Annotated in this window: 52 protein-coding genes and 1 pseudogene (2 of these 53 cut by a window edge); 41 read left to right on the top strand and 12 right to left on the bottom strand. The window is 69.3% G+C overall.

Annotated elements, in window-relative coordinates; genetic code table 11:
* Window positions 1-533, top strand: partial view of a peptidoglycan DD-metalloendopeptidase family protein gene (locus tag AC4FS2_RS17305; RefSeq protein ID WP_491154914.1) — the 3' end only. It extends 904 nt beyond the left edge of the window; the window shows 533 of its 1437 coding nt (coding positions 905-1437); its start codon lies beyond the left edge, outside the window; the stop codon is at window positions 531-533.
* Window positions 534-594: 61 nt separating this feature from the next.
* On the opposite strand, the gene AC4FS2_RS17300 is transcribed toward AC4FS2_RS17305, so the two are convergent.
* Window positions 595-1128: an inorganic diphosphatase gene (locus tag AC4FS2_RS17300; RefSeq protein ID WP_491154912.1), complete on the bottom strand. Its 534-nt coding sequence runs from the start codon at window positions 1126-1128 to the stop codon at window positions 595-597.
* Window positions 1129-1437: 309 nt separating this feature from the next.
* Here AC4FS2_RS17300 and tilS point away from each other — a divergent pair, with 309 nt between their 5' ends.
* The 13 genes and pseudogenes from tilS to lysS all read left to right on the top strand — a co-directional run bounded on the left by tilS (window position 1438) and on the right by lysS (window position 13423).
* Window positions 1438-2457 carry a tRNA lysidine(34) synthetase TilS gene (gene tilS, locus AC4FS2_RS17295; RefSeq protein ID WP_491154910.1) on the top strand — a complete coding sequence of 340 codons (1020 nt, stop codon included), beginning with the start codon at window positions 1438-1440 and terminating at the stop codon, window positions 2455-2457.
* A 9-nt stretch (window positions 2458-2466) separates the two neighbouring features.
* Entirely contained in the window at window positions 2467-3018 is a 552-nt protein-coding gene (gene hpt / locus AC4FS2_RS17290) for a hypoxanthine phosphoribosyltransferase (protein ID WP_491154907.1), read from the top strand.
* Window positions 3019-3201: 183 nt separating this feature from the next.
* Window positions 3202-5205, top strand: coding sequence for an ATP-dependent zinc metalloprotease FtsH (ftsH, locus tag AC4FS2_RS17285; RefSeq protein ID WP_491155705.1), 2004 nt, complete (start codon window positions 3202-3204; stop codon window positions 5203-5205).
* A 3-nt stretch (window positions 5206-5208) separates the two neighbouring features.
* Window positions 5209-5781, top strand: a pseudogene (gene folE / locus AC4FS2_RS17280) (GTP cyclohydrolase I); the annotation flags it as partial.
* Between the two features lie 125 nt (window positions 5782-5906).
* Window positions 5907-6704 carry a dihydropteroate synthase gene (folP, locus tag AC4FS2_RS17275; protein WP_491154905.1) on the top strand — a complete coding sequence of 266 codons (798 nt, stop codon included), beginning with the start codon at window positions 5907-5909 and terminating at the stop codon, window positions 6702-6704.
* Window positions 6701-7114, top strand: a complete 414-nt coding sequence (gene folB / locus AC4FS2_RS17270) for a dihydroneopterin aldolase (protein WP_491154904.1) — start codon at window positions 6701-6703, stop codon at window positions 7112-7114. The genes folP and folB overlap by 4 nt, the downstream gene beginning before the upstream one ends.
* Entirely contained in the window at window positions 7111-7617 is a 507-nt protein-coding gene (gene folK, locus AC4FS2_RS17265; protein WP_491154902.1) for a 2-amino-4-hydroxy-6-hydroxymethyldihydropteridine diphosphokinase, read from the top strand. Before folB ends, folK begins: the two co-directional genes overlap by 4 nt.
* Complete coding sequence (locus AC4FS2_RS17260; protein WP_491154900.1) at window positions 7614-8102, top strand: DUF3180 domain-containing protein; 489 nt, start codon at window positions 7614-7616, stop codon at window positions 8100-8102. Before folK ends, AC4FS2_RS17260 begins: the two co-directional genes overlap by 4 nt.
* Window positions 8053-8646 (top strand): PH domain-containing protein, encoded by a 594-nt coding sequence (locus tag AC4FS2_RS17255; protein WP_491154898.1) that lies wholly within the window; start codon window positions 8053-8055, stop codon window positions 8644-8646. The genes AC4FS2_RS17260 and AC4FS2_RS17255 overlap by 50 nt, the downstream gene beginning before the upstream one ends.
* A complete protein-coding gene (locus AC4FS2_RS17250; protein ID WP_491154896.1) occupies window positions 8643-10211 on the top strand; it encodes a PH domain-containing protein in 1569 nt (522 codons plus the stop codon). The genes AC4FS2_RS17255 and AC4FS2_RS17250 overlap by 4 nt, the downstream gene beginning before the upstream one ends.
* Window positions 10208-10933, top strand: a complete 726-nt coding sequence (locus AC4FS2_RS17245) for a Rossmann-like and DUF2520 domain-containing protein (protein WP_491154894.1) — start codon at window positions 10208-10210, stop codon at window positions 10931-10933. Before AC4FS2_RS17250 ends, AC4FS2_RS17245 begins: the two co-directional genes overlap by 4 nt.
* Window positions 10930-11787, top strand: coding sequence for a pantoate--beta-alanine ligase (gene panC, locus AC4FS2_RS17240; RefSeq protein WP_491154892.1), 858 nt, complete (start codon window positions 10930-10932; stop codon window positions 11785-11787). Before AC4FS2_RS17245 ends, panC begins: the two co-directional genes overlap by 4 nt.
* Before the next feature lie 91 nt (window positions 11788-11878).
* On the top strand, window positions 11879-13423 hold the full coding sequence (lysS, locus tag AC4FS2_RS17235) for a lysine--tRNA ligase (RefSeq protein ID WP_491154891.1): 1545 nt from the start codon (window positions 11879-11881) through the stop codon (window positions 13421-13423).
* An 18-nt stretch (window positions 13424-13441) separates the two neighbouring features.
* On the opposite strand, the gene AC4FS2_RS17230 is transcribed toward lysS, so the two are convergent.
* A complete protein-coding gene (locus AC4FS2_RS17230) occupies window positions 13442-14617 on the bottom strand; it encodes a DUF4192 family protein (protein ID WP_491154889.1) in 1176 nt (391 codons plus the stop codon).
* Window positions 14618-14773: 156 nt separating this feature from the next.
* On the opposite strand from AC4FS2_RS17230, the gene AC4FS2_RS17225 reads away from it, so the two are divergent.
* The 4 genes from AC4FS2_RS17225 to AC4FS2_RS17210 all read left to right on the top strand — a co-directional run bounded on the left by AC4FS2_RS17225 (window position 14774) and on the right by AC4FS2_RS17210 (window position 18205).
* Window positions 14774-14959, top strand: coding sequence for a hypothetical protein (locus AC4FS2_RS17225; RefSeq protein ID WP_491154887.1), 186 nt, complete (start codon window positions 14774-14776; stop codon window positions 14957-14959).
* A 62-nt stretch (window positions 14960-15021) separates the two neighbouring features.
* Entirely contained in the window at window positions 15022-16488 is a 1467-nt protein-coding gene (gene cls / locus AC4FS2_RS17220) for a cardiolipin synthase (RefSeq protein WP_491154886.1), read from the top strand.
* 120 nt (window positions 16489-16608) lie between these two features.
* Complete coding sequence (locus tag AC4FS2_RS17215) at window positions 16609-17328, top strand: hypothetical protein (RefSeq protein ID WP_491154884.1); 720 nt, start codon at window positions 16609-16611, stop codon at window positions 17326-17328.
* A 79-nt stretch (window positions 17329-17407) separates the two neighbouring features.
* Complete coding sequence (locus AC4FS2_RS17210; protein WP_491154882.1) at window positions 17408-18205, top strand: alpha/beta fold hydrolase; 798 nt, start codon at window positions 17408-17410, stop codon at window positions 18203-18205.
* A 1-nt stretch (window position 18206) separates the two neighbouring features.
* Here AC4FS2_RS17210 and AC4FS2_RS17205 read toward each other — a convergent pair whose 3' ends face one another.
* Together AC4FS2_RS17205 and AC4FS2_RS17200 are read right to left on the bottom strand one after the other, a co-directional pair.
* On the bottom strand, window positions 18207-18440 hold the full coding sequence (locus tag AC4FS2_RS17205) for a helix-turn-helix domain-containing protein (RefSeq protein ID WP_491154880.1): 234 nt from the start codon (window positions 18438-18440) through the stop codon (window positions 18207-18209).
* Entirely contained in the window at window positions 18437-19045 is a 609-nt protein-coding gene (locus tag AC4FS2_RS17200) for a hypothetical protein (RefSeq protein WP_491154878.1), read from the bottom strand. The genes AC4FS2_RS17205 and AC4FS2_RS17200 overlap by 4 nt, the downstream gene beginning before the upstream one ends.
* Before the next feature lie 311 nt (window positions 19046-19356).
* Here AC4FS2_RS17200 and AC4FS2_RS17195 point away from each other — a divergent pair, with 311 nt between their 5' ends.
* A complete protein-coding gene (locus tag AC4FS2_RS17195; protein ID WP_491154876.1) occupies window positions 19357-21882 on the top strand; it encodes an ATP-dependent Clp protease ATP-binding subunit in 2526 nt (841 codons plus the stop codon).
* Window positions 21883-21956: 74 nt separating this feature from the next.
* Here the strand turns inward: AC4FS2_RS17195 and AC4FS2_RS17190 are convergent, their stop codons facing one another.
* Window positions 21957-23633 (bottom strand): NAD(P)/FAD-dependent oxidoreductase, encoded by a 1677-nt coding sequence (locus tag AC4FS2_RS17190; RefSeq protein ID WP_491154874.1) that lies wholly within the window; start codon window positions 23631-23633, stop codon window positions 21957-21959.
* Window positions 23634-23719: 86 nt separating this feature from the next.
* On the opposite strand from AC4FS2_RS17190, the gene AC4FS2_RS17185 reads away from it, so the two are divergent.
* Complete coding sequence (locus AC4FS2_RS17185) at window positions 23720-24220, top strand: amino-acid N-acetyltransferase (RefSeq protein ID WP_491154873.1); 501 nt, start codon at window positions 23720-23722, stop codon at window positions 24218-24220.
* Window positions 24221-24279: 59 nt separating this feature from the next.
* On the top strand, window positions 24280-24987 hold the full coding sequence (locus tag AC4FS2_RS17180; protein WP_491154871.1) for a hypothetical protein: 708 nt from the start codon (window positions 24280-24282) through the stop codon (window positions 24985-24987).
* Between the two features lie 283 nt (window positions 24988-25270).
* Here the strand turns inward: AC4FS2_RS17180 and AC4FS2_RS17175 are convergent, their stop codons facing one another.
* Window positions 25271-26830 carry an amino acid permease gene (locus AC4FS2_RS17175; RefSeq protein WP_491154869.1) on the bottom strand — a complete coding sequence of 520 codons (1560 nt, stop codon included), beginning with the start codon at window positions 26828-26830 and terminating at the stop codon, window positions 25271-25273.
* A gap of 139 nt (window positions 26831-26969) precedes the next feature.
* On the opposite strand from AC4FS2_RS17175, the gene AC4FS2_RS17170 reads away from it, so the two are divergent.
* The 6 genes from AC4FS2_RS17170 to AC4FS2_RS17145 all read left to right on the top strand — a co-directional run bounded on the left by AC4FS2_RS17170 (window position 26970) and on the right by AC4FS2_RS17145 (window position 32471).
* Window positions 26970-28328, top strand: a complete 1359-nt coding sequence (locus AC4FS2_RS17170) for a glutamine synthetase family protein (protein ID WP_491154867.1) — start codon at window positions 26970-26972, stop codon at window positions 28326-28328.
* Entirely contained in the window at window positions 28309-29070 is a 762-nt protein-coding gene (locus AC4FS2_RS17165) for a gamma-glutamyl-gamma-aminobutyrate hydrolase family protein (protein ID WP_491154865.1), read from the top strand. The genes AC4FS2_RS17170 and AC4FS2_RS17165 overlap by 20 nt, the downstream gene beginning before the upstream one ends.
* Window positions 29067-30425 carry an aldehyde dehydrogenase family protein gene (locus AC4FS2_RS17160; protein WP_491154863.1) on the top strand — a complete coding sequence of 453 codons (1359 nt, stop codon included), beginning with the start codon at window positions 29067-29069 and terminating at the stop codon, window positions 30423-30425. Before AC4FS2_RS17165 ends, AC4FS2_RS17160 begins: the two co-directional genes overlap by 4 nt.
* A 35-nt stretch (window positions 30426-30460) precedes the next feature.
* On the top strand, window positions 30461-31240 hold the full coding sequence (locus AC4FS2_RS17155) for a 3-oxoacyl-ACP reductase (RefSeq protein WP_491177890.1): 780 nt from the start codon (window positions 30461-30463) through the stop codon (window positions 31238-31240).
* Window positions 31241-31260: 20 nt separating this feature from the next.
* Window positions 31261-31977: a FadR/GntR family transcriptional regulator gene (locus AC4FS2_RS17150; RefSeq protein WP_491154860.1), complete on the top strand. Its 717-nt coding sequence runs from the start codon at window positions 31261-31263 to the stop codon at window positions 31975-31977.
* 86 nt (window positions 31978-32063) lie between these two features.
* Entirely contained in the window at window positions 32064-32471 is a 408-nt protein-coding gene (locus AC4FS2_RS17145) for a dehydrogenase (protein ID WP_491154858.1), read from the top strand.
* Window positions 32472-32651: 180 nt separating this feature from the next.
* Here the strand turns inward: AC4FS2_RS17145 and radA are convergent, their stop codons facing one another.
* Window positions 32652-34016, bottom strand: coding sequence for a DNA repair protein RadA (radA, locus tag AC4FS2_RS17140; RefSeq protein WP_491177888.1), 1365 nt, complete (start codon window positions 34014-34016; stop codon window positions 32652-32654).
* A 57-nt stretch (window positions 34017-34073) separates the two neighbouring features.
* Here radA and AC4FS2_RS17135 point away from each other — a divergent pair, with 57 nt between their 5' ends.
* Window positions 34074-34538, top strand: a complete 465-nt coding sequence (locus tag AC4FS2_RS17135; RefSeq protein ID WP_491154855.1) for an SRPBCC domain-containing protein — start codon at window positions 34074-34076, stop codon at window positions 34536-34538.
* 9 nt (window positions 34539-34547) lie between these two features.
* Here AC4FS2_RS17135 and AC4FS2_RS17130 read toward each other — a convergent pair whose 3' ends face one another.
* Together AC4FS2_RS17130 and AC4FS2_RS17125 are read right to left on the bottom strand one after the other, a co-directional pair.
* The gene (locus AC4FS2_RS17130) at window positions 34548-35894 is read right to left on the bottom strand and encodes a M20/M25/M40 family metallo-hydrolase (protein ID WP_491154853.1); all 1347 of its coding nucleotides are present in this window, start codon (window positions 35892-35894) and stop codon (window positions 34548-34550) included.
* A gap of 101 nt (window positions 35895-35995) precedes the next feature.
* Complete coding sequence (locus AC4FS2_RS17125) at window positions 35996-36610, bottom strand: FMN-binding negative transcriptional regulator (protein WP_491154851.1); 615 nt, start codon at window positions 36608-36610, stop codon at window positions 35996-35998.
* Window positions 36611-36731: 121 nt separating this feature from the next.
* On the opposite strand from AC4FS2_RS17125, the gene AC4FS2_RS17120 reads away from it, so the two are divergent.
* The 3 genes from AC4FS2_RS17120 to AC4FS2_RS17110 are packed head-to-tail and all read left to right on the top strand — an operon-like array spanning window position 36732 to window position 40614.
* Entirely contained in the window at window positions 36732-37769 is a 1038-nt protein-coding gene (locus tag AC4FS2_RS17120; RefSeq protein ID WP_491154850.1) for a Gfo/Idh/MocA family protein, read from the top strand.
* Window positions 37766-38626 carry a hypothetical protein gene (locus tag AC4FS2_RS17115; RefSeq protein ID WP_491154848.1) on the top strand — a complete coding sequence of 287 codons (861 nt, stop codon included), beginning with the start codon at window positions 37766-37768 and terminating at the stop codon, window positions 38624-38626. Before AC4FS2_RS17120 ends, AC4FS2_RS17115 begins: the two co-directional genes overlap by 4 nt.
* 11 nt (window positions 38627-38637) lie before the next feature.
* On the top strand, window positions 38638-40614 hold the full coding sequence (locus AC4FS2_RS17110; protein ID WP_491154847.1) for an aldo/keto reductase: 1977 nt from the start codon (window positions 38638-38640) through the stop codon (window positions 40612-40614).
* Window positions 40615-40659: 45 nt separating this feature from the next.
* Here AC4FS2_RS17110 and AC4FS2_RS17105 read toward each other — a convergent pair whose 3' ends face one another.
* Together AC4FS2_RS17105 and AC4FS2_RS17100 are read right to left on the bottom strand one after the other, a co-directional pair.
* A complete protein-coding gene (locus tag AC4FS2_RS17105; protein ID WP_491154845.1) occupies window positions 40660-42156 on the bottom strand; it encodes an aldehyde dehydrogenase family protein in 1497 nt (498 codons plus the stop codon).
* Between the two features lie 31 nt (window positions 42157-42187).
* Complete coding sequence (locus AC4FS2_RS17100; RefSeq protein WP_491154843.1) at window positions 42188-43804, bottom strand: thiamine pyrophosphate-binding protein; 1617 nt, start codon at window positions 43802-43804, stop codon at window positions 42188-42190.
* A 256-nt stretch (window positions 43805-44060) separates the two neighbouring features.
* Here AC4FS2_RS17100 and AC4FS2_RS17095 point away from each other — a divergent pair, with 256 nt between their 5' ends.
* From AC4FS2_RS17095 to AC4FS2_RS17050, 10 genes are all read left to right on the top strand, one after another.
* Window positions 44061-45005 carry an ABC transporter permease gene (locus tag AC4FS2_RS17095; RefSeq protein ID WP_491154842.1) on the top strand — a complete coding sequence of 315 codons (945 nt, stop codon included), beginning with the start codon at window positions 44061-44063 and terminating at the stop codon, window positions 45003-45005.
* The gene (locus AC4FS2_RS17090) at window positions 45002-46831 is read left to right on the top strand and encodes a dipeptide/oligopeptide/nickel ABC transporter permease/ATP-binding protein (protein ID WP_491154841.1); all 1830 of its coding nucleotides are present in this window, start codon (window positions 45002-45004) and stop codon (window positions 46829-46831) included. Before AC4FS2_RS17095 ends, AC4FS2_RS17090 begins: the two co-directional genes overlap by 4 nt.
* Entirely contained in the window at window positions 46828-47661 is an 834-nt protein-coding gene (locus AC4FS2_RS17085; RefSeq protein ID WP_491154840.1) for an ATP-binding cassette domain-containing protein, read from the top strand. Before AC4FS2_RS17090 ends, AC4FS2_RS17085 begins: the two co-directional genes overlap by 4 nt.
* 94 nt (window positions 47662-47755) lie before the next feature.
* Window positions 47756-49360: an ABC transporter substrate-binding protein gene (locus tag AC4FS2_RS17080; protein ID WP_491154838.1), complete on the top strand. Its 1605-nt coding sequence runs from the start codon at window positions 47756-47758 to the stop codon at window positions 49358-49360.
* Window positions 49361-49427: 67 nt separating this feature from the next.
* Window positions 49428-50276 (top strand): sugar phosphate isomerase/epimerase family protein, encoded by an 849-nt coding sequence (locus AC4FS2_RS17075; RefSeq protein WP_491154836.1) that lies wholly within the window; start codon window positions 49428-49430, stop codon window positions 50274-50276.
* 215 nt (window positions 50277-50491) lie between these two features.
* The gene (locus AC4FS2_RS17070) at window positions 50492-51532 is read left to right on the top strand and encodes a LacI family DNA-binding transcriptional regulator (RefSeq protein WP_491154835.1); all 1041 of its coding nucleotides are present in this window, start codon (window positions 50492-50494) and stop codon (window positions 51530-51532) included.
* 165 nt (window positions 51533-51697) lie between these two features.
* On the top strand, window positions 51698-53083 hold the full coding sequence (locus AC4FS2_RS17065) for an aminopeptidase P family N-terminal domain-containing protein (protein ID WP_491154834.1): 1386 nt from the start codon (window positions 51698-51700) through the stop codon (window positions 53081-53083).
* A gap of 14 nt (window positions 53084-53097) precedes the next feature.
* On the top strand, window positions 53098-54594 hold the full coding sequence (locus AC4FS2_RS17060) for a M81 family metallopeptidase (RefSeq protein ID WP_491154832.1): 1497 nt from the start codon (window positions 53098-53100) through the stop codon (window positions 54592-54594).
* Between the two features lie 37 nt (window positions 54595-54631).
* Window positions 54632-55648, top strand: a complete 1017-nt coding sequence (locus tag AC4FS2_RS17055) for a Gfo/Idh/MocA family protein (protein WP_491154830.1) — start codon at window positions 54632-54634, stop codon at window positions 55646-55648.
* Window positions 55645-56328 carry an HAD family hydrolase gene (locus tag AC4FS2_RS17050; protein ID WP_491154828.1) on the top strand — a complete coding sequence of 228 codons (684 nt, stop codon included), beginning with the start codon at window positions 55645-55647 and terminating at the stop codon, window positions 56326-56328. The genes AC4FS2_RS17055 and AC4FS2_RS17050 overlap by 4 nt, the downstream gene beginning before the upstream one ends.
* A 51-nt stretch (window positions 56329-56379) precedes the next feature.
* On the opposite strand, the gene AC4FS2_RS17045 is transcribed toward AC4FS2_RS17050, so the two are convergent.
* Window positions 56380-56968: the 3' portion of a hypothetical protein gene (locus AC4FS2_RS17045; protein WP_491154826.1), read on the bottom strand. It continues 182 nt past the right edge of the window; only the last 589 of its 771 coding nucleotides appear in the window; its start codon lies beyond the right edge, outside the window; it ends in the stop codon at window positions 56380-56382.

The following is a 56968-nucleotide window of genomic DNA, read 5'->3' as shown; positions in this document are numbered from 1 at the left end:
GCGAGGAGCGGGAGCGCCGGGAACGCGAGCAAGCCGCGAACAACGGCGGCGGCGGCGGCGGCGGCGGTGGCGGTGGCGGTGGCGGCGGCGGTGGTGGCGGCGGTGGCGGTGGCGTGGTCTCCTCCGGTTGGACTCGTCCCTCCAGTGCCGGCGTGAGCTCGTGGTACGGGCCGCGATCGGTGCAGTGCACCCCGTCGTATTGCTCCACCGGGTACCACCTGGGGCTCGACTTCGGCGCGGGTTGCGGTGCCGGCAACTACGCCGCTGCGGCTGGGACCGTGACCTATGCGGGCTGGAACGGCGGCTACGGCAACTTCGTCCGGATCGACCATGGCGGCGGCATCTCCACCGGTTACGCCCACAACAGCAGCCTCCGCGTGTCCTACGGACAGCGGGTCGGCGCCGGTCAGCTGGTCGGCGTTGTGGGACTCACGGGTAACGTCTTCGGTTGCCACCTCCACTTCGAGGTGTACTCCGGAGGCGGCACGATCAACCCCGCCACGTTCCTGCGCGACCGCGGCGTGTGGGTCTGATCCTCACCTGACGCGAAGAAGCCCGGTCGCTTGCGACCGGGCTTCTTGCATGCCTGCTCCGTCAGAGCGAGTTCGGGGCCTCGCCGGCACCCTGCGTGCGGGTCTCGCCCTCGTGCTCCTCGAAGCGCGTGAACGCCTCGCCGACGAGCCGTTCGGCTTCCGCCGCATCCGCCCAGTCGTCGACCTTGACCCACTTGTTGGGCTCGAGGTCCTTGTAGTGCTCGAAGAAGTGCGCGATCTCCTTCTTCGTCCACTCGTCGATGTCGCCGACATCCTGGATGTGGTCCCACCGCGGGTCCTTGGACAGCACGGCGACCACCTTGTCGTCACCGCCTGCCTCGTCGCTCATCTTCAGCACGCCGACGGGGCGCACCTTCGCGAGGATGCCGGGGTACAGGTCGCGGTCCAGGAGCACCAGGACGTCGAGCGGGTCGCCGTCTTCGCCGAGCGTATTCTCGAAGAACCCGTAGTTCGCCGGGTAGCCGAAGACCGTGTAGAGGATGCGGTCGAGGAAGACCCGGCCGGTGCCGTGGTCGACCTCATACTTCACGCGGCTGCCGCGTGGGATCTCGATGACGGCGTCGTACGCGCCCATGCGTGTGCTCCTTCGATGGTGGGGAGACTTCGTTCGCCGACGCTCGGCCAGCAGAAGTGCCGCGCACCAGCCTAATGCGGGGCGGCTCCCAGCCATGCGCGGAGCACAACTCCTCAAGGACCCCGCCGGTTCCGGGAGGTGGGGCGGGTTGGCGTGCGGTGCTTGAGGAGTTGTGCTCCGGCTGCCGCCTCGTCGGCGTCGTCTCGTCGAGCACAACTCCTCGCAACTGCGCCGGGAGGCCGCGGTTGCGGCCCGGAACGGCGGCCTTTGAGGAGTAGTGCGCACGCGCGGCGCCGGTAGCGTGGGGCCGTGGACCGCCGACCCGCCCTCGCCCCCGCCGTCGCTGAGGTGCGTCGCGCCGTCCGCGCAGCGCTCGAGCCGCTTCCCGCAGACGGCGCCCCGGTCGTGGTGGTTGCGTTGTCGGGAGGTGCGGACTCGCTCGCCCTTGCCGCGGCCACCGCGTTCGAGGCCCCCAAGATCGGCCTCCGACCTGTCGCGATCGTCATCGATCATCGGCTGCAGCCCGGGTCGGCCGAGGTGGCGGCGCGAGCGGCGGAGGCGGCGCGCGGCATCGGCCTCGAGGCGCATGTCGTCGACGTGACGGTGGACGGGGCGGGGGGACCCGAGGCCGCGGCCCGCGCGGCCCGCTACCGCGCCCTAGCCGACGCGGCCCGCGCACACCGCGCCACCGCCGTGCTCGTCGGTCACACCCTCGACGACCAGGCCGAGACCGTGCTGCTGGGCCTGGCCCGCGGCTCCGGCGCGGCAAGCCTCCAGGGGATGGCCGCGGTCGCAGACCTCGACGGCGTCGCGCTCCTCCGTCCGCTGCTGAGCGTGCGGCGCGAGACCACGCGTGCGGCGTGCGCCGCCGAGCGACTCGAGCCATGGGATGACCCGCACAACGCCGACCGTCGCTTCGCGCGGGTCCGCGTGCGGGAGCGGGTGCTTCCCGTCCTCGAGGAGGAGCTCGGCCCCGGCGTGGCTGAAGCGCTCGCCCGCACGGCCGAGCAGCTCCGCGAGGACGCCGACGCCTTCGCCGAGATGATCGACGAGGTGATCGAAGACATCGTCGAGCACGCCGAAGCCGGCATCTCCGTCTCCGCCCCCGCGCTCGCCGCCAATCCGGCCGCGCTCCGACACCGCATCATCCGCCACGTCGTGACGAGCGAGTTCGGTCAGAGTCTCACCCGCGCTCAGACGCGGGAAGTGGCCCGGTTGGCGACCGAGTGGAAGGGCCAGGGGCCCATCGACCTGCCGGGATGCCGCGCCCGCCGGGTGGGCGGGCGCATCCAGTTCACCGCCGGTGGGCTCCCAGGAGCATCCACCTAGGATCGAACCATGCGCGCGGCCGACATTCCCGATGACATCACCGACATCCTGCTCACCGAGGAGCAGATCCAAGAGAAGCTGACGGAGCTCGCGACGCAGGTTGCAGCCGATTACGAGGGCAAGAACCTTCTCCTCGTCGGCGTTCTCAAGGGCGCGGTCATGGTGATGGCCGACTTCGCCCGGCAGCTTCCCGGGCACATCGAGATGGACTGGATGGCGGTCTCTTCCTACGGCACGGGGACGCGCTCGAGCGGTGTCGTCCAGATCCGCAAAGACCTCGACACCGACCTGCACGGCCGGCACGTGCTGATCGTCGAGGACATCATCGACTCCGGGCTGACGCTGAGCTGGCTGCTGGAGAACTTCGCCTCGCGCGGCGCGGAATCGGTCGAGGTTCTGGCGCTGCTGCGGAAGCCCGACGCGATGAAGGTGCACGTCGACTGCCGGTACGTCGGGTTCGACATCCCGAATGAGTTCGTCATCGGCTATGGCCTGGACTACGCCGAGCGCTACCGCAACCTGCGGGATGTCGCGGTCCTGGCCCCCCACGTCTACAGCTGACGCTTCTGCCCGGGCGCTTCGTCTCGCTGCGCTCGCTCAGCGACCGGGTGCGGGTCAGGTGCGCTCGGCCCGCGTACGCCGTGGGCGAATGCACAGGCCCGGCATAGAGAGGCCGCGATACCCTGAAGCCACCGCCTCATCGGCGGATCCCCAGATGGAAGGGTCATGGGCGCCGCCCCAACCATGAACTTCAAGAAGCTGACGCGCAACCCGATCCTCTATGTGGTGCTGATCGGGATTTTCCTGATCGTCGGGTTCTCGCTGATCACCAACCTCAACGGTGCCCGGCAGATCACCACGCAGCAGGGCCTCGAGCTCCTCCGTGGCGACACCGTCACCGAGGTGACGAACACCGACGGCGACCAGCGCGTCGACATGGTCCTGTCCGAGCCGTTCGAAGACGCTACGGACGTGCAGTTCTACTACGTCACCGCCCGCGCCGACGAGGTCGTGCGCGCTATCGACGCCGCCGAGCCGACCGACGGGTTCAACGACCTGGTGCCGCGCGCCACCTGGTTCGACGGGTTCATCTCGCTCCTCCTGCCGCTCCTGCTACTCGGCCTGCTGTTCTGGTTCATGCTCTCCAGCGCCCAGGGCGGCGGAAGCCGCGTCATGCAGTTCGGCAAGTCCCGCGCGAAGCTCGTCAGCAAGGAGAGCCCCACCGTCACGTTCCAGGATGTGGCCGGTGCGGAAGAGGCGATCGAGGAACTCCAGGAGATCAAGGACTTCCTGAAAGACCCGGTCAAGTTCCAGAACGTCGGCGCCCGCATCCCGAAGGGCGTGCTGCTGTACGGCCCTCCCGGAACCGGTAAGACCCTCCTCGCGCGCGCCGTCGCCGGCGAGGCCGGTGTGCCGTTCTACGCCATCTCCGGTTCGGACTTCGTCGAGATGTTCGTCGGCGTCGGCGCCAGCCGCGTGCGTGACCTGTTCAACCAGGCCAAGGAGAATGCCCCGGCGATCATCTTCATCGACGAGATCGACGCTGTCGGCCGTCACCGCGGTGCCGGCATGGGGGGCGGGCACGATGAGCGCGAGCAGACGCTGAACCAGATGCTCGTGGAGATGGACGGGTTCGACCCGAAGGTCAACGTCATCGTCATCGCCGCGACCAACCGGCCCGACATCCTCGACCCGGCGCTGCTGCGCCCCGGCCGCTTCGACCGGCAGATCGGGGTGGATGCTCCGGACCTGCAGGGTCGCAAGAAGATCCTCGAAGTGCACGGCCGCGGCAAGCCGCTGGCCGACAGTGTCGACCTCGAGGTCGTCGCCCGCAAGACGCCGGGGTTCACCGGTGCCGATCTCGCGAACGTGCTGAACGAGGCGGCTCTGTTGACGGCGCGCTCGAACGCGCAGCTGATCGACAACCGCGCCCTGGATGAGGCGATCGACCGCGTGCTCGCCGGCCCGCAGCGGCGCACCCGCGTGATGAAGGACAAGGAAAAGCTCATCACCGCGTACCACGAGGGCGGCCACGCCCTCACCGCGGCGGCGATGAACCACACCGACCCGGTCACGAAGGTCACGATTCTTCCCCGCGGCAAGGCGCTCGGCTACACGATGGTGCTGCCCCTGGACGACAAGTACTCCGTCACCCGGAACGAGCTGCAGGACCAGCTCGCCTACGCGATGGGCGGCCGGGTCGCGGAGGAGATCGTCTTCCACGACCCGACCACCGGCGCATCCAACGACATCGAGAAGGCGACCGGCATCGCCCGCAAGATGGTGACCGAATACGGGATGACCACCGACGTCGGACCGGTCAAGCTCGGGTCGTCCTCGGGCGAGGTCTTCATGGGCCGCGACATGGGCCACGGCCGCGACTTCAGCGAGCGCGTCGCCGAGCGTATCGACGGCCAGGTGCGCGCGCTGATCGAGCAGGCGCACAACGAGGCGTACGAGGTGCTCAACGCCAACCGCGACATCCTCGACCGCCTCGCGCTCGAGCTCCTGGAGAAGGAGACGCTCGACCACATCGAGCTGGCCGAGATCTTCAGCGACATCAAGCGTCTGCCTCCGCGCCCGCAGTGGCTGTCCAGCAGCGACCGGCCCGTTTCGGCGCTCCCGCCGGTGGACGTGCCCCGTCGCGAGCAGCCTGCCGGGGTCGCCGCCTCGGTCGAGGCGGAGCCGAAGGCCGAGAAGGCTCCGCGCCGCCGCCCGAGCGGACAGGCGCGGCCGGCTACCGCCTAGCCCGTGGCCGTCGACCGCGACCGCGTCGCCGCGCTGATCCACGAGCTGCTGGAGGCGATCGGGGAGGATCCCGATCGCCCCGGCCTGCGGCAGACGCCACACCGTGTCGCCGACGCGTACGTGGAGTTCTTCTCCGGAGTGGGTGAGGATGCGGCGGGCCCGCTCGCGCACACCATCTCGGTGACGCACGGGCCGGCGCCGGAAACCGTGCCGTCGGGGGCTGTGCTCCTTCGGGATGTCGCGTTCCGCTCGATCTGCGAGCATCACCTGCTGCCCTTCCGCGGGCGTGCGCACCTGGCATACCTGCCGGGGGAGCAGGTCGTGGGGCTGAGTGCGCTGCCGAAGGTCGTCGACATCCTCTCCTCGCGTCCACAGGTCCAGGAGCGGCTGGGGGAGCAGATCGCCGACGTCATCGCGTCGTCGCTCGACGCGCGGGGAGTGCTCGTCGTCCTCGACGCCGTGCACGAGTGCGTCACGATGCGCGGGCCGCGCCAGTCGGAATCGTCGACGGTGACGATCGCCGCCCGCGGCGAGCTGGCCGAGCCGGCGGCGCGGGCGGAGCTCATCGCCTTGCTGGCCCTTCGTCTCGCGCCTGCGGCGCTCGCTCAGGGACCGGGCGGGGATGCGCCTGCGGCGCTCGCTCAGGGACCGGGCGGGGAGGCGCCTGCGGCGCTCGCTCAGGGACCGGGCGGGGAGGTGTCATGACGCTCGTGATGGGCATCGTCAACGTCACGCCGGACTCCTTCAGCGACGGCGGCCGTTACCTCGACCCTGACACGGCGGTCGCGCGCGGCATCCAGCTGCGCGACCAGGGGGCGGCGATCATCGACGTCGGCGGAGAGTCCACCCGGCCCGGCGCCGAACGCGTGGATCCTCGGGTCGAGCGGGAGCGCGCCGTGCCGGTCGTCGCGGCATTGGCGGCGGCCGGAGTGGCCGTGAGCATCGACACGATGAATGCCTCGACCGCCCTCGCCGCTGCAGAAGCGGGCGCCCGCATCGTGAACGATGTCTCGGGTGGCCTCGCCGACCCGGAGCTTCTCGACGCCATCGCGCCGACCGGCGTCGACGTCGTGCTCGGCCACTGGCGAGGACCCTCGGACGATATGTACGCCGGCGCGAGCTACCGCGACATCGCCCGCGAGGTGCGGGAGGAGCTGCTCGCCCGGGTCGAAGCGGCCGCCGCCGCGGGCATCGCCCCCGCGCGGATGATCGTCGACCCCGGCATCGGGTTCGGCAAGCGCGGTGAGCAGAACTGGGACACGCTGCGCGCTCTGCCGCAGCTGGTGGGCATCGGGCCCCGTGTCCTCGTCGGTACGAGCCGCAAGAGGTTTCTCGCCGACGCGCTCGGGCCCGACGCATCCGTGGATCGACGCGACCTCGCCACCGCCGTGACGAGCGTGCTCGCCGCCCAGGCCGGGGCGTGGGCCGTGCGCGTGCACGACGTACCCACCACCCGGGATGCGTTGCGCGTGGCGGAGAAGTGGGAAGGTGCAGCATGAACACGGGAGAACCGCTCGACGAGATCACCCTGACGGGGGTGCGTGCGTTCGGCTACCACGGGGTATATCCCGAGGAACGGCGCGAAGGTCAGGAGTTCGTCGTCGACCTGACGTTGCATATCCCGACGGCCCCCGCTGCGGCATCCGATGACGTCGCCGACACCGTGCACTACGGCGAGCTCGCCGAGCGGGTGGTCACCGCTGTCCAGGGCGAGCCGGTGAACCTCCTCGAGCGGTTGGCGCAGCGCATCGCCGACGTCGTCCTCGCCGATGACCGGGTGCAGATCGCGACCGTCACCGTGCACAAACCGTCCGCGCCCATCGCCGTGCCCTTCGGCGATGTCTCCGTCACCATCCGCCGCTCGCGTTCCGCCACCCGCCCGGCGGGATTCGCCACGGAGTCGCGATGAGTGCGTCCTCGGCCTCTGCGGGCGGCGGGACCGTCGCCGTCGTCGCACTGGGCTCCAACCTGGGCGATCGCGCCGAGACCCTCGGTGCCGCCCTGACGGAGCTGGCGGCACTGCCGCTCACCACCGAGGTGCGCGCGTCGGGAGCGATGGAGAGCGTGGCGGTGACCGAAACCGGCGAGGACGAGGATGCTCCGCGGTATCTCAACGCCATCGCCCTGGTGCGGACGCGCCTGGCGCCTTCCCTGCTCCTTCGTGCTCTTCACGAGATCGAGACCGCACACGGCCGCGAGCGCCGCGAGCGGTGGGGCGACCGGACGCTCGACCTCGACCTTGTCGCCTACGGGAACATCACCTCGGACGACCCCCGCCTGACGCTGCCGCATCCGCGCGCCGCCGAGCGCGACTTCGTCCTGATCCCGTGGCTCGACGTCGACCCGGACGCTTACCTTCCCGGCGCCGGCTCGGTGCGCGAGCTGCACGACCAGCTTCGGAGCCGATCGTGAGGCGCACGAGCCCCGGCATCCTCGCGCTGGCGGCGGTCATCGGCGCGGGAGTGGGGTTCCTCCTCGACAACATCCTCAGCGCCGCCGGCCGGCCCACCTTCACGCCCGCGGTGAGCCTGCCCATCCTGCTGCTTCTGCTCGGAGCGATCGTGATCGTCCTGGCGATTCCGGTGTTCCGGGCCACCCGCGGGCGTGCGGTCGTTCCGCTCAACCCGTTCCGCGCGCTGCGCATCGCGATGCTCGCGAAGGCGTCGAGCATCGTCGGTGCGGCCGTCGGCGGCTTCGGCCTAGGCCTCGTGGTCTTCCTTCTGACACGACCGGTCGTGCCGTCGGTAGGCTCGATGGGCACGATCATCGGGACGGCGGTGTGCGGAGCGGTCCTCGTGGTCGCCGGACTCGTCGCCGAACAGCTCTGCACCATCCGGAAGGACGACGATGACGATCAGCCCGGGAACACCCCCGGACTCGAATCCTCCGGCCGCTGAGGATGCCGGCGAGGGCGACCTCGACCGGGGGACCTTCCCGCACATCCAGGAGCCGCGGGGAGCAGCCCGCCTGCCGCTCGGCGACGGCGTATGGCATCAGCTCGCCCGCGCGTACGTGTGGGTGCGGATGATCTCCACGGGCGGATTCCTTCTCCTGGTGGTCGCGGTCGCCCTCGTCTTCCAGCTGTGGCTGAACCAGACGTGGGTGTGGATTCCCGTCGGGGTGATCGCCGTCATGTCCGTCTGGACCCTCGGGATCACCCCGCGGCAGGCACGCTCGTACGGTTATCAGCTGCGCCGCGACGATCTCGTCTTCCGCCGCGGCATCCTGTGGCAGCGGATGGTCGCCGTCCCCTACGGGCGGATGCAGCTGGTCGACATCACCCACGGGCCGCTGGATCGCGGTTTCGGGATCGCGCAGCTGAAGCTTGTGACTGCCGCCGCCTCGACGGGTGTCACCATCCCCGGACTCCCCCAGGATGCCGCGGAGCGCCTGCGTGACACCCTCGTGGATGTCGCGGAAACCCGTCGGACGGGCCTGTGAGCGAGGCCACCGCGCCCGCCCCTCCGGTCCGGGAGGTGCGCTCGCCGCTCAGTGACGGCGAGTGGCACCGCATGCACCCGCTCACCCCGCTTCTACGGGGAGGCCTGTTCCTCCTCGTGGTCGCCGGCATCGTGATCGCCAACCTGCGGGAGCGCCTGATCGAGGTGTTCCTTCCGGGGTTCCCCGTCGGCGACGACGCGCCCGCCGACCCCGTCGACTACCTGCTCCGCAACAACCTCCTGCTCCTGGCGGGCGGGCTCCTGCTGGCGACGCTCGTCGTGCTACTGGTCGTGTTCTGGCTGTCGTGGCGCTTCCACACGTTCCGGATCACCGGCGACGACGTCGAAGTGCGCACCGGCGTGCTCTTCCGCACGCACCGCCGCGCTCCCCTGGACCGTGTGCAGGGGGTGAACCTCACCCGCCCGCTCGTCGCCCGCCTGTTCGGCATGGCCAAGCTCGAAGTCGTCGGCGCGGGGCTGGACTCGAACGTCAAGCTCGAGTACCTCTCGACCTCGAACGCCGAGACCATCCGGACCGACATCCTCCGCCTCGCCTCGGGGCGGCAGCTCGCCGCAGCCGGCGCGACGGCGCGGGCGGATGCTGCGGCCCCGGGTTCACGCATCCACCAGGCTGCGACCCTGGTCGGCGCGGGGATCTCGGGCCTCATCGAGGGCGAAGACACCGACGCGACCGAGGTCGAGTCGGTCGTGCACATCCCGCCGGGCCGGCTCGCCGCATCCCGCGCCCTCAGCGCGTCGACGCTCGGCCTCCTTGCCGCCATCGCGGCCGTGATCGTCGGCGTGGTGGCCGGCATCCCCTGGATCCTCTTCGGTTTCGTCCCCGCGATGATCGGCTACGTCGCCTATTGGGTCCGGTCGTTCGTCCGCGCGTTGCGCTATTCGATCGCGCCGACACCCAGCGGCGTGCGGGTCACCTTCGGGCTGTTCACCACGGTGAGTGAGATCCTGCCGCCCGGGCGGATCCACGCGCTCGAGGTGCGGCAGTCGCTGCTGTGGCGCCCGTTCGGATGGTGGTCGATCACCGTGACCCGCATCTCCGGCCGCGCGATGACCGACGCCTCGACCGACCAGCTGACCAGCGTGTTGCCGGTGGGAACGCGTACCGACGTCGAGCGGGTCGTCCGGCTGCTGCTGCCGGCTCTGCCCGAGGAGCAGATGGCGCATGTCTTCGAACAGGGGATCCTCGGTCCCGGAGCCGACGACCCGTACGTCACGACTCCGCGGCGGGCGCGTCTGCTGAGGCCCCTCTCGTGGCGCCGCAACGGATTCCTCCTCACCCCTGACGCGCTGTTCTTCCGCCGCGGCTACATCTGGCGGGCGCTGGGCGTCTTCCCTCTCGCGCGGATGCAGAGCGTCGGCATCGGCCAGGGACCGCTCGATCGGGCGCTGAGCCTCGCCGAACTGACGGCGCACGTCGTGCCCGGTCAGGTCACCACCACCGTCGGGGTCCTCGACCGTGATGACGCGCTCCGCGTGTTCGGGCAGACCGCCGAGGGGATCGTCGCCGCCTCCGCCGGTGACCGCAGCCACAGGTGGGCACAGTGAGTCCGTCACGCGACGGGAGACTCGGCGTCGGCGTGCTCGGCGCCGGGCGCGTCGGCCCGGTGATCGGCGCCGCGCTGCGCAACGCCGGGCACGCCGTGGTGGGGATCACCGTCGGCTCGGATCCCGACCGCGTGGACGCGCTCCTTCCGGGAGTTCCTGTCCTGGACGCCGAGGAGGTGGTCCGCCGTGCGGAGCTGATCGTCGTCGCGGTGCCGCACGATCAGCTGCCCGGACTCGTCACGGGCTTGGCGGAGCTCGGTGCCTGGCAGATCGGGCAGCTCGTGCTGCACGTCGATCCGGGGTACGGCGTCGGGGTCCTGGCCCCGGCGCTCCGTGCGGGGGCGATCCCGCTCGCGATCCACCCGGCGATCTCCTTCACCGGGACATCCATCGACCTGCGCCAGCTCACGGAGAGCTACGCCGCGGTGACCGCCCCCGCTCCGGTGCTGCCGATCGCGCAGGCGCTCGCCGTCGAACTCGGCTGCGAGCCGGTCGTGATCGCCGAAGCCGACAGGCCGGCGTACGCCGAAGCGATCGCGACCGCGACCCAGTTCTCCCGCTCCATCGTCCGCCAGGCCTCGGGCCTGCTCTCGGGCGTAGGAATCGACAACCCGGGCGGGTACCTTTCCGCGCTCGTCCGCTCCACGGTCGATCAAGCACTCGCCGAGGGGGCACCGGCCGGTCCGGAGGGGCTCCCGCCGGCGGCTACGCTCGACGGATGATCAGCACCACCGACGGGCTGCGCACCCGACTGGCCGAGGCCAGAGCAGCAGCCCGCCCCGACGGGTCTTCGCCGACCGTCGCCCTCCTGTCCACCCTGGGCGCGCTTCACGACGGGCACATCGACCTCGTTCGACTCGCGCGAGAGCGCGCGGACATCGTGGTCGTGTCGACGTTCGTGAACCCTTTGCGTTTTCGCACGTCCGAAGACGCGGCCGCCTATCCGCGCAGCCCCCGGGAGGACGTGGCGCTTCTGGAATCGCTCGGCGTCGACGTGGTCTTCGCCCCGACCGCCGCGGAGTTGTTGCCCGCGGGCCTGGCGACCACCAGGATCAGCGCCGGCGACCTGGGGCTCCGCTACGAGGGCCGATCGCGCCCGTTCTACTTCGACGGACTGCTCACCGTCGAGGCGCTACTGTTCCACCTCGTCCGCCCCGACGTCGCGATGTACGGCGAACGGGACCTGCAGCGGGTCTTCCTCGTGCGGCGCATGATCCGCGACCTGCGGTTCGACATCGACGTGGCCACGGTACCGACCGTCCGCGCCGACGACGGCCTCCCCATCTCCAGTCGCGTCGGTCTGCTGGACGACGACGACCGCCGAGCAGCCGCACGGCTGACGGAGGCGCTGGATGCGGCGGCATCCAACGCCGATCGCGGAGTGGATGCCTGCATCGCCGCGGCCCAGGCCACGCTCATGGGTGATTCCCGCGTGCACCTGGACTACCTCAGCGTCGTCGACCCCGACTCCTTCCAGCCGGTGGACGAAGGCCATGCCGGACGTGCGACGGTACTGATCGCCGCCACGGTCGGAGGCCACCGGTTCGTCGACAACACCGACATCTACCTGCCCTGACGCTGCGCGCGGCCCGGGGGACACCCGCACGGCGGGAAGCCCGGAAACCCGCGCGCCTAGACTGGGAGCGAATCCCGAGGAGCCCCCGCCGATGACCGACGCGCCCGCATCCGCAGCCACCGACAGCCCGAACGACGACGCTCGGGACGCCGAATCGAACGACGCCTTCGAGCAGAAGGCCGTGCGTCTGGCCAAGCGGGAACGGCTGCTGGCCGAACGCGCGGATGCCGCCGGAGGGCCCTACCCGGTGACCGTTCCGGTGACCGACACCATCGCCGACGTGCGAGCGCGCTTCGCGGAGCTCGAGGCCGGTGACGAGACCGGCGTCACTGTCGGCGTCGCCGGACGCGTCGTGTTCAGCCGCAACACCGGGAAGTTGTGCTTCGCCTCCCTCCAGTCGGGCGATGGCAGCCGCATCCAGGCAATGGTCTCCCTCGCCGTCGTGGGCGAGGACTCCCTCCAGGCGTGGAAGGAGCTGGTCGACCTCGGCGATCACGTGTTCGTCTCGGGCCAGGTCATCTCCAGCCGCCGCGGCGAACTGTCGATCATGGTCAGCGAGTGGCAGATCGCCTCGAAGGCGGTGCTGCCTCTCCCCAACATGTACACCGAGCTCAGCGAAGAGAGCCGCGTGCGCAGCCGCTACCTCGACCTCATCGTGCGCGACCGCGCCCGGGAGACCGTCGTCGCCCGCGCCAAGGTCAACGCGAGCCTTCGTGCCACCTTCGCCGAGCGCGGCTTTCTCGAGGTGGAGACGCCGATGCTGCAGGTGCAGCACGGCGGGGCGAGCGCCCGTCCCTTCGTGACGCACTCGAACGCGTTCGACACCGACCTGTACCTGCGCATCGCCCCCGAGCTGTTCCTCAAGCGTGCCGTCGTCGGCGGGATCGACCGAGTCTTCGAGATCAACCGGAACTTCCGCAACGAAGGCGCCGACTCCACGCACAGCCCCGAGTTCGCGATGCTCGAGGCGTACCAGTCGTACACCGACTACTCCGGCATCGCCGACCTGACGCAGACGCTGGTGCAGAACGCCGCCGTCGCCGTTGCCGGATCGACCACCGTGACCTGGGCGGACGGCACCGTCTACGACCTCGGTGGGGAGTGGGACCGGATCTCGATGTACGGCTCGCTGTCCGAGGCTGCCGGCCGCGAAATCACCCCCGAAACCCCGCTCGAGGAGTTGCGCGCGCTCGCCGAAGAGGCGGGCGTCGACGAGCCGCCGCATCCCACGCACGGTAAGTGGGTCGAGGAGTTGTGGGAACACTTCGTCAAGGGCGGGCTGACCCGCCCCACGTTCGTCATGGACTTTCCCGTGGACACCAGTCCGCTCGTCCGCGAGCACCGCTCGATCCCGGGGGTCGTGGAGAAGTGGGACCTGTACGTGCGCGGGTTCGAACTGGCAACCGGATACTCCGAGCTCGTCGACCCGGTCATCCAGCGCGAGCGCTTCACAGAGCAGGCGCTGCTGGCCGCCCGCGGCGACGATGAGGCGATGCGCATCGATGAGGAATTCCTCCGGGCGCTGGAGCACGGCATGCCGCCCACCGGCGGGATGGGCATGGGGATCGACCGCCTGCTGATGGCCATCACGGGGCTGGGCATCCGCGAGACGATCCTCTTCCCGCTCGTGAAGTAGCCCCTGCGCCGACCCTGCTCACGACTCCACCCCGCCCGAATCGATGAGGCGGGTCACGGGGTCCGACGGAACCGAGCGCCGGTAGACCCACTCGGGAAGGTGGGCGTTCGCGGCGAAGGTCAGCACGATCCCGGCCATGACGTGATCCGGGTCGATCTCTCGCGCAAGCTCGGCATAGCGGCCGGCGTGCGTCGAGTGCCCGAGCGCCCACGACAGCCACGCCGCGGCCGCCAGGATGCCCGGCCGCGCGTCCCGCGGGGCGGCGGCGGCCAACCGCCGGGTCAGCGTGAGCGCCGCCTGCAGGCGGTCGGGGTCGGGCGAATCCCCCTCGCCCCAGATCGGAGCGGCCAGGTGCTCTGGGTACGCCTCGCCGTCCTCGAAACGCAGCTGCGCCTCGAACGCCTCGTCTCCGGCGGGGAGGTCGCGTACCCACTGCACGAGCGCGACGTCTCGAAGGCCCGGGCGCATGAGGCACCATGTCACCGCCGCGGCCTCGAAGGGGTCGAGCGCCGCGGCGTCGCGCATGATCGCCTCCTCGAACAGGAGCGGTACGTCGTCCATGCGGCACACCGTCGCCAGCGCCGCCGGCGCGATGCGTCGATCGTCCTTGCCTCCCCCGTCCCCGAACAGCGAGCCCATAGCGCTCTCGATCTCGGCCAGTGCGCGGGCCATCCGTTCCTTCTCGGCGAAATCGACCGGGGGGAGGTCGGCGCCGGATGCCTGGTCGTGCACCGGCATCGGCGCACCGGCGAACGCCTCGTGATCGTACGGGATCTCCGTCAGCGGGCGCCCGGAGTCGGGGCATCCCGGGTCGAGATACGAGCCCCATCCGTCTGCGGCGACGCACAGCGCCTCGCTCACGCGCAGCCCGCACATGTCTGCGTGCGAGAGCAACGCGCGCGCCACCTCGTCGTGCGGGAGTCCCGGCGCGTCGGCGAACGACGCGTCGGAGTAGGCGACCACGGCCACGGCATCCGCGTGGCTGACCTTGCAGACCATGCCCATGATCGTCGAGCCCGCGCGGTCGAGGTCGGGACGATCGAGGTCGGTGGGCAGATCCAGTCGGAGAGCACCGAGGGTGCGGTTGCCGTCGAAGGGGATGAGCACGAGACTCCGCGTCGGCCGGTAGCCGAGCAGGCGGGGCACGAGGGCCAGGAAGTCGGCGGCGCTGGCCGCCCGGAAGATGGTCGTCATGCCGACCACGATCGTCGGAGCGACGTCGGTGGGACCCAGGCGGCGGCCGGATGGTGGAGAGATGCTCCACGGGCCGGCCTGGGGACGAAGAGTGGCCGACCCGGCGGGGGCCGGCCGCGGGAAGCGACGGAGGAGGGCACGGCGTATCCTGGAGAGGTGGATGCCTACTGGATTGCCGTCGTCTGGTCGCTGCTGCCGACCGTGGTGGTGTCGGTGGTGTTCTTCTTCCTGATCCGCGGCATCGTCCGCATCGACCGCACGGAGCGGAAAGTGTACGCGCGGATGGAAGCTCAGGAACGCGCCCGGCGCGGGTTGCCGCCCGCCGCGACTTCCGAGCGCTGACGCGCCTCCGGGACGCGCCCCCGGCATTCGATACGCTGAGGGGATTTCCGGTAGGGGGTTCCGTGGTCGAGGTGAACTTCGATGCCACGTGGTGGGTGGTCGTCGCCTTGATCGTGGACGTGACGATTCGCATCGCCGCCATCATCATCGTCCCCCGTAACCGCCGCCCGACCGCTGCCATGGCGTGGTTGCTCGCCATCTACTTCATCCCGTTCATCGGGGTGCTGCTCTTCCTGCTGATCGGCAACCCGCGCCTCCCACGCAAGTTCCGCCGTAAGCAGTCGGCGCTCAACGACTACATCCGCGAGACCAGCGCGTCTCTGGATTTCGGAACCCTGCGCCCTCACGCCCCGGAATGGTTCCGCGCCCTCGTCCGGCTCAATCGCAATCTGGGCGCCATGCCGATCGCCGGCGACAACGGCGCGACCCTCATCTCCGACTATCAGGAGAGCCTGGATGCGATGGCCGACGCCATCCGGCAGGCCGAGAAGTACGTGCACGTCGAGTTCTACATCTTCCAATCGGATGCGGCGACCGACAACTTCTTCCGCGCGCTCGAGGAGGCCACCGCGCGCGGGGTGGTCGTTCGAGTCCTGCTCGACCACTGGGCCAACCGTGGCAAGCCGAACTACCGCCGCACCCTGCGCCGCCTGACGGCGATGGGTGCGCTATGGCACCTGCTGCTGCCCGTGCAGCCATTGCGAGGGCGCACTCAGCGCCCCGATCTGCGCAATCACCGCAAGCTTCTCGTCGTGGACGGCCGGGTCGCCTACATGGGATCGCAGAACGTGACCGACTCCAGCTACAACCTGCGCAAGAACATCCGTCGCGGCCTGCACTGGGTCGACCTCATGGTGCGGGTCGAAGGCCCGGTGGTCGCCAGCATCAACGCCGTGTTCCTCTCGGATTGGTACGGCGAGACGGATGAGGTCCTCACGGACGAGATCAACCTGTTCGAGGTGGCCCCGGGTCCGGGTGACCTCGACTGTCAGGTCGTCCCCTCCGGTCCGGGATTCGACTTCGAGAACAATCTCAAGCTCTTCCTCGGGCTCCTTTACGCCGCGAAGGAACGCATCGTCGTCGTCAGCCCCTACTTCGTCCCCGACGAGGCGCTTCTCCTCGCGATCACCACCGCGTGTCAGCGCGGAGTGATCGTCGAGTTGTTCGTATCGGAGGAGGGCGACCAGGCCCTGGTGTACCACGCGCAGCGCAGCTACTACGAGGGGCTGTTGCGGGCCGGTGTGAAGATCTGGATGTACCGGAAGCCCTACATCCTCCACGCCAAGGGCATCACCATCGACCACGAAGTCGCGGTGGTCGGCTCGAGCAACATGGATATGCGGTCCTTCGGCCTGAACCTCGAGATCACCCTCCTCGTGCGCGGGGAGGAGTTCGTCCGCGACCTGGAGGCCGTGGCCGAGACGTACCGCGACCTCAGCCGCGAGCTCACACTGGGGGAGTGGATGAACCAGCCGCTGCGCTCGACGCTGCTGGACAACCTCGCCCGCCTCACCTCCGCCCTGCAGTAGGCGGTCGATCGGCGGATCGTGATGCGGGTGTTACCGGATCCGGCGGGTTCGTCCAGCGAGGTTCGAAAGGATGGGGAAGTGCCTCCGCTGGTGGGGTGCTCCCCCCATCCGGAGGTCTCCATGTCCCGTCTCGCCCGCTCCCTCCTCGCCGCTCTCGGCGGCGCAGTGCTGGTCGTCGGCGGGTTGGCGGGATGCGCGACGGGCCCGACCGGCTCGACGCCGGCATCGTCGTCGCCCACCGGCACCGACCAGGCGACGGAGATCGCCGCGGCGTGGCTGGACGGCGGCGCCATGGTGGGCGTGCTGCTGGAAGGCAGCTCGTCCTGCCGGCCCTTCGCCGATGACGTGGCGTACGACGACGGCGTGCTGCGCATTTCGCTGATGGAGCCCGAGCAAGCCTGCACGCACGACCTCGTCTCGCAGGGGCTCGCCGTCGCCCTGCCCGCCGGCGTGGATCCCGCCCAGGACCTGAGCGTCGAGGTCGACGGGGCCGGCTTCCGCGGGGCGGTCGACGTTCCGGGGGTCGCCGGCCTCACACCGGGCACAGGCCTGGAGGGCGGCCTGCCCAGTGCCGGGTGGGCGGGTCCCGACGTCTTCGCGCTGCTGACGTGGGGATCATCGAGCTGCGTGCCGCAGGTGGACACGGCGGCGGTGTCGGCGCCCGGGCAGATCGCGGTCACCTTCGTCACTCCGCCCGCCGACCAGGTGTGCACCGCCGACATGGCACCGCGCGTGACAGCGGTCGAGGTGCCCGGTGTGCCTGCTGGTGTCGCCTACGAGGCCGTGCTCTCCGGTGCGACGTACGACGGCTCCCGCGTCCCCATCGCCGGTCAGCCCTGACCCCCTCTGCCCGCTGTGGCGTGGGGCCGCTCGACAATGAGCGCACCGCCGAGCACCGCGGATACGCCACGATGAAAGCATGGATGCTGCCATTCGCGCGCTGACCGAGATGCCGCCGGCGCAGTTCGTCATCACCGATGACGGCGTGCGCGTCGCGACGTACTCGTGGGGCGACCCTGATGCTCCGACGGTGTTCGCCGTGCATGGATTCGGATCGAGCACCCGCGACAACTGGGCGAACACCGGCTGGGTGCGCGAGCTCCTCAGTCGCGGATTGCACGTCCTCGCGGTGGACCAGCGCGGGCACGGCGCGAGCGACAAGCCGCACGATGCGGCGAGTTATGCGATGCCGGTCCTCGTCCGAGACCTCACAACGGTCCTCGACACCTACCTGCAGCTCGGCGTCCGCTACCTCGGATACTCCCTCGGCGGGCGCGTCGGCTGGCAGCTCGCCGTGGATGCCCCGGAGCACGTCGAGCGAGCGGTGCTCGGCGGCATCCCCGACGGGCGCCCGCTCTCCCGGTTGCGAGTGGATGAGGCGCGCGCGTATGCCGACCACGGGGAGCCCGTGACGGACGAGGTGACGCAGCGCTACGTCTGGCTGGCCGAGCGCGTTCCGGGCAACGACCTGCGCGCGTTGATCGCGGTGGCGGAGGGGATGCGGATCGGGCAGAACGATCCCGATCCGGCGACCCCGCCGCATCAGCGGGTGCTCTTCGCGACCGGGAGTGACGACGGCATCCTCGAGCAGTCGCGTCACCTGGCCGGTGTGACCCCGAACGGGACATTCTTCGAGATCCCCGGGCGTCACCACACGAACGCGCCCGGCGCGCGCACGTTCCGGCTGGCGGGCGCCGACTTCCTCGCGGCGCCCTGAGTCAGTCCCGAGCCAGCACGAGCAGGTCGCCGATCTCGCAGTCCAACGCGCGGCAGATCGCCGACAGCGTCGAGTAGCGGATGGCGCGGGCGCGGTCGTTCTTGAGCACCGAGAGGTTCACGATCGAGACGCCGACCAGTTCGGAGAGCCGGGTCAGGGTCATCCCGCGCTCCGCGAGCAGCTCGTCCAGCCGGCAGTGGACGCCGCTGGGCCCCTCGTCTTCTGCGGGGCTCACACCAGACCCTCCGAGTCGCGCTGCAGGCGGATGCCGCGACGGAATGCGAGCGAGAGCAGCCCGAGCACAGTCGCAGCGATCCAGACGGCGAAGAACGGCCACGCCAGAGCCCACGAGTCCGGATCGAAGTCGGCGAGGCCCGCGGCCGCGAGGACCCCGTTGCGTCCGAGCGTGTCGAGGAAGTACACCGCGACCGCGCCCCCGAACATGGTCCATCCCGCCGCGTCGAGCAGGCGCGGGTTCGTCGCGTCGAAGAAGCGACCCCGCAGGAACCGCAGCGCGAGGACGGCGAGCAGGGCGATCACGGTGAGGGCCGCCGCCGCGCCCACGACGATCGACGCAGCCAGCGACATCACCGAGAGCGTGTTGGTCCCCGGGGCGATCACGTCCGCCCACGTCACCTCGACCATGGTCGTGGGGAGCCCGTTCCCGGGCGCGAGCTGCGCGGGAACGTGCCCGAACGGCACCGGCACCGACGTGCCCTCGGGGGTGAACGTCTCGAGCCAGCGGATCACGGAGGCGACCATCACGGCGACCGCCAGGGTGCCGCTGACGCCGAGCGTCGACAGGATCTCGTTACGTTCCTTCTTGGTGGTCTGCTCCATCACACCCGTCCCTTCGTGTCGTGCTGCAGCTCTGCTGTCGGAGTACCGATGCCGCAGGCTTCGTTCGGAAACGCACTCCATAACGATATTCGTTGTTATCGAATATCGTTAATCCAGGCGCGTGCAAAGTCAATCGGCAGGGGGCGAGGCAGCGCCATCTCGCCCGCGCAATCGCGGAATCGGCGCCCGCGCAAGGGGCAGTGCCCGCGCTATGCCGACGGCGAACACGGCCGCCCGGTATCAAGGCGCTGGTTAGTCTCGATATACGGCGCGCGGAGCGTGCCGATCGACCCATTCTGGAGGGTTTGAGGATGTTCGAAAGATTCACCGACCGTGCCCGTCGAGTTGTGGTGCTCGCCCAAGAAGAGGCGAAGATGCTCAACCACAACTACATCGGCACCGAGCACATCCTGCTCGGCCTGATCCACGAGGGCGAGGGTGTGGCCGCCAAGGCCCTGGAGTCCCTCGGTATCTCGCTGGACGCTGTGCGTGAGCAGGTACAGGACATCATCGGGCAGGGGCAGCAGCAGCCGACCGGCCACATTCCGTTCACCCCCCGCGCGAAGAAGGTCCTGGAGCTGTCGCTGCGCGAAGCGCTGCAGCTCGGACACAACTACATCGGCACCGAGCACATCCTGCTCGGTCTCATCCGCGAGGGTGAGGGCGTCGCCGCGCAGGTGCTCGTCAAGCTCGGCGCCGACCTGAACAAGGTCCGCCAGCAGGTCATCCAGCTCCTGTCCGGTTATCAGGGCAAGGAGCCCGCGGGCGTCGCATCCGGCGCCGGCGAGCAGACATCGGCGACCGCCCAGGGCGGCTCGGCGGTGCTCGACCAGTTCGGCCGCAACCTCACGCAGGCCGCGCGCGACAACAAGCTCGACCCGGTCATCGGGCGCGAGAAGGAAATCGAGCGCGTGATGCAGATCCTGTCGCGCCGCTCGAAGAACAACCCCGTCCTCATCGGGGAGCCCGGCGTCGGCAAGACCGCCGTCGTGGAGGGCCTCGCGCAGGCGATCGTCAAGGGCGATGTGCCCGAGACGCTCAAGGACAAGCAGGTCTACTCGCTCGACCTCGGCTCGCTCATCGCCGGGTCCCGCTACCGCGGTGACTTCGAAGAGCGCCTCAAGAAGGTCACCAAGGAGATCCGCACGCGCGGCGACATCATCGTCTTCATCGACGAGATCCACACGCTCGTGGGTGCCGGTGCTGCCGAGGGCGCCATCGACGCCGCGTCGATCCTGAAGCCGCTGCTCGCCCGCGGCGAGCTGCAGACGATCGGTGCCACGACGCTCGACGAGTACCGCAAGCACTTCGAGAAGGATGCTGCGCTGGAGCGCCGCTTCCAGCCGATTCAGGTGGCTGAGCCGAGCCTGCCGCACGCGATCAACATTCTGAAGGGCCTGCGCGACCGCTACGAGGCGCACCACAAGGTGCAGATCACCGACGGTGCGATCGTCGCCGCCGCGAACCTCGCCGACCGTTACGTCAGCGACCGGTTCCTGCCCGACAAGGCCATCGACCTGATCGACGAGGCCGGCGCACGCCTGCGTCTGTCGATCCTGTCCAGCCCGCCGGAGCTGCGCGAGTTCGACGAGAAGATCGCCAAGGTCCGCGAGCAGAAGGAAGTCGCCTCCGAGGAGCAGGACTTCGAGAAGGCCGCGTCGCTGCGCGACGAGGAGAAGTCGCTCCTGGCTGAGCGTCTCCGTCTCGAGAAGCAGTGGCGCAGCGGCGACGTCGCGAGCCACGCGGTCGTTGACGAAGGTCTCATCGCCGAGGTGCTCGCTCAGGCCACCGGCATCCCCGTGTTCAAGCTCACGGAGGAGGAGTCCAGCCGCCTCGTCTTCATGGAGAAGGCGCTGCACCAGCGCGTCATCGGCCAGGAAGAGGCCATCTCGGCCCTTGCCAAGACCATCCGCCGCCAGCGTGCGGGTCTGAAAGACCCCAAGCGCCCGTCCGGATCGTTCATCTTCGCCGGCCCCACGGGCGTCGGAAAGACCGAACTGGCCAAGGCGCTCGCCGAGTTCCTCTTCGACGACGAGGGTGCGCTGATCTCCCTCGACATGTCGGAGTTCGGCGAGAAGCACACCGTCTCGCGGCTGTTCGGTGCCCCTCCCGGGTTCGTCGGCTTCGAAGAGGGCGGGCAGCTCACCGAGAAGGTGCGCCGCAAGCCGTTCTCGGTCGTGCTCTTCGACGAGATCGAGAAGGCGCACCCCGACATCTTCAACTCGCTGTTGCAGATCCTCGAGGAAGGCCGTCTCACCGACGGTCAGGGCCGCGTGATCGACTTCAAGAACACCGTCATCATCATGACGACCAACCTGGGCGCGCGCGACATCGCGGGCGGCCCGGTCGGGTTCCAGGTCGAGGGCGACACCGCCACCTCGTACGACCGCATGAGGGGGAAGGTGCAGGAGGAGCTGAAGCGGCACTTCAAGCCCGAGTTCCTCAACCGTGTCGACGACATCATCGTCTTCCCGCAGCTGTCCAAGCCCGAGCTGGTGCAGATCGTCGATCTGTTCACCAAGCGTCTGGCCGACCGGCTGCTCGACCGTGACATGACGATCGAGCTGTCGCAGGCGGCGAAGGAGCGTCTCATCGAGATCGGGTTCGACCCCGCCCTCGGTGCGCGTCCTCTCCGCCGGGCGATGCAGCGCGAGGTGGAAGACCGACTGAGCGAGAAGATCCTCCACGGCGAGCTCACATCGGGCGACCACGTGAAGGTCGACTCGGCGAACGGCGAGTTCGTGTTCGAGACGACCGCGCGGGGCGACAAGGTCGCCGTCGGTGTCACCACCGGTGGCGAGATCACCGCGACCCCCGACATCGTCGCCGGCGCCTGAGCTGACACACACGAACGGCGGATGCTCCGGCATCCGCCGTTCGTCGTATCCGGGCATCGCCCGCGGCGGCGCCGTCAGTGCGCCGCGAGATGCGCGTGGACGGCCGAGATCACGACCGAGCCCTCGCCCACCGCGGATGCCACCCGCTTGAGGGAACTCCGCCGAGTGTCACCCACCGCGAAGAGCCCGGGCACCGACGTCTCGAACTGGCCTGGCCGCTCGCCGCCGCGCCACGGATCCGGGAGGTCTTCGTCGGCCTCGGACGAACCCGTGACGACATACCCCCAGCGGTCGCGGAGCACCGCGTCAGGAAGCCATCCGGTGTGCGGGCGCGCCCCGATCGTGACGAAAAGTCCTTGGCAATCCACCCAGGCGCGGGTGGCGGTGCTCGCGTTCTCGACCTCGACCGCCGCCAGACGGCCCGACTCGTCGGCCCGCGCGTCCACGATGCGGGACTCGCGGATGATCGTCACCCCGAGCGCCTCGAGTTGCGCGATGAGGTAGCTCGACATGCTCGCGGCGAGGGAGGAGCCGCGGATGAGGAGCGTGACGGTGGCGGCGTACCGGGCCAGGTGCAGTGCCGCCTGGCCCGCGGAGTTCCCCCCGCCCACGACGCACACCGCGCGGCCCTGCTGCGCGCGCGCCTCCACGGACGAAGCGCCGTAGAAGACCGAAGTCCCGACGAACGGCTTCAGCCCGGGAACCGCCAGCCGCCGGTAGGAGATGCCGGTGGCCAGCACGACGCTGCGCGCCACGACCTGTTCGTCACCCGGGCCGACCGTGATCGTGAACGCACCATCCTTCTCCAGCGCCGTCGCCTCTCGCGCGTGGGCGAAGCGCGCCCCGAACGCCCACGCCTGCTGATACGCCCCACGGGCGAGTTCGGCTCCTGCCACTCCCCGGGGAAAGCCGAGGTAGTTCCGGATCAGCGAGCTCGACCCTGCCTGCCCGCCGATGGAACTCCGCTCGATCACCAGCGTGGACAGGCCCTCCGACGCCGCGTACACCGCCGCGGCCAACCCGCCCGGCCCGGCTCCGATGATGGCAAGGTCGACGGGCGCGGTCGGCACGGACGTGGTGAGCCCGGAGGCGCGCGCCACCGCCTGGTCATCGGGGTCGTCGAGGATGCTGCCGTCGGCGGCCAGGACGACGGGTGCACCGGTGTAGCGGCGCCCCGCCGCATCGAGGATGGTGGCGGCTTCCGCTGACTCGGGGGCGAGGTGCTTCACCGCGAGACCGCTCCGGGCGAGCAGCGCACCGAGCACGTGGGTGCGGGGGGCCGTGTCCGATCCGATCACCGTGAATCCGCTCCGGTCGCGGGTCGTCGACCGCCAGTCGCGGAGGAACTCCGTCACGGCGCGATGGAAGTCCTCATCGCCGGGCTCGAAGGGACGGATGAGATAGAAGTCGATCAGCAGCTCGGACATGAGGCTGAGAACACGCTCGGCCGTCTCGGATCGGACGCCGGCGCCCCACTCGATCAGCAGCGCGCGTCGGGCATCCGGGAACGCGAGCGCGGCACGCGAGAACAGGTCGCCGACGGAGATTCCCGACGGTGGGTCGGCGGCGAGCAGAAGCGCCAGCTGTCGCCCGTCCGCGGCGAGCGTATCGAGCGCGGCGCCGGCGTCCTCGCCGGCGGACACGATCTCGTAGTCGGCGGCGTATCGCCGCTGCAGCGCGCGGACGACCCGTTCCGAGGGGTCTGCGTCTGCGACGACGACGACCGGTGCGGGTGCAGTGCGATCAGGCATGGATGCTCCGAGGATTCGGCAGACGGCTGCGGCGGTGTGCCGACCGGGTTGAGGTCGCCGCCATGTTCGCATCCTAGGCTGGGACCATGAGCGACTTCACCGTCCGTCCGGCCCGCACCGCGGACATCCCCGGCATCCACGGTCTGTTGGAGCCGTACGTGCAGCGCCGCATCCTGCTCGGCAAGGATCTCGTCGTCCTCTACGAGTCCGTGCAGCAGTTCCAGGTCGCGGAGGCGGATGGTCGCCTCATCGGATGCGGCGCGTTGCACGTGATCTGGGAAGACCTCGGCGAAGTGCGCACCCTGATCGTCGTCGACGACTGGCTGCACCGCGGGGTGGGGCGCGCCGTGGTCGAGGGACTGGAGGACGCCGCTCGCCAACTGGGGCTGTCGCGATTGTTCTGCCTCACCTTCGAGGTCGACTTCTTCCAGAGCCGCGGGTTCGAACCGATCGGGGAGCAGGTCGTCGATCCCGACGTGTACTCGCAGCTGGTCCGCAGTCCCGACGAAGGTGTGGCCGAGTTCCTGGACCTCGCCCACGTCAAACCCAACACCCTCGGCAATACCCGGATGCTGAAGACGCTGTAGCCCGTCGCGACGGGCGTGCCGCCCGGGGCTTCGCGCTTCTCGCGCCTACCCTGGGGAGCATGAGCGGCACTCCTCCGCGTCGGCGGCACTCTCCGGCGGTCTACCGTCGCCGCCGACTCGTCCTGCTTCTCGTCGTCATCATCGTGGTCGGCGCACTCGTGTGGCTGTTCGTCGCGCAGCCGTGGCGGAGCGCCGCGGAATCGATCGCGGCTCCCACCCCCTCGGCGACGGCTCCCGTGTCCTCCACGCCCACGGCGATACCGACCGAGACGCCGCCCACGGATGCGGAGACCCAACCGGAGGGGGAGGCCGAAGCGGAGGGGGACGCCGAAGTGCCGAACCCCGAGCTCACCCCCATGGCGGACGCGTGTCTTCCCGGCGACCTCTCGATCGAGGCCGTGACGGATCAGCAGGCGTACGCCACCGGCCAGAACCCCCAGCTGTCGATCCGGCTCACCAACCAAAGTGAGACCGACTGCACGCTGAACGTCGGAACCAGCGCGCAGGCGTTCACGATTTCGAGCGGCTCCGATGTGTGGTGGCGCTCGACGGACTGCCAGACCGAGCCGAGCGACATGATCGTGCTCCTCGCCGCCGGACAGCAGACGACGAGTTCCGCCCCGCTGACGTGGGACCGGACGCGCTCGTCGGTGGACACGTGCGGGAGTGAGCGTCCCAGTGCACCCGGGGGCGGGGCCACGTACCATCTGAGTGTGGCGATCGGCGGGATCGCGTCGAACAATACCGCCGCTTTCCTGCTCCACTGAGGCCGTCGTTTTGTCCCCCAAATGGTGGACAGACGTGAACCGTTCGGTGAAGCTATGGTAGATACGTTCCTGCATCGAGGATCGTAAAGCTGTCCCCAGCAGCCGGCCGAGCGTTCCCCAAACGCACATAGCCCACGGTCCGCAGGAACCTCGAGGCCCTCTCGAATCCGCCAGCCCCCAACTGGAGGATCCGAGAGGGCCTCTCTCCTTGCCTCCGCGCCGGCGATGCCGTCACGCGCGGATGCCGCGGTCGGCAGTCGACCGCGGCATCGAAGTGCTGTTCTCAGGCGCGCGTCTCCGGATCCGAGGCGCCGAACACCTCGCGCTCCATGGCGTCGTATCCCTCCGCCTGCGGGTCGCGGTGCGTCCCGCCGGACAGGGCGTACTCCTCTTCGGGCGAGAGGATGAGGCGGTGCCGGAAGAACGCCCCGAATCCGACCAGCAGCACCACGTACACGACGGCGATCGCGATGATGGCCGGAAGGAACGTCGGGTTGAGAAGGAACCCGACGAAGATCAGCGCTGCCACGACGATCGCGATGACGGCGCCGGGGATACCCCACGGGCTGCGGTACGGGCGGTCGGCGTTCGGGTACTTCCGCCGCAGGATGATGAACGAGATCATCTGCAGCAGGTAGGCGACCACGGCGCCCCACACGGCGATGTTGAGGACGATCGCGCCGGCCACCGCCCCGGCATCCTCGTTGAGCTGCGTGAGGACGTCGAGAACGAGAAGCGCCACGAACCCGATGGCGGCACCCACGACGAGCGCGACCCAGGGGGTTTGACGCTTACCGGTGAGGGAGAGGAAGCGCGGGTAATAGCCGGCGCGCGAGAGCGAATACATGTTGCGCCCGTACGCGAACATGATCCCCTGCAGTGATGCCAGCAGCCCGACCAGCGCGAAGAGCGCCAGCACCGCCGCCGCACCGTCGCCCACGATCGCCCGGAACCCGTCGAGGAGGGGCTCGCCGGCGACCCCCGTCGCCTCTGCGCCGAGAACGCCGGTGTTGAGGAAGAGCACGAGCAGGCCCGTGACGATGAGGGTGCCGCGGGCCCAGAATCCGGCGCGCGGGATGTCGCGCACGGGGTTGTGCGATTCCTCGGCTGCAAGAGGCAGCTCTTCGATGCCGAGGAAGAACCACATCGCGAACGGCAGCGCGAACAGGATCGGCAGCACCCCGTGCGGGAGGAATGCCGTCTGGCCCGGGTCGGGCGCGATGTCCCACAGGGCATCCCATGAGAACGCACCGGAGAAGACCGCCATCGCCGAGTAAACGAGGATGATGCCGATCGAGATGATGGAAACGACGATCGCGAACCGGAACGAGATGGCGGCGCCGGCGGCGTTGAGCACGATGAAGACGGCGTACAGGATGATCCACCACACCCAGGCGGGGATGGACACTCCGAGCAGTTCCGCGGTGATGGCGTCGGCGTAGGACGCGGAGAAGAAGACGATCACGGCGGTGGTGGCCACGTACTCGATCGTCTCCGCGGCGCCGGTGACCAGACCGCCCCAGGGGCCCATGGCCGACCGGGCGAAGGAGTACGCGCCGCCGGTGTGCGGCATCGCCGCGGCCATCTCGCCGATCGAGAAGATCATGCCGTAGTACATGGCGACCAGGATGACGAAGGCGATCAGCATCCCGCCGAAGCCGGCGAAGTCGATGCCGAAGTTCCACCCGGAGAAGTCGCCGGAGATGACGGCGGCGACCGCAAGTCCCCAGAGGCCCCAGATCCCCGCCGACCGCTTCAGCGTGCGCTTTTCGAAGTAGCCGTCGCCGGCCCGGGTATAGGTGGCGCCGGCGACCTTTCGCGCGGCTCCGCTGGACTGAGACATACGACCTCCGCTGGAATCGGGTGGGCGCACGCCCGCGCCTTGCGGATGATTGTGACGGTCTATTGGTCTGGCTGTCTACCTTTGCATGTAAGTTCCTTCTTACAGTTGGAGCGGCGGAGCCACGACGGAAGGACCACCCATGGCGGGCAATCTCACGACGACGCAGCTGGATGCCGCGATCGAGGCGGGCGAGATCGACACGGTGATCGTGGCCTTCCCCGATGCGCAGGGTCGGTTGGTGGGCAAGCGCGTCGCCGGGCGGTTCTGGCGCGATGAAGTGCTGCCGCACGGGGCCGAGGCCTGCAACTACCTCCTCTCCGTCGATGTCGACCTCAATACCGTTGCCGGCTACGCCATGTCGGGCTGGGAACAGGGCTATGGCGACATGGTGCTGCGCCCGGACGTCGCCACCCTCCGCAGGCTCCCGTGGCAACCGGGCACGGCGCTCGTGATGGCCGACCTCGGGTGGGTGGGCGGCGGCGCCGATGTGGGGCCATCGCCCCGCGGCATCCTGAACGCGCAGCGCCAGCGGCTCGCTCGCGAGAACCTCGTCGCCTTCGCGGGCACCGAGCTCGAGTTCATCGTGTTCGACGACTCCTTCCGCGCCGCATGGGCGAAGGGATACGACGGGCTCACCCCGTCCACGGACTACAACGTCGACTACAACCTCCTCGCCACAACGCGGATGGAGCCTCTGCTGCGCGACATCCGCCGGGGGATGGAAGGCGCCGGCATGTACTGCGAAGGCGTCAAGGGAGAGTGCAATCTCGGGCAGCAGGAGATCGCGTTCCGCTTTGCCGAGGCCCTCGAGACCGCCGACAACCACACGATCTACAAGAACGGCGCCAAGGAGATCGCGGACGCGCACGGGAAGTCGCTGACCTTCATGGCGAAGTTCAATGAGCGCGAGGGCAACAGCTGCCACATCCACCTGTCGGTTCGTGGTGAGGACGGAGCATCCGTGATGGCCGGCGACGGCGACCACGGGTTCAGTCCGTTCATGGAGCACTGGATCGCAGGCATCCTCGCGACGCTCCGTGAGTTCACCCTCCTGTACGCCCCCACGATCAACTCGTACAAGCGCTACGCGAAGGGATCCTTCGCGCCCACGGGGGTCGCGTGGGGGGTCGACAACCGCACGTGCGCGCTGCGTATCGTGGGGCACGGGGCGTCACTGCGCGTGGAGAACCGCGTGCCCGGCGGAGACGTCAATCCCTACCTGGCGATCTCCGCGATCATCGCCGGCGGGCTGCACGGCGTGCAGAATTCCCTGCCGCTGCCCGCCCCGCTCACCGGCAATGCGTACGACTCCGACATCGATCACCTGCCGACGACGCTGCGCGAGGCGGCACGCCTCTTCTCCGAGTCGCAGGTGGCACGTGCGGCGTTCGGCGACGAGGTCGTCGAGCACTACCTGAATCAGGCGCGCATCGAGGTCGAGGCCTTCGATGCCGCCGTGACCGACTGGGAGCGGATCCGTGGCTTCGAGCGGCTCTGACGCGTCGCCCGTCGTCGGGCTGACCACCTATCTCGAGCAGGCCAAGCAGGGCGTCTGGGATGTGCGGGCGTCCTTCCTTCCGCAGCAGTACTTCGAGGCCGTGACCGCGTCCGGCGCCGCGGCCGTGCTGCTCCCGCCCCAGCCGAGGCCGGATGCCGCGGCCGACGCCGTGCTGGATGGCCTCGACGGGCTCATCCTCACCGGCGGGCGGGATGTGGACCCGGAGCTCTACGGGGCCGAGCGCCACCCGCTCACCGACATCGCGCGGCCCGACCGCGATGCGTGGGAACTGGCGCTTCTCCGCGGAGCCCGGGAACGGGGCATCCCGGTCTTCGGAATCTGCCGCGGCCTGCAGCTGATCAACGTGGCCTTCGGCGGAACGCTGCACCAGCACCTGCCCGAGGTACTCGGCACCGAGCGGTACCGCGTGGGTGGGGGAGTGTTCGCACCCAACACCGTGACCGTGAGAGACGGCACGCGCCTGGCCGGGATGGTCGGCGCCGACGAGCTCGACGTGCACAGCTACCACCACCAGGGAGTGGATGAACTGGGAGGCGGTCTTGTCGTCACCGCCCGCACCGATGACGGGCTCGTGCAGGCGGTGGAGCTTCCGGGCGACGACTACCTCGTGGCCGTGCAGTGGCATCCCGAGCAGGATTCCGCCGACCGGCGGCTTTTTCTCGGCCTCGTCGCGGCTGCCGCCGCGTACGCCGAACATCGAAAGGAAACAGTGGTTTCGTGAGCTTCACCGTGATCGACCCGTCCACCGGCGTGCCCTTCCGCGACGTGCCACGCGCCTCGCTGGCGGACGTGGAAGCGGCCGTGGCCCGCGCCGTCGCGGCGCAGCGGGTGTGGGCGGCGCTGGCTCCGGCGGCCCGCGCCGACGCGCTGCGCGCATTCGCTCGTGTCGTCGAGGCGCACGTCGAAGAACTCGCCACCCTCGAGGTGCGCAACTCCGGGCACCCGATCGGGTCGGCGCGGTGGGAAGCCGCGCACGTCGCCCAGGTGCTGAACTTCTCCGCGGGGGCGCCCGAGCGGCTCTCCGGGCGGCAGATTCCCGTCGCGGGCGGGCTCGACGTCACCTTCCACGAACCGTACGGGGTGGTGGGGGTCATCGTGCCGTGGAACTTCCCCATGACGATCGCCTCGTGGGGATTCGCGCCCGCGCTCGCCGCCGGCAACGCCGTCGTGCTGAAGCCGGCCGAGCTCACGCCGCTCACGGCGCTGCGGCTGGGCGAGCTCGCGCTCGAGGCCGGACTGCCGGAGGGGCTGTTCGAAGTCATCTCGGGTTCGGGCTCGGTCGTCGGGCAGCGGTTCGTCTCGCACCCCGACGTGCGGAAGGTGGTGTTCACCGGCTCCACCGAGGTCGGCATTGACGTCGCCGCCGGATGCGCGCGGATGCTGAAGCCCGTCACGCTCGAACTCGGCGGCAAGAGCGCCAACATCGTGTTCGCCGATGCCGACCTCGAAAAGGCCGCCGCGGCCGCGCCCGCGTCGGTGTTCGACAACGCCGGTCAGGACTGCTGCGCCCGAAGCCGCCTCCTGGTGCAGCGGAGCGTCTACGACCGGTTCCTCGAGCTGCTCGAGCCCTCAGTACGGGCATGGCGCGTCGGGAACCCCGCCGAGGAGTCGACCGACATGGGGCCGCTCATCTCCGCCGCTCACCGCGACAGGGTCGCGTCCTACCTCGACGGCGCCCGGATCGCCTTCCGCGGCTCCGCGCCGGAGGGGGACGGGTTCTGGTTCGCGCCGGCCGTCGTGCTGGCCGACCCGGGCGACCGGATCGCCCGCGAGGAGGTGTTCGGGCCGGTCGTCGCGGTCCTGCCGTTCGAGGACGAGGCCGATGCCATCCGCCTGGCGAACGACACGATCTACGGCCTGGCCGGATCCATCTGGACCGAGAACCTCGGCCGCGCGGTACGCGTTTCCCGCGCTGTCCGCAGCGGCGTCCTGTCGGTGAACTCGCACGCATCGGTGCGGTATTCCACTCCGTTCGGCGGGATGAAGGCCTCCGGCCTGGGCCGCGAGCTCGGACCCGACGCCGCCGAGCACTTCACCGAGACCAAGAACGTCTTCTATGCCACGGATGCTTCGTGACTCCCGCATCCCGCACTCCCCAGGAGGAAGCCCGCATGACCGTCGACCTCACGCAGCGCCTTCAGGACCGGGTCGCCATCATCACCGGCGGGGCCGGCGGAATCGGCCTAGCGACTGCCCGGCGCTTCGCCGCCGAAGGGGCGCGCGTGGTGATCGCCGACGTCGATCCCGGCGCCGGTGAGGCCGCAGCATCCGAAGTGGGCGGTGTCTTCCGACCGGTCGACGTGGCGGACGAGGCCCGGGTGAACGCCCTGTTCGACGGCGTCGCGGAGGAGTTCGGTCGCGTCGACATCGCGTTCAACAACGCGGGCATCTCCCCCGCCGATGACGACTCGATCGAGACCACCGAGCTGCCGTCATGGGACCGCGTGCAGGATGTGAACCTCAAGAGTGTGTATCTGTGCTCTCGAGCGGCGCTGCGTCACATGGTCCCGGCGCGGTCAGGATCGATCATCAACACCGCCTCCTTCGTGGCGCTCCTCGGCTCGGCGACCTCGCAGATCAGTTACACCGCGTCGAAAGGCGGCGTGCTCGCGATGACCCGCGAACTCGGGGTGCAGTTCGCCCGGCAAGGCGTCCGGGTCAACGCCCTGTGCCCGGGACCGGTCAACACGCCGCTGCTGCAGGAGCTGTTCTCGAAAGACCCCGAGCGCGCGCAGCGCCGTCTCGTGCATGTGCCGATGGGGCGCTTCGCCGAGCCGGAGGAGCTCGCCGGCGCCGTGGCGTTTCTCGCCTCGGATGACGCGTCCTTCATCACCGCCACCGCCTTCGTCGTCGACGGAGGCATCACCAACGCCTACGTGACACCGCTGTAGACGATGATGGCCGCACGCTGATGACCGACGTTTCGCTCGACGATGTGCGCCGTGCCGTGTACCGGCCGGTGCGCCAGGGGAATGCGCTGGAAGACACCGTCGCCCGGCTCGTGCAGACGGTGCGGCTCGGGGTCCTCGGACCCGGGGAGTCGCTTCCTCCCGAGCGTGAACTCGCCGCCCTGTACGGCGTCAGCCGCGACACCGTGCGCGAAGCCATCCGCGAACTGGCCGACGCCGGCTTCCTCGAGTCGCGCCGCGGTCGCTACGGGGGGACGTTCATCGCCGACCCGCTGCCGCGGCCGACCGAGCCGCCCGCCGTGGAACCTGCCGAGCTCGACGAGGTGCTGGGGATGCGGCGCGTGCTGGAGGCGGGCGCGGTGCGAGCCGCGGCCACGCGTGCGCTGGAACCCGCCGACCGGGAGGCGTTGTGGGCCCGTCACGAGGAGGCCACCGCGGCCGGCCCGGACGGCTACCGTCGCGCCGACACCCTGCTTCACCTCACGATCGCCGAGCTGGCGGGGATTCCCGCACTCGTGCCCCTGGTGGTGGAGAACCGGGCGCGGATCAACGCGTGGCTCGACACCTTTCCCCTCCTGCTCCGCAACATCGAGCACTCCAACGCCCAGCACGAGAGCATGGTCACCGCGATCCTCGCGGGGCGTGCGGATGCCGCATCCGCCGCCGCGCTCGACCACCTCGCCGGTTCGGAGGCGCTGCTGCGCGGCTTCCTCGGCTGATCCGGCCGATGACGGACGATCTTCGTCGCTCTGGCGCGGTTCCCGGCGACGAAAACCGTCCGTGATCGGGCGGATAGGGTGGGGGGATGGCGGCGAAGAAGAAGGGGAAGGGGCGCGCTGAGCTCGAGTTCCGCAACACGGCGCTCACCGACGCCCTCCAGACGCAGGACATGGCCGCCGTCGCGTTCGCGCTGCGTAATGGACCCACCGTCGCTCCGCTCCTCCGCGCCGGTGATCGCGACAACCCGCTGGACGCGGGCGAGGTGTGGACCTACCGAGACCCCGACAACGGCGACATCGCGCTCCTGCTGTTCAGTGACGCCGCGCACAAGCCCGAGACGCTCCCGCCGCACATCGCTCTGCAGTCACCGGCCTGGCTGCGGGCCTTTCTGCAGGCCCATCGCGAGGACATCAAGACCGTGTTCCTCGACATCGCCGGGCCGCACCCGATGCAGGCGTCGCCCGACGACCTGCTCGCCGCGCTCGAGGTCTGAGCGGCGACACCCCGCCTCGAATCGCGTCGCCGCGGCTGCGGTGGCAGACTCGGTGCATGGAGTACCTGATCGCGGGCGCTGTGTGCGCCGCAGGCCTCGCCATCCCCGTCGTCCTCGGCTTCGCCCAGCAACGCCGTCGCCGCCCAGGCCCGCCCGGCCGCTGATCGACCGGGGGCGAGGTCAGAACTCGGGAAGGTCTTTCGGGTCGACAGGGTGTCGCACCGGGAGGTCGCGCAGCGCCCGATCGATCGACCGGGAGCCCGCGTCGAGCACCAGCTGGTAGCCGAGACGGGATGCTTCGTTCGCACGCTGAGCGGATTGGGTGACCGGCCGGATCTCGCCCGTCAGCGTCAGCTCGCCGATCGCGACGGTCCGGTGAGAGATGGTGCGGTCGCGGACCGCGTTGGCGACGGCGATCGCGATCGCCAAGTCGGCGGCGGGTTCGCTGAGCCGCACCCCGCCCACGGTCGACACGTAGACGTCCTTGTCTGACACCTTGATGCCGGCACGCCGCTCCAGCACGGCGAGCACCATCGCCACGCGGGCAGAGTCCACGCCGTTGACGATCCGGCGCGGGTTGGGCGCCGTCGAGTCGATCGTCAGCGCCTGCACCTCCACGGGAAGCGCCCGGCGGCCCTCGAGGGCGATGGTCACGCACGTGCCCGGGACAGGATCGCCGTGGCCGAGGAAGAGCGCGCTGGGGTCGGGAACCTCGGCGATCCCCGCGCCGGTCATGTCGAAGCATCCCACTTCGTCGGTCGGGCCGAACCGGTTCTTCAGCGCGCGCACGAACCGCAGCGACGTCTGACGATCGCCCTCGAAGTGGCAGACCACATCGACGAGGTGCTCGAGGATACGGGGGCCGGCGATGGAGCCGTCTTTGGTGACGTGACCGACGATGATGACCGGAAGCGACCGCTCCTTCGCGACACGGATGAGAGTCGAGGCCACTTCGCGCACCTGACTGGGCTGGCCCGCGGCCCCGTCGCTGAGCGCTGAGGACACCGTCTGGACCGAGTCGACGATCAGCAGCTCGGGCTGAACAGCGTCGATGTGCCCCAGGATGGTCGCGAGATCGGTCTCGGCCGCCAGATAGAGCTCATCGTGGAGCGCGCCGGTGCGCTCGGCCCGGAGGCGGACTTGCGCGGTGGACTCTTCCGCGCTCGCGTACAAGACGCGTCGCCCGGCCCGGGCGCTCTGCGCGGCGACTTCGAGCAGCAGGGTGGACTTGCCGACGCCGGGTTCGCCGCTGAGGAGGATCGCCGCCCCCGGCACCACACCGCCGCCGAGGACGCGGTCGAACTCGCCGACGCCGCTGGTGCGCCGCGGCGCATCCTGCGTGTCGATCGCGGTGATCGGGCGCGCCGCGCGAGCGGCGCCGGGCGCGATCGGGGTCAGGCTGCGGCTGATGCCGGTCTGCTCGGCGGCTTCGACCACGGTGCCCCACTGCTGGCATTCGCCGCAGCGGCCGGCCCACTTCAGGGTCGTCCACCCGCACTCCGTGCACCGGTAGGAGGCGGCGGTCACGGTCTTTCGGGCGGGCATGGGTTCAGGCTACGCGTGCCCGCCGACATCGCCGGTTCCGCGGCGTAGCGTGTCGCCATGCGCGCCGACCGGGCCACCCGCCACATCACCGCCGACCCCGACCGCGTGTTCCGTGCGTTCACCGATCCCGACCTCTTCGTCGCGTGGATCCCGCCGGAGGGCATGAGCGGCCGGCTCGAGGAATTCGATGCCGAGCGCGGGTACCGGATGGTGCTCACGTACGACCGTCCGCCCGAGGGAGGGGGCAAGTCGTCGCCCGACACCGACCTCGCCGTCGTCCGCCGGGTGGCGGTCGAGACGCCCCGGCGTCTGGTGGAGGAGGTGGATTTCCCCTCCGCTGATCAGGGCTTCGCCGGCACGATGCGGATGACCTGGATCTTCCAGCCGGAGGCGACCGGCACCCTGGTGTCCGTGGAGGCTACCGAGGTGCCGGACGGAATCGACCAGGACGTGCACGTGGGGGCGATGATCTCGTCGCTGGCGCAGCTGGCCCGGGCCGTGGAGCACCGGCCCGCCGGATAGGCGGCGGTCTCAGAGCCGCGCGAGGAGTTCGCTGTAGAAGGTCAGGCCTTCGGTGAAGGACGACAATCGCAGCCGCTCATCGACGGCGTGGATGCTGCGCCGTTCCGCCAACGTCATCGCGTACGGGTTGAATCGGTAGACGTGGTCGCTGATGGCGCTGTAGTTGCGGCTGTCCGTCCCGCCGTTGTTCACATAGGGCACCACGAGGACCTCGCCGTACACGGCCGTGATCGCCGCTTCCAGTCGTTCCCAGACCGGGCCGTCCGCTCGCGCGGGAGGGACCGGATCGAGGCACTGCACGACCTCGAAGAGCGCGCCGGTGTCGGCGACGGCGGCTCTCACCCTGTCCACCATGTCCGTTGCGCGGTGGCCGACGGCGACACGGACGTTCACCACGGCGCTCGCGCGCTCGGGCACCGCGTTGGGCGCTTCTCCTGCGCTGAGCATCGTCGCGAGGGATGCCGAGTGGACCATCGCATGGGCGTCGCGGCTGACGGAGGCGAACTCGGCGATGGCGGCATCTTCGTCCGTATCCAGCATCTCCGCGGCGCGGCGCACCGGGCCGGTCGCGACCGGGCCGATGGTGGCGATCATCCGTCGTGTGACGTCATTGAGCACCGGAACGCTGCCGGCGTCGTCGATCGCGGTGAGCGCATGCGCCAGTCGCGTGGTGGATGTCACCTCCGGTGGCACGGAGGCGTGGCCACCCGGCGCCGTGAAGGTCAGCCGGATCGTCGCGGTCCCCTTCTCGCTCACGCCGACGTAGACGACATCGTCCGGGACGCCCGGAAAGATGCTCTCGCCCACGATGCCGCCTTCGTCCAGGACGAATCCCGGCCGAATGCCCCGCGCCTGCAGCAGGGCGACGATCGCGGGCGTGGCGTCGCCGAGGATCTCTTCGTTGTGGCTGAGGGCGACGTAGATGTCGTTACTCGGGGTATGACCGCTGCGGAGCGCGGCTTCGACGGCTTCGAGGATCCCCACGAGTGACGCCTTGTCGTCGATGACGCCCCGGCCGACGACGGTCGCTTCGTCGCCGCTCCCGACCACGTCGGCCGCGAACGGCGGCGTGCTCCAGCCCTCGTCGCTCGCACCGACGACGTCGTAGTGCGCCATCAGAACCGAGGGCGCCCCCTCCTCGGTCCCCCGCCAGCGGAAGAGCAGGGAATGCCCCTTCACGACCTCCCGCTCGAGGGTGGCGTGCAGGGTGGGGTAGAGCTCGGGGAGGACACGCAGGAACTCGTCGAACGGAGCCCAGTCCACGTCGGCAGAGTCCAGACGAGACATCGTGGGGATCCGCACGAGCTTTCGGTAGTTGACGATGGCGCTCGCCGGCTCGGGAGAGGCATGATCCATGGCGCCAGTTTACGCATCAGCCGGACGTTATTGCGCAACGAATTGTCCGGTTCGGGCAGGCCTGCTTCCGGCCCGGAAGAGCCGACGGCGCGGCGGAGCGGTCAGCGGTGGATGCGACGCATTTCGGCTGCCAGCGCCGGGTTCGCGTACGGTCCGGTTCCTTCGAGTCCGGAGAGGACTCCCTGAATGTCGTCGCTCGACTTGTTCTGACTGAGCTTGAGGCGGGCGTCGAAGCGCGTGATCGGAATGCGGACGCCGATGGTTCCCCGCGCCATCCCCTGAGCGAAGTCGAGATCCTGCGAGAGACCGCGGGGGTCGGCCACCGGCTCCTCGAAGTGATCCACGAGCCGGTTCAGAGATCGGAAGTTGTCTTCCGGCGACAGGATCTCGGGCCTGCCGTACAGGTGCGCCGTCACGTGATTCCACGTGGGGATGAATCCGCCGGACGGGTACCAGCTCGGAGAGATGTAGCCGTGGGGGCCCTGCACGATGATCAGCACCTCTTGGCGCCCGAGCTCGTGGAGCTCCTCGTCCGGCCTGCCCACATGACTGAGGAGGGTGATGGAGTCGTCCCCGCTCTCCTCGAGGAGGGCGGGGTAGTGGGAAGCGACGACCGAGCCGCCGACGGGCGAGACGATCGTCACCCACGGGTTCTCCTGGACGAGGCGCTTGACCTCCGCGACGTCCTCGAGCATGAAGTGCGGTGTGTGCTTCATCAGGTCCCCTTTTTCGCCGATCCACGGCGCTGCGATCATTCTCGCACGCAACAACATCGGGCGCATTGTGTAAAGTTGTGCGTTGTAATGCGTTCCACGAGGGCGGATCGGAGGGTCACGATTGCCAGCACTCGGCGTGGGCATCGTGGGATCCGGCTCGGTCGTCAGAGGAATTCACCTTCCGACGCTGGCAAGGATCCCGGAGCTGTTCGAGGTGCGCCACATCACGGATGTGGATTCTCGTGCTGTCCGCTCCGTGGCGGAATCCGCGGCGGCGCGCTGGTCGACCTCGATCGACGACCTCCTCTCTGACGACGACGTGGATGTCGTGGCCGTCTGCAGCCCGCACCGCTTCCACGCCGAGCACGTCATCGCGGCGTGCGAAGCGGGGAAGGCGGCGGTGCTCTGCGAGAAGCCGTTCGCCACGAGCGCCGACGAAGCCGAGCGCATCGCCGAGAGTTCGCGACGGACGGGCGTCCCCGTGGTGGTGGGAGCAATGCACACCTACGACCCGGCATGGACCTGGGCCAGAGCCGAGTGGGAGAACCTCCCCGACGATGTCCGGCTGGTGCGATCGAGCATCGTGCTGCCCACGAATGACAGGTTCGAGGGGTGGAGCACGGAAGTGCCCCACCCGACCGAGATCCCGAGCCGGGACGTCGGCTCGCCCGAGGCGCGGGCCGCCGCGATCTCGGCGCGACTGCTGGGGCTGGCGATCCACGACCTCCCGCTTGTACGCACATTCCTCCCGCAGTGGCGCGACCTGGAGGTCATCTCGGCGCAGCTGCTGCATCCAGTGGGATATGCGGTGCTGCTACGCGCAGGCGACCGCCTCGCGCAGATCGTGGGCTCGTTCCGCTCGCATTGGGCGCCCGAGTGGGAGTTCGAGGCGGTCGGTTCGGACGCCGCACTCGCCATCACCTTTCCGCCGTCGTACGTCCACGCCGGATCAGCCACGGCATGCCTCCGTCGGGCCGGCGAGCGGCGGGTGTCGGGCGATGACGAGGCGAACGGATATGAGCGCGAGTGGAGCCGTGTCCACGACCTGGCGACCGGTTCGATCTTCGACCCGGCCGAGCTGGACGTGCTTGTGGATGACTTGTGCTTCGCGGTGATGGTGGCCGACCGGGCCGGCGCGTACGTGGAGGCCGCCGCGTGAGTGGTGACGCCCCCGTCTTCGTGCGGATCGACGGGGCCGCCGAGATCCGCGAGCGCATCGCGGCGACCCTGGCGAGCCTGCCCCTGTCGTTTTGTGTGCGACCGGATGGCGACGTGGTGGCTCTGGACGGAGCGGCCGACTGGCCTCGCCGAGCGATCGCGGCGATCACGGCCGGCGCCGCCGCGGTGTTCGTCTCGGACCCGGCCCCGGCGTCGGACGTCGAAGGCCTATGCGTGGCGGCCGAGCGGGCAGGCACCGCGTTGCGTCTGGGGCGCGGATGGAGGGACGACCCCGCCGTCGACGGCTTCGCCACGACGGTGGCGGGCCTGACCGACGCGGTCGTTCTCGCCGATGCCCACGCCGTGGTGCCGCGCGCGTCATCGCTGCGCGACACGCTTGCCGCACAGCTCGATGTCGCGGCCCGAGCCCTCGGGCGCCACGTCCGAATCACCCGGATCAGTGCGACCGCGGACGCCTACAGCGCTTCGGGGTACATCGGTCGACCGGAGACGCCCGCGCCCCTGGTCCTGTCGGCGGTGCGCTCGCAGGTTTCCGACGCGAGCATCCGGATCCGCCGCTTGTCGCACCGCGGTCGCGCGGCGCTGCACCTGTACGGCGGACGGTCGGCGCGACCCGCGCTCGCCGTGATCGGTGACGAGGGCGCTGAGCGCCTCCTCCCCACCATCTACGAGACCGGCCACCGCGCCGCGTGGCGAGCGCTGCGCGCCGACCTCCGGCTCGGGCGCGTGGACACCGGCGCGGTCCGAGAATTCGGCGTCGCGTCGGAACACGCCGACGACCTGCTGAACCACACCGGGCGCACGCCCGAGACGAACGAGGGCGAGAACCCGAAATGACGGAGGACACGATGACAGAAGACGTACTGGGCTGGGGAATCATCGGACCGGGCACGATCGCGCGGAGCTTCGCGCGCGAGCTGCCCCTGAGCCGCCGCGGGAGGCTGGTCGCCGTGGCCAGCCGTGACGGTGACCGCGCGAAGCAGTTCGCCGACGAATTCGGCGCGGACCGCAGCTACGCCGACTACGAGGAGTTGCTCCGCGACCCCGACGTGGATGCCGTCTACATCGCGACGGTCCACACGTCGCATCCCCAGTGGGCCATCAAGGCTGCGGAGGCGGGCAAGCACGTGCTGTGCGAGAAGCCCCTCTCCCCGAACGCGCCGTTCACGATGGCGATCATCGAAGCAGCCCGCCGCAACGGTGTGGCCCTGCTCGAGGGCTTCATGTACCGCTTCCACCCGCAGACCGCGCGCCTGCTCGACCTGGTGCGCGAGGGAGCGATCGGTCAGATCACGCACGTCGAGGCATCCTTCTCCTTCCACACTCCGGCCATGACCGGCCGCCTTCTCGACGCCGACCTCGCCGGCGGCGGCATTCTCGACGTGGGCGGGTACCCCTTGTCGCTGGCCCGTGCGATCGCGATTGCAGCGGGCGAGTCGCCCGAACCCACGGCGTTTGCCGCGGCGGGCACCGTCGGATCGACCGGAGTGGACGAGTGGGCCACCGCCACCGTCGGTTTCGGTGCCATCTCCGCACACCTGACGACCGGCGTGAAGCTGCGCGAGCCGCACCGTGTGCGGGTGGTCGGCAGCGGCGGCACGATCACTGTGCCCGCGCCGTGGGTCCCGAGCCCCGAAGAGGGCTCGGTGATCGTGGTGTCCCGGACGGGCGCACCGGTCGAGGAGGTCCACATCCCACCCGCGGCCGCATACGCGTGGGAGGCGGACGCGCTCGCAGAGGCGGCGTCGAACGGATCCGGTCAGGCTCCGGAGATGCCGTGGAGCGAATCGCAGGGCGTCGCCGATCTGCAGCAGCGCTGGCGGGATGCCCTCGGCCTGCAGTACCCCTTCGAGCGCAGCGATGCGCCCATGCCCCCGGTGAGCGGCCGGGTGCGGCCCGCCCGCCGGGGTGTGATGTCGTACGGCCGGGTGCCCGGGGTGGACAAAGACATCTCCCGCCTGGTCATGGGCGTGGACAACCAGCGGACCCTCGCGCAGGCCACCGTGATGTTCGACGACTATGTCGAGCAGGGCGGCAACACCTTCGACACCGCCTACGAGTATGGCCGGGGCATCATGGAGACCCTGCTGGGTCAGTGGATGCGCAATCGCGGCAACCGGGACGAGCTGGTGGTGATTGCGAAGGGTGCGCACACGCCGAACTGCAACCCCGCGGCGGTCACGACCGAGCTGATGACGAGCCTCGACCGGCTCCAGACTGATCACGCCGATCTCTACTTCCTGCACCGGGACAACCTCGAGGTGCCCGTGGGGGAGTTCGTCGACGTGCTGGATGAGCACTATCGGGCGGGGCGGATCCGGGCCTTCGGCGGATCGAACTGGAGCATCGAGCGCATCGATGAGGCCAACGCGTACGCCGCCGCGCACGGCAAGCAGGGGTTCACCCTGCTCAGCAATCACTTCGGACTCGCCGAGGCGTACGACCTGCCCTGGGCGGGGTGCCGTCACGCGACCGACCCCGCGTCGAAGCAGTGGCTGGAGCGGACGCAGACCGCGCTCTTCCCGTGGTCTTCGCAGGCACGTGGGTTCTTCAGCCGCGGGAACAAGGCCGACCTCTCGGATCCCCAGCTCGTGCGGTGCTACTACGGTGACGGCAACTTCGAGCGTCAGCGGCGTGCCCGCGAACTCGGCGACACCCGCGGAGTGCAGGCGACGGCGATCGCGCTGGCGTACGTGCTCCAGCAGCCGTTCCCCACGTTCCCGCTGTTCGGTCCGCGCACGCTCACCGAAACGCGCACCTCGATGGATGCGCTCGGTATCGAGCTGACGCCCGAAGAGGTGCGCTGGCTGGATCTGCGCGAGTGATGCGCGCCGCCCCCGCGCGCCGGACGGCGCGCGGGGGCGGGGGCGTCATACAGGCCAGGTCGCGCTCTCGCCCGCGCGGCTGATCCGCTGCGGGACCCCCCACGGGTTCGCGCTCTGAATCGGTGCGGGCAGGAGCTCTTCTGGAGCGTCCTGCCAGGTCGAGGGGCGCATGAAGCGACGTACCGCAAGCGGGCCGACCGAGGTCGACACGGAGGAGTCGTTGGTGGAGGCCGGCCAGGGGCCACCGTGCTGCTGCGCCCACGTGATGTGCACATCCATCGGCCAGGCGTCGAAGACCACGCGCCCCGCCCGTGACTGCATCGTGACGGCGAGCGCGCGCAATTGCTCGAGGTCGTCGGAGGTGGCGCGCATGATCGTCGAGGTGAGGTTGCCGGTGAAGACCTGCGCGAGGGCGCCGGCGATCTGCGCGAGTTCGTCGTACTCGACGACGAGACCGAGTGGACCGAATGCCTCTTCGCCGAGCGCGGGCTCCCGCACGAGCGTGTCGATGTCGGTGGCGATCACCGTCGGCTTCGCCCAGCCGTTGGCGTCTTCATCAGCCCGGTAGCCGCCCGGAGCGATGACACGGATGCCGTCGATCCCGGAGATATCGGCGCGTCGCTCCGCGAAGGCGGTCCCGATACCGGGGTGAAGGAGGCGGTGTTCGTCCGTGACCTCGGCCGCCGCCACGAATTCGGCGTCGAAGTCGAAGCCGCGCGGAACCAGGAGCACGCCGGGCTTCGTGCACACCTGTCCGGCCGACCAGCTGAACGCCTCCACGAAGCCGCGAGCGATGTCCGCTCCGCGCTCCGCGGCTGCGGCGGGGGTGACGACGACGGGGTTCACGCTTCCGAGCTCACCGAAGAACGGGATCGGACGCGGACGATCGGCCGCGATGCGCGCGAGATACGTCCCGGCCCGGACGGATCCCGTGAAGCTCGCCGCCTGAACGCTCTCATGCCGCAGGAGGAACAGCCCCGCCTCCTGACCGAAGACGACCTGCACCGAATGTTCCGGCAGCCCTGCTCCGGTGAGGGCCGCGGTGAGGAGCTGGAACGTGCGCAGCGACGTCTCCGGGTGGCCCGGGTGCGCCTTGACGATCACGGGGCATCCCGCGGCCAGCGCCGAGACGGTGTCGACGCCGGCGACGGAGAAGGCGAAGGGGAAGTTGCTCGCGGCGAAATTCAGCACCGGCCCCACCGGTGCCAGGTAGCGACGCAGGTCCGGCCGGGGGCCGAGGCCGTAATCCTCATCGGCCTCATCGATCCGGGCGTCGAAGAACTCGCCACCCTGAACGGCGGCGGCGTGGATCTTCAACTGGACGGCGGCCTGCGTGACCTCGCCGGAGAGCCGCTCCAGCCCGAGGCCGGTCTCCACCGCAGCGATCGCGGCGAGCTCGTCCCGGTGCGACTCGAGCGCGTGGGCGGCCGCGGTCAGCGCTGCGGCGCGGAGGGAGGGCGCGGTGAGGGCCAGCGGTGCGGCCGCCGCCTCGGCGCGCGCGACGATCCGCTCCAGCTCGGTCTGCTCGGTGTCCGTGATCATCGTTGCCTGCTTCCGGATGGGGTCGAGAAGGTCAAATGTCGATGAGATGCCAGGGGCTCGGGAACTCGCCCACAGCGACCTCGATGAGCTGCGGGCGCCCCGACCGCGTCGCTCCGGCGATCGCCTCGCCGAGGTCGGCTGCCCCGTGCACGCGCGTCGCCTCGATGCCGAAAGCACGGGCGAGCTCGACATAGTCCGGGTTCACCAGGTCGGTCGCGATGTGGTGTGCGTCGAAGTTCTCACGCTGCATGCGGTGCACGTTGAAGAAGTAGCCGTCGTTGAAGACGACGATGGTGAGGGGGATGCCGTACTTCTTCGCGGTGGACAGTTCCGAGAGCGTCCAGGAGAAGCCGCCGTCGCCGTTGATCGACACCACGGGCGACGAGCCGGCGGCGACCTGGGCGCCGAGCGCGGTGGCGAAGCCGTAGCCCAGCGTGCCCTGATACCCCGGGGAGATGAAACCCCGCTGGCGATGGGTCGGAAAGGCGATGCTCGCCACGTACCCCACCTGGGTGTACTCGCTGACGAGCACACCGTCGTCGGGCAGCGCGGCCCGGATGGCGGCGAGGTACTCCATCTGCGGTGCGATGCTCTGGAACTGCTGCCTCGTCCAGTCGGCGATCTGCGCGGGAATGTCGCCCCACTCGAAGTCGGGACGTACGTCGGAGGCGTCGAGCTCCGCGAGGAGGGATTCGGCGGCGAGCGCCGCGTCGGAATACAGGCCGACGTCCACGGGGCGAGGAAACCGGAACGTTCCTTGATCGACGTTGATCATGACCAGGGGTGCGTCCCCCATCTCGGATGCGCCGCCATCCCCGCTGCCCAGGCGCGTGCCGAACGCGATCACGAGATCGGCCTCCGCACTGAAGCGGCGGAGCGCGAGGGGATCGAAGACGAGCGGATGCCGCGAATCCAGGACGCCTCGCCCGTTGCGGGTGGTCACGATCGGGATGCCCAGGGCTTCGGCCAGAGCGAGGAGGGGGGTTCCGGCGTCGGATGCCAGGGCTCCGCCGCCGGCGTACAGGAAGGGGCGGCGGGACTGGGTGATCAGCTCCGCGATGTGGCGGATCGTGCCGGGGTCGGGGGAGATGCGGTGCGGAGTGCGAGGAGAGCCGGCCGACACCGTGGTCGTCGCGCGCATGACGTCCGGCGGCACCTCCAGGGCGACCGGGCGCGGATGCCCGGAACGCAGCTGGAAGAAGGCCTCGTGCACCAGCTCCGGCACCTCGTCCGGGTGGCGGGCGATTGCCGACCACTTGGTCAAGGAGGACAGCAGCTCGCTCTGCCCGGGGATCTCGTGCAGGGCGCCCAGCCCCCGGCCCCGCATCGAGGACTCGATGGACCCGGCGATCAGGAGCACCGGAGAGGAGCACGCGTACGCGGTCGCTAAACCTGCCCCGGCATTGAGCACGCCGGGACCGGGAACCACCATGGCCACGCCCGGCTTGCCGGAGACCCGCGCGTAGCCGTCGGCCATGTAGGTTGCCGACTGCTCGTGGCGGACGGCCAGGAAGCCGATGTCCTCGCGCTGTTGGTACATCGCCTCCATGACCGGGTCAAGCTGAATGCCCGGGAGGCCGAAGACGGTGGACACGCCCTCACTGCGGAGGGCGGAGACGAGCAGATCGCCGCCGGTGAAGGGGGGCATACGTGACCTTTCGCGACGCGGCGGCGCGAGGACGTGCCACTCTCGGACGGAACACAAGCCTAGCGCAACACATTGCTTAGCGTTGCGCTGCGGCTCCACAAAAGGTAGCGTGCTCGACGGCGGGTGGAAGTTCCGAATCTGTCGGGACTAACCGCGCGTTTATCGCCTCAGAGACGAAACGTGTCTGAAACTTGAATGCGATGGAATAGCGCAACGTAGCGCAACGGCGCTCGCGCCGAAGAACTTGGGAGAGTCAGTGGTAGGGATCATCCTCAGACGGATCGCGCTCGCGATTCCGGTCCTCTTCGTGATGACCGCGCTCACCTTCGTGCTGGCCTCTATGGTGCCCGGAGACGCGGCCACCACGATCCTCGGTGAGAACGCGACGCCGGAGCGTATCGAGGCGTTGAATGAGGAGTTGGGGCTCAATCGTCCCATCTGGGAGCAGTACTTCGACTGGCTGGCCGGCATCTTCCGCGGAGACCTCGGGGTCTCGCTGTACACGGGCGAGTCGATCGTGCGGACGCTCGACCAGCGCATCTGGCCGACCCTCGCACTGGCGGTACTCTCGACCTTCGTCGCCGCCGTTGTGGGCATCGCGTTCGGCGCCTACGCCGCGGTCCGCAAGGGGTGGGCCGCACGCGTGCTGGATTCCATCGGCATGCTGGGCATCTCACTGCCCAACTTCTGGGTCGCTCTCGTCCTCATCGTGTTCTTCGCGGGGACGCTGAAGATCCTCCCCTCGGTGGGGTATGTGGACCCGACGGTCTCGGTGAGCGAGTGGCTCCTGCACCTCGTGATGCCGGTGATGGCCCTCTCCTTCGCGGGCCTCGCGCTCATCGCCAAGCAGGCCCGCGAATCGATGGCGGAGGCGCTGAGCCGCGACTTCATGCGCTTCATGCAGGCCAACGGCATGCCGCCGCGCACGCTGATCCTCAAGTACGGGCTCCGCTATGCCGCGATCCCCATCCTGTCGGCCGTCTCGGCGACGTTCGTGACCCAGATCGGCGGCACCGTCGTCCTCGAGTCCGTATTCGCTATCCCCGGCATGGGGTCCCTGGTGGCCAGGGCCACGCTCAACCACGACCTCGCCGTGCTGCAGGGGGCCGTGCTCGCATTCACCGTGATCATCCTGATCGCCAACGTCCTCACCGACGTTCTGTACTCGTTGCTCAACCCCAAAGTGAGGGCACTCGCATGAGTCTTGCCAAGCCTTCCACCACGGTCGCCGTCGCCATCGCGACCCGTCGTCGACCGCGGACGCGCCGGCCGTCGGTCGGGCTCATCCTGGCGGTGGCCTGGCTGGTGCTCGTTGTCGCCGCAGCCGTGCTGGCGCCCGTCATCGCCCCCTACTCCCCGCTGGAGAACGACCTGGCCAACGGGTCGCAGGGTCCGACAGCGGCCCACTGGCTGGGAACGGACCAGCTCGGCCGGGACGTGCTGTCGCGCCTGATGTTCGGCGCGGGACCGACCCTGATCGCCGTGGCCGCGTCCGTCGTGGTCTACGTCGTGCTGGGCCTCATCTTCGGTCTCCTCGCCGGGTACTTCAGCAACTGGACCGATCGCGTGGTCATGGCAGTCGTCAGCATCGTCATCGCACTGCCGAACATCATCGTGCTCTTCGTGGTGCTCTCGGTGTACCGCGGCAACACGTTCCTGGCGATGATCGTGTTCGGGGCACTCGCCTCGCCCGTGCTGGTGCTCATGGTCCGGGCGAGCGCGATCGCGGTGCGCAATGAGCTGTTCGTCGACGCCGCACGGGTCTCGGGGCTGTCGCCGCTGTACATCATCTTCTCCCACGTCCTTCCGCGCTCGCGCGGCGTGATCATCGTCCAGGCCGGAGTCTTCGCCGCGCAGGCCCTGATCGTGGAGAGTGCGCTCAGCTTCCTCGGCTTCGGCGTGCAGATCCCCGACCCGAGCTGGGGAAACATGATCGCCCAGGCAGCCCAGGTGATCGCTTCCACCCCGTGGATGCTGTTCCCCTCCGGGCTGGTCATCGCGCTGACCGCTCTGGCGTTCGGGGTGATCGGCGACTCGGTGCGCGACGCCAGCTCCCTGGGCTGGGGGCAGTCGAAGCTGACAAAGGCGCCGTCCCGCGCCCGCAGCGTCCCCCAGCCGGAGGGTGCTTCGGCCCCCGCGGACGATGTGCTCCTCTCCGTGCGCGGGCTGGATGTGGGCTACCGCTCGGGAGACGAGATCCTGCCGATCGTGCGGGAAGCGTCCTTCGACATCCGCCGCGGCGAGACACTCGGCGTCGCCGGCGAGTCCGGCTCGGGCAAGACGACGGTGGCCTTCGGCATCCTCGGCGTCGTCGGTGAGGGCGCGGTCGTTACCGCCGGATCGGTGCGATTCGACGGCACCGAGCTCGTCGGGCAGACCGAGAGCGTGCTGTCGAAGTACCGCGGCAAGCGCATCGCCTACGTCGCGCAGGAGCCCATGGTCGCGCTCGGGCCGAACCACCGCGTCGGCGACCAGCTGCGCGAGGCCGTCCGGCTCAACGACGGGGTGGACAAGGCCCAGGCGGGCGAGCGAGTGATCGAGCTTCTCCGCCTCACCGAGCTTCCCGACCCGGAGTCGGTGGCGAGGAGGTATCTGCACGAACTCTCGGGTGGCATGGCGCAGCGCGTGTCGATCGCCTTCGCCCTCGCCGGCCGTCCCGAACTGCTCGTGGCGGACGAGCCGACGACGGCGCTGGATGTCACCGTGCAGGCGGGCATCCTCGGTCTCCTGCGTCGTCTGCAGCAGCAGACCGGCATGTCCCTTCTGCTGATCACCCATGACTGGGGCGTGATCGCCGACCTCTGCGATCGCGTGATGGTCATGTACAAGGGCGAGATCGTCGAGACGGGTGACACCGCCGACATCTTCGCCAGGCCTCAGCATCCGTACACCGAGGCTCTGCTCAAGTCGAACCCGCACGGGGCCGTGCCCGGTAAGGAACTGCCCGTCATCGAGGGGTCCTTCCTCACCCCGATCATGGAGCGCGAGCAAGCCAGGGCCGCCGAGCAGGAAAAGGTGACGACGTGACCACGCCACTGTTGACCGTTGAGAACCTGGATGTGACCTACGGATCGGGCCGGAAGGCATTCCGGGCGGTGGAAGACGTCAGCTTCTCCGTCGGGGTGGGCGAGACGCTCGGGATCGTCGGGGAATCAGGGTCGGGTAAATCCTCCGTGGGCCGAGCGATCCTCGGACTCGCGCGGCCATCGAGCGGACGCATCCTCTTCGAGGGCAAGGACATCACGCACATCGGCAGGCGCGAGCGTCGCGCGATCAGCACCGACTTGCAGGTGGTGTTCCAGGATCCCCGGAGCTCGCTCAACGAGGCCAAGAAAGTCGGTCAGATCCTCATCGAGCCGCTGGTGGCGAATCGCATCATGAAGCGCTCCGTCGCGATCGACCGAGCGGAGGAACTCCTCACCCGCGTCGGGCTGGCCGCCTCCGCCATGGACCGGATGCCGGGGAGCTTCTCCGGCGGGCAGAAGCAGCGGATCGCCATCGCTCGCGCGCTGATGGCAAGCCCAAAACTCGTGATCTGCGACGAGCCGGTCTCAGCGCTGGATCTGTCGGTGCAGGCGCAGATCACCAACCTGTTCCGCGCCATCCAGGCCGAGACCGGAATCTCCTACCTGTTCATCGCCCACGATCTGTCCATCGTGCGCCTCCTGTCCCAGCGGGTCGCCGTCATGAGTCGCGGTCGGGTCGTGGAGCAGGGAGTGACCGAGGACGTCTACACCCGCCCGAAAGAGCTGTACACGCAGCGGCTGCTCGCCGCTGAGCCGTACCCGGATCCCGAAGTACAGCGGGAACGGCGCCGCGTCTGGGAGACGCTGGCCCCTCCTGTCCCCGCGACCTGACAGCACCACGAGCACCGAAGGGAGGTTCGGTACCTCGTTCTCACACCCCCGTCGCCCGCCGGGCGCCGATCACAATCACATGGAGCAACCACCTATGTTCGCATCTCCGAAATTCCGCCAACCGAGCCGGCGCAGGCGCGGCCTCGCCGTCGTCGGCGCCGCCAGTGCCGTCGCTCTTCTTCTCACCGCGTGCGGGGGTGGGGGAGATGCGGGCAGCACCGAAGGTGAAGAAGACGACAGCCCGAAGGTCCTGACCGTCGCCTCCACCGTTCCGCCGGTGAGCCTCGACCCGTACCTGCAGAACGTCGACCCGCAGAACAACTGGTTCATCAACCTCGCCTACGACTCGCTGATCCGCATCTCACCCGAGGGTGAGCTCATCCCGGACCTCGCGACCGAGTGGGAGTTCCTGGACGAAAGCAACCAGGAGCTCGAGCTCACTCTCCGCGAGGGAGTGACCTTCTCCGACGGCGAAGAGATGACCCCCGAGGGTGTCATCGCATCGCTGGAGTACGCTCGCGCGAGCGGCGTCAACGCTCCCACGTACTGGGACTCGCTCGAGTCCATCACGGTCAGCGGAGAGAACACGATCCTCTTCGAGAGCTCGGCTCCCAACCCCGCGCTGCCCGCCATGCTGAGCAACCGCGTCCTGCTCGGCTCGGTCATCAGCCCGGCTGGACTGGAAGACCCCGAGGCACTCAAGAGCAACACCTTCGGTGCCGGTCCTTACGTTCTCGACAGCGAGCGCACGGTCGCCAACGACACGTACGTCTACACGCCGAATGAGGAGTACTGGGACCAGGAACGCATCGCCTGGGACGAGGTCGTCATCAAGGTCGTCGCCAACTCCGCCGCTGCCCTTCAGGCAGTGCAGAACGGTGAGGCCGACCTGACGCGCGGTGACGCTGCGACCTACGAAGCGGCCACAGCAGCGGGCCTGCACGTCGAGCTGGTCGGTCTCGGTCTTCTGGGTGTCAACTTCGTCGACCGCGCGGGTGAGGTCGTTCCTGAGCTCGCCGACGTGCGCGTCCGCCAGGCGCTGAACTATGCCATCGACCGCGAGAGCATCGCAAAGGCAGCGTTCGGTGACACGGCCACGGCGGGCTCCCAGCTCGCGCTCTCGGACACGCTCGGGTTCGACGAAGAGGTCAACGAGGCCTACCCGTATGACCCGGACCGTGCGCGAGACCTGCTCGCCGACGCGGGCGTCGATGGACTGAGCTTCACCGTCGGCGTGGACCAGACCAGCCCCACGGCTGACATCCTCATGCAGGCCGTGGTCCAGAACTGGGCCGACATCGGGGTCGACGCGACCCTCGAGGTGTACTCCGACAAGGGCCAGGCCGTCGGCGACATCCTCGCCAAGAAGTTCCCGGTGACGTACTACGGTTACGGCCAGCTCACCCCGTTCACGGTGATGAACAGCTTCTACGGTGGCGTGAACCAGTACAACCCGTTCGAGGTCCGCGACCCCGAACTGGACGCACTGCGTCAGGCGTCTCTGGCAGCGCCGGTGGACGAACAGCAGGAAGCCATCGCCGACGTGTACCGCTACGCGACGGAGGAGCTCGCCTGGACGGGCAACATCCTGCACAGCTCCTACCCGTACATCTCGGACGACACGAAGATCACGGGAACCGCGCACGTGCCCACCGCGGGAACCGCGGACCTCGCGTGGTTCGTCGTTCCGGCGAGCTGACGACGGAGTAACCGGCGGGGCCGGGCGAGGAACTCGCCCGGCCCCGCTTTCACGCTTGGAGCCCCGCATGTTTACTGTTCTCAGCGCCCGACGGCTGCTGTTCGACGCGACCTTCGACCGGCTCGTCGATCTCGCCGTCCGTTACGACTACGCGGGCGTCGACCCCTCCGTGCATCTGCTCTCGTCGCTGACCGAGGGTGAGCGCGGTGGTGCCACAGAGGCCGTTCGCGAGGCCGGGCTGGCATGGGGCGTGGGAACCCTGCCGATCCGCGTGGGCGAGGGGTCCGACGGCGATTTCGCCGACCGGCTCGCGGGCTTCCGCAGCCTCGCCCCCCTGCTGTCGGAGGTGGGAGTGACAACCCTCGGAACCTGGTTCGCGCCTGCCGGAGACGTCCTGCCCTACGGGGAGAATTTCCGGTTGCACGTGGACCGTCTCAACCAGCTCGGTCGCATCCTCGAGGAGCACAGGCTTCGCCTGGCCCTGGAGTACGTCGGCCCGTCCACCTGGCGTCGCGGGAAGCGTTACGAGTTCGTCCATGACATGGGCGGGATGCGGGAACTGATCGGCGCGACACAACGGCCTACCGCCTTCGGCCTTCTGGTGGACGCGTTCCACTGGTTCACCGCCGGGGACACCGTGGCGGACATCCTCGCTTTGGACTCCGGTGAGGTCCTGGGCGTCGACCTGGACGATGCGCCGACGGGGGTGCCGGTCGCGGAGCAGCAGGACCTCGAGCGTGCACAGCCGGCGTCGACCGGTGTGATCGACACCGCGGGACTGGTGGGAGCGCTGCGCCGGATCGGCTACGACGGTCCGGTCATGGCGGAACCGTTCAGCACCGCCCTGGCCGCTCAGCCGGAGGAAGATCGCGTACGCGATGCCCGCGCCGGCCTGCGGCGTGCACTGGCGGGATGAGGCCTGTCCGCGGGGCCCGCGTGCTCCGTTCCGCTCCACGTCGATGGGGTACTATTCGGCGCACGCGCCAACCGCGCGGGGCGCCTGCTCTTTCGTGGGCGTCGGACATCCGCACCTGAAACCGCACATGGAGGAACGGCCGCCGTTGCGCAACACTGCGCTACGATCGGTGTGCGCGGGCACGTCCCGCGTCCGAGTTGGAGGTAGAGGGGCCCTTGAGCGACAGTCGCGCCGTCGGTGAGCGTCAGCCGAGTTTGCACGATATCGCCGCATCCGCGTCCGTCTCGGTGTCCACGGTCTCGAGGTATCTCGCCGGCCAGCTGGCACTGAAGGCCCAGACCGAGGCGAGGGTGCTGCAGGCCATCCGCGAACTCGGCTACACGAGGACCCCCCGGACCAGTCGCAACGCCGAATCGCGCCGTGGCGTCATCGGTCTCGTCGTGCCCCAGATCGGCAACTCCTACTTCGGCCGCATCGCCGACGCCGTCGTGAAGGTGGCCGAGCGCCAAGGCGCGTCGGTGCTCATCTGTTCGACGCTGAACCACGCGCGAAAGCAGCTCGACTACGTCGACACGCTGGCCGCGATCAACGTCGCGGGCATCATCTACGCGGGGAATTTCTCCTCCAACCGGCGGCTCGCGGAACTCATCGACGAGGGGCGGCCGGTCGTGGTGATCGACGAGGCCCTCGACGACGCGCCGCCCGTCGATTCCGTGCTGGTCGACGATTATGCCGGGGCCTACCAAGCGGTGACCTACCTCACGAATCTCGGTCACCGACGAGTAGCACTGGTCACCGGCCCCCAGCACCTCCGCTCCGTCCAGGAGCGCACTCGGGCATTCCGGGATGCACTCTCCCGCGCGGGTCTCCCCGTCGAGACCCAGCTGGTGCTGCACGGGACCTTCAACACGGAGTGGGGCGTCACAGCCCTCTCCCACCTGCTGGCCGCCGAGGAGCCGCCCACTGCGGTGTTCGCCGCCAGCGACACGATCGCGTTGGGCGTGATGAGCGCCGCGCGTTCGCTGGGGGTCCGGATCCCGGAAGATCTCTCCGTGGTCGGGTTCGACGACATCCCCGACGCCGCCCTGGTGACCCCGGGGCTGACGACGGTACGGACACCCGTCGACAGCATGGCTGCCAACGCCGTGGAGCTGCTGATGAACCGTATCGACGACGTGCAGCGCCCCGTCACCAATGCCGTGATCGGCGTGGCTCTGGTGCAGCGTGAATCGTGCATCGCGTTCGAAGCGACATGACCCCGACCGGCCGAGCGAGGCTGTTGTGTGCGGACGAAAATCATTGCGCAATGTTTTGACAACACTTGGGTTCTCGGCGAGACTGAGAGCACCAGAACCGGCGTCCTGGTCGACCCGTTGAGGTCGACCGCCCGGTCGGTGCGATCCCGCGGAACAGGAGTGGTTATGGCGTCATGGGGTTTCGAACTCAAGGAGATCGCTCTTCCGGCATTCGAGGCAGCGCGCGACGTGCCCACCGTCCCCGCCGCGACGTACGAACGGCGACTGTCGCGCGTGTACGAGGCGATGGAGCGCCGCGGCCTGGATGCCGTGGTCCTCTACGCCGACCGTGAGCACTTCGCGAACATGGCGTTTCTGACCGGATTCGACCCCCGATACGAGGAAGCGCTGCTGGTCCTCATCCCGGGGCGCACGCCGCGGCTGATCGTCGGCAACGAAGACGTCGCGTACGCAGACATCGTCCCCTACGAGATCGATGTCGTGCGGTTGGCGAAGCTGAGTCTGGTCGGCCAGCCCGACCCCGGCGACGTCACGATGAGCTCGCTGCTGCGCGATGCGGGGCTCGCGGACTCCGCCGTGCGGAACGTCGGGCTCGTGGGGTGGAAGTACTGGACGGGCGCGGAGGCGACCGGCTGGATCGACGTGCCGCACTTCGTCGTGACCGAGGTCGCAGCCTTCGTGGAGTCCTACGTCAACGCGACCGACATCTTCGTGGGTCTGGAAGACGGCATCCGGTACGACAACGACGTTCATCAGATCGCCTACTTCGAGTTCGCGGCCAGCCACGCCTCCCAGGCCGTCTCCCGCGTCATCCACGGCGTGCGTCCGGGCATGACCGAGTTGGAGGCCTCTCAGCTTCTCAACCCGGTGATGCTTCCGTTCAACTACCACCCCACGATGCTGGGCGGTCCGAACACGCGGTACGGGGTGGCCAGCCCCGGCGGGCGCGAACTGCAGGTCGGCGATCCGGTCGCCACGGGGCTGGGACTGTGGGGGAGCAATACCGCTCGCGCCGGGTTCCTGGTCGAGAGTGCGGATCAGCTGCCCGAAGGCGCCACCGATTATCTGGAGAAACTCGTCGTACCCTATTACGCGACGGCAGCCGCGTGGTACGAGACGATTCGCATCGGTCTCACCGCGGGGGAACTCTACGACGTCACGTACTCGCGGATCGGGGACCCGTTCTACGGGGTATACCTCAACCCCGGCCATTTCATCGGGCTCGACGAATGGCCCGGCTCGCCGGTGCGCTCGGGCTCGCAGGTCGCCTTCGCGTCGGGCTCCGCGGTGCAGCTCGACATCATCCCGATGCCCGCGCCCCCCTATCACACGGCCCAGATCGAGGACGGGATCGTGCTGGCCGACGCCGAGCTCCGCGCCCAGCTGGAGAGCACCTATCCCGGCACCTGGGCGCGCATCCAGGGGCGCCGTTCCATGCTCGCAGAGACGTTCGGGATCTCCCTGCACGACGAGGTCCTTCCCCTGTCGAACACCGCGGGCTGGCTCACGCCGTTCTGGCTCGCACCCCACCTCGCCATGGCCCGCAGCTGACGGAGGACGTGTCGATGCGAATCGCAATCGCCGGTATCGGCACCGAGTCGGACACGTTCTCCCTGGACCGGGCTGCCGAGCAGTACTTCCTGCAGCAGCGGGGCGCCGAGCTTCTCGAGCAGTACGAGTGGCCGGCGCGGCTCGGCGAGACCGTCGAGGGGGTCACCTGGATCCCTCTGCTTCGAGCGATGGCCGCTGCGGCGGGCCCGGTCGTGCCGGCCGTGTACGACTCGTTCGAAGAGGAGATCCTCGACGGTCTGCGCCACAACGGTCCCTTCGACGGCGTCTACCTCGATCTGCACGGAGCCATGACGGTCGACGGCCGCGACCGCGCCGAGGAGAACTTCGTCCGGAAGGTGCGCGAGATCGTCGGCCCGGACGCGATCCTGTCAGCGTCGATGGACCCCCACGGCAACATGTCCGAAGAGCTCGCCGGCTTGCTCGACCTGGCTGCGGTGCACCGGCACGCCCCCCACATCGACACGTGGGCCACCCGTGAGCGGGCGGTGCGCGTCCTCATCGAGACGATCCGGCACGGCCGGCCCCCGATCAAGGCGTGGGTGCGCGTGCCTGTTCTGCTCCCGGGGGAGCGGACGAGCACCGTTTACGAGCCGGCTGCGTCGGTGTTCGGGTCCCTCGTCCCCGCTATCGCGCGTCACGGGGTGGTCGACGCCGGGATCTGGGTCGGTTTCGTATGGGCGGATGAGGCACGGTGCACGGCATCCGTGCTCGTGACGGGCTACGACGAGGCTGCCGTCCTGGCCTGTGCGCGGGAACTCGCCGGGGAGTACTGGGACGCGCGGCGCGACTTCGGGATCGTCAGCGAGCGCTATGGCTCCTACGACGAGGCGATCGACTATCTGGTCCAGGAGAGTCCGCCCGCCCCGCTGTATATCAGCGACTCGGGGGACAACATCACCGCGGGGGCGTCCGGCGACGTGAGTTACGCGCTCGCGCGGACCGTCGAGCGCGACGATCTCGCCGCATCCGGCAAGCTCGTCCTGATCGCGGGGCTGTGGGACCCTGCCGCCGTCGACGCAGCGGAAGCCGTCGGCGTGGGCGGGACGATCGACCATCCGCTGGGCTCGATGGTCGATGACCGTTTCTCCGGTCCGGTACCCGGCCAGTGGCGGGTCGAGCGGTACATCGAGGGCGCGTTCGACGACGGCGTCGTGGGGGTGCTCCTGTCCCGGGGCAACGTGCACATCACGGCGCAGCGCTTCCGCAGCCCCTTCCTTCGTGCGACCGAGCCCGCCTTCGTGAAACGGCCGATGCAGGGCCAGGCATTCATCGAGCCCGGCGGCTACGACGCGGTTGTGGTGAAGAACGGCTACCTCTTCCCGGGGCAGACCCAGGATGCGGGCAGTCAGTTCATGGCGATCACCCCCGGCGCCACGGATCTGGACTTCACGCGGCTCGAATACACCCGCCTCGAGCACCCGATCTTTCCGTTCGACGAGGACTTCGAGGCGGATCTGACGCCACGGGTCGTCGCGCGCAGCGGCGCATGAGCCCGCGGGCGCAGGGTCTGCGATCACGGGGGTCGGTATGACAACGAGGACGATCCGCTGGGGTGTCCTCGGGACGGGGCTCATCGCCCACAAGCAGACCGCCGACCTGGTGGGCAACGGCTTCTCGGTGGCGGCCGTGGGGTCTCGAAGCGCCGACACCGCCGAATCCTTCGCGCGTGCCTACGACATACCGCGGGCGCATGCGAGTTATGCGGCGCTCCTCCAGGACGACATGGTCGACGTCGTCTACATCGCCACACCACCCGTGCAGCACTTCGATATCGCGCGGGCGGCGCTGGAGAGCGGCAAGCACGTCCTCCTGGAGAAGCCGTTCACGGTCAATGCGCGACAAGCGCGGCTGCTCGCCGCCATCGCCCTCGAGAACCGCGTCGTGCTGATGGAGGCGATGTGGACCCGATTCCTGCCCCATATGGTCCGCATCCGCGAGATCGTCCGCGCCGGGACGCTCGGTGAGATCCGCCTCGTCACCGCCGACGACGGTCGGCGCCTGCCTCAGGACCCCGGCTTCCGTCTGAACCAGCGCGCGGCCGCCGGTGGCTCGATCCTCGATCTGGGTGTTTACCCCGTGAACTTCGCGCACAGCATCCTGGGCGTACCCGCACGGATTCAGGCCACGGGGATCATCTCCGAGGAGGGGGTGGATCGCCACACCGCGGTACTGCTGTCGTTCGACAACGGCGCGGCGGCTCTGGGGCACTCGGCGATCGATGCCACCGGCCCCAACCGCGCCGCCATCGTCGGTACCCACGGGCGGATCGAGATCGACCCCGTCTGGTATGCCTCGACGTCCTTCCGGGTATGGGATGCGGACGGGTCGGTCGTGGAGGAATTCGAGAAGACTCTGAAACCCCGAGGGATGCAGTACCAGGCCTGGGAGATGGAGCGCCTCATCCAGGAGGGGCGGCTGGAGAGCGACGTGATGCCGCTCGGCGAGACCGTGGAGGTGATGGAGACGCTCGACTCCGTGCGTCGCATCGTGGGCGTGAGGTTCGACGCCGACGAACAGGCAGACCCTTCCACGACGGACATATGACGTCGCCGCGCGGGGACGGCCCTTCGCGGCGCGCGCGTCGAGCGGCTCTCTGGGACCTGGACGGCACGATCCTCGACACCGAGCATCACTGGGCGGCGGCCAAGGCCGATGTGGCGAGCGCCTTGGGGATCCCGTGGTCGGACGAGGACGCGCGGTGGTCGGTCGGTCGTCCGACGAACGCCTACGCCGCGCGGATGGCGGGTCGCGCGGGTGGGGGGTCGGTGCCGGAGATCGGCGCCATGATCTCCGCGCAGGTGGCCGCCCGACTCCAGCGCGAACCGGCCCTGCGTCCTGGAGCCGCCCGCCTCCTGGCCGAGTTGCGTGCGAACGGGTGGGCCTCCGCCCTCGTGACCATGGCGGGCCGGGCCGTGGCCGAAGCCGCCGAGTCCGTCATCGGCCACCGGTTCGACGCCATCATCGCCGGGGAGGACGTGGTCGAGTCGAAACCCCACCCCGAACCGTATCTCCGCGCCATGGAAGCACTCGGCCTGGGAGCGGATGACTGCGTGGCGATCGAGGATTCCGAACGCGGCGCCGCCAGCGCCGAAGCGGCGGGACTCGTGGTGGCGTGCGTGCCCTCCTCCCCTGACGCGATCCGTCCGCGGGAGGGGCGGCGGTTCTTCGGCAGCTTGGACGAGCTCTCCGTAGACACCTTGACCGAGCTGCGCCGGCCGCGCTGAGCGCCGCGCCGTCCGAGCCGGGCGGCGGGCCGCCGTGGGGTCGTGCGCGAGTCAGTCGGGAAACCCGGACGGCTCCTCGAACAGGCTGTCGAACAGCCGGTCGCGCTCTTGGATGCGGCGACGCAGCTCTGTCTGCGCGTCGGCGATCAGCGCCTCGTCGAGCGGGATGCTGTCGACCCTGCTTCGTCCGTGCTGCCGCGCAACGTACGCATCGAGCTCAGGACCAGACTCCCACGACGTGATGAGGCTGTAGCGCGGACCCTCCCCGCGGTGCCACACCGCGTGCCAGAAGCGCTGCGTGTCGACGATGACCCGCGAGCCGGCAGGGAGCGGAAGGCGCACCTCGGACGCGGGATCGAACCTGTCCTCCCGCAGGAGGAGGAGGGAATCAGGGTCGTCGGTGAGGTTGAAGTACCCGCGCACCACCCATCCCGTGCCCTCGGGATTCATTCGGTTGTTGTCATCGTGGTGCAGGTTCCACACCGCATCCGCGTAGGTGTTGGGCTGCAGCTCGACCACGCGGCAGCGTCCGACGTTGGCGCCTGGTTCCTTCGCCCGGGCAGTCAGGACCGGCGCCTTGGCCACCTGAGACGCGATCCACACGCCGTTCTTGTCGGTTCGCGGGGGAGTGTGGTTCCAG

Source organism: Microbacterium sp. Z10_103 (genome assembly GCF_058310455.1).
Note: the sequence above shows the minus strand (reverse complement) of the source record. Positions and strands in the feature narration are given on the sequence as shown.

Excerpts from the sequence above, each read along its gene's own strand:
- AC4FS2_RS17100 (WP_491154843.1), bottom strand. The coding sequence starts at position 43,804 with ATGCCCCCCTTCACCGGCGGCGATCTGCTCGTCTCCGCCCTCCGCAGT.
- radA (WP_491177888.1), bottom strand. The coding sequence starts at position 34,016 with ATGCCCGCCCGAAAGACCGTGACCGCCGCCTCCTACCGGTGCACGGAG.
- AC4FS2_RS17135 (WP_491154855.1), top strand. The coding sequence starts at position 34,074 with ATGCGCGCCGACCGGGCCACCCGCCACATCACCGCCGACCCCGACCGC.
- AC4FS2_RS17300 (WP_491154912.1), bottom strand. The coding sequence starts at position 1,128 with ATGGGCGCGTACGACGCCGTCATCGAGATCCCACGCGGCAGCCGCGTG.
- panC (WP_491154892.1), top strand. The coding sequence starts at position 10,930 with ATGATCAGCACCACCGACGGGCTGCGCACCCGACTGGCCGAGGCCAGA.
- AC4FS2_RS17215 (WP_491154884.1), top strand. The coding sequence starts at position 16,609 with ATGTCCCGTCTCGCCCGCTCCCTCCTCGCCGCTCTCGGCGGCGCAGTG.
- AC4FS2_RS17210 (WP_491154882.1), top strand. The coding sequence starts at position 17,408 with ATGGATGCTGCCATTCGCGCGCTGACCGAGATGCCGCCGGCGCAGTTC.
- AC4FS2_RS17255 (WP_491154898.1), top strand. The coding sequence starts at position 8,053 with ATGACGATCAGCCCGGGAACACCCCCGGACTCGAATCCTCCGGCCGCT.
- AC4FS2_RS17055 (WP_491154830.1), top strand. The coding sequence starts at position 54,632 with ATGACAACGAGGACGATCCGCTGGGGTGTCCTCGGGACGGGGCTCATC.
- AC4FS2_RS17170 (WP_491154867.1), top strand. The coding sequence starts at position 26,970 with ATGGCGGGCAATCTCACGACGACGCAGCTGGATGCCGCGATCGAGGCG.
- AC4FS2_RS17180 (WP_491154871.1), top strand. The coding sequence starts at position 24,280 with ATGAGCGGCACTCCTCCGCGTCGGCGGCACTCTCCGGCGGTCTACCGT.
- AC4FS2_RS17090 (WP_491154841.1), top strand. The coding sequence starts at position 45,002 with ATGAGTCTTGCCAAGCCTTCCACCACGGTCGCCGTCGCCATCGCGACC.
- AC4FS2_RS17185 (WP_491154873.1), top strand. The coding sequence starts at position 23,720 with ATGAGCGACTTCACCGTCCGTCCGGCCCGCACCGCGGACATCCCCGGC.
- folK (WP_491154902.1), top strand. The coding sequence starts at position 7,111 with ATGAGTGCGTCCTCGGCCTCTGCGGGCGGCGGGACCGTCGCCGTCGTC.
- AC4FS2_RS17230 (WP_491154889.1), bottom strand. The coding sequence starts at position 14,617 with ATGACGACCATCTTCCGGGCGGCCAGCGCCGCCGACTTCCTGGCCCTC.
- AC4FS2_RS17125 (WP_491154851.1), bottom strand. The coding sequence starts at position 36,610 with ATGAAGCACACACCGCACTTCATGCTCGAGGACGTCGCGGAGGTCAAG.
- AC4FS2_RS17075 (WP_491154836.1), top strand. The coding sequence starts at position 49,428 with ATGTTTACTGTTCTCAGCGCCCGACGGCTGCTGTTCGACGCGACCTTC.
- lysS (WP_491154891.1), top strand. The coding sequence starts at position 11,879 with ATGACCGACGCGCCCGCATCCGCAGCCACCGACAGCCCGAACGACGAC.
- AC4FS2_RS17105 (WP_491154845.1), bottom strand. The coding sequence starts at position 42,156 with ATGATCACGGACACCGAGCAGACCGAGCTGGAGCGGATCGTCGCGCGC.
- AC4FS2_RS17050 (WP_491154828.1), top strand. The coding sequence starts at position 55,645 with ATGACGTCGCCGCGCGGGGACGGCCCTTCGCGGCGCGCGCGTCGAGCG.
- AC4FS2_RS17190 (WP_491154874.1), bottom strand. The coding sequence starts at position 23,633 with ATGCCTGATCGCACTGCACCCGCACCGGTCGTCGTCGTCGCAGACGCA.
- AC4FS2_RS17200 (WP_491154878.1), bottom strand. The coding sequence starts at position 19,045 with ATGGAGCAGACCACCAAGAAGGAACGTAACGAGATCCTGTCGACGCTC.
- folB (WP_491154904.1), top strand. The coding sequence starts at position 6,701 with ATGAACACGGGAGAACCGCTCGACGAGATCACCCTGACGGGGGTGCGT.
- AC4FS2_RS17065 (WP_491154834.1), top strand. The coding sequence starts at position 51,698 with ATGGCGTCATGGGGTTTCGAACTCAAGGAGATCGCTCTTCCGGCATTC.
- AC4FS2_RS17195 (WP_491154876.1), top strand. The coding sequence starts at position 19,357 with ATGTTCGAAAGATTCACCGACCGTGCCCGTCGAGTTGTGGTGCTCGCC.
- folP (WP_491154905.1), top strand. The coding sequence starts at position 5,907 with ATGACGCTCGTGATGGGCATCGTCAACGTCACGCCGGACTCCTTCAGC.
- AC4FS2_RS17155 (WP_491177890.1), top strand. The coding sequence starts at position 30,461 with ATGACCGTCGACCTCACGCAGCGCCTTCAGGACCGGGTCGCCATCATC.
- hpt (WP_491154907.1), top strand. The coding sequence starts at position 2,467 with ATGCGCGCGGCCGACATTCCCGATGACATCACCGACATCCTGCTCACC.
- AC4FS2_RS17080 (WP_491154838.1), top strand. The coding sequence starts at position 47,756 with ATGTTCGCATCTCCGAAATTCCGCCAACCGAGCCGGCGCAGGCGCGGC.
- AC4FS2_RS17060 (WP_491154832.1), top strand. The coding sequence starts at position 53,098 with ATGCGAATCGCAATCGCCGGTATCGGCACCGAGTCGGACACGTTCTCC.
- AC4FS2_RS17150 (WP_491154860.1), top strand. The coding sequence starts at position 31,261 with ATGACCGACGTTTCGCTCGACGATGTGCGCCGTGCCGTGTACCGGCCG.
- AC4FS2_RS17175 (WP_491154869.1), bottom strand. The coding sequence starts at position 26,830 with ATGTCTCAGTCCAGCGGAGCCGCGCGAAAGGTCGCCGGCGCCACCTAT.
- AC4FS2_RS17130 (WP_491154853.1), bottom strand. The coding sequence starts at position 35,894 with ATGGATCATGCCTCTCCCGAGCCGGCGAGCGCCATCGTCAACTACCGA.
- AC4FS2_RS17145 (WP_491154858.1), top strand. The coding sequence starts at position 32,064 with ATGGCGGCGAAGAAGAAGGGGAAGGGGCGCGCTGAGCTCGAGTTCCGC.
- ftsH (WP_491155705.1), top strand. The coding sequence starts at position 3,202 with ATGAACTTCAAGAAGCTGACGCGCAACCCGATCCTCTATGTGGTGCTG.
- AC4FS2_RS17110 (WP_491154847.1), top strand. The coding sequence starts at position 38,638 with ATGACAGAAGACGTACTGGGCTGGGGAATCATCGGACCGGGCACGATC.